The 57,671-nt window shown below is 53.6% G+C and carries 45 protein-coding genes and 3 pseudogenes (1 of these 48 running past the window's edge); 23 read left to right on the forward strand and 25 right to left on the reverse strand.

From position 1 onward, the window contains the following. Positions 1 to 131 precede the first annotated feature (131 nt). Entirely contained in the window at positions 132 to 440 is a 309-nt protein-coding gene (locus QMX86_RS01615; RefSeq protein ID WP_217879008.1) for a hypothetical protein, read from the reverse strand. A gap of 342 nt (positions 441 to 782) precedes the next feature. Between QMX86_RS01615 and QMX86_RS01620 the strand changes: the two genes are divergently transcribed. Together QMX86_RS01620 and QMX86_RS01625 are read left to right on the forward strand one after the other, a co-directional pair. Beyond that, positions 783 to 1,100, forward strand: a complete 318-nt coding sequence (locus QMX86_RS01620) for a hypothetical protein (RefSeq protein WP_217879009.1) — start codon at positions 783 to 785, stop codon at positions 1,098 to 1,100. Positions 1,101 to 1,120: 20 nt separating this feature from the next. Beyond that, positions 1,121 to 1,852, forward strand: coding sequence for a PfkB family carbohydrate kinase (locus tag QMX86_RS01625; protein WP_282382504.1), 732 nt, complete (start codon positions 1,121 to 1,123; stop codon positions 1,850 to 1,852). 278 nt (positions 1,853 to 2,130) lie between these two features. On the opposite strand, the gene QMX86_RS01630 is transcribed toward QMX86_RS01625, so the two are convergent. From QMX86_RS01630 to QMX86_RS01640, 3 genes and pseudogenes are all read right to left on the reverse strand, one after another. Beyond that, a complete protein-coding gene (locus tag QMX86_RS01630; protein WP_282382506.1) occupies positions 2,131 to 2,769 on the reverse strand; it encodes an antitoxin Xre/MbcA/ParS toxin-binding domain-containing protein in 639 nt (212 codons plus the stop codon). A gap of 488 nt (positions 2,770 to 3,257) precedes the next feature. Beyond that, the gene (locus tag QMX86_RS01635; RefSeq protein ID WP_282382509.1) at positions 3,258 to 3,608 is read right to left on the reverse strand and encodes a copper-binding protein; all 351 of its coding nucleotides are present in this window, start codon (positions 3,606 to 3,608) and stop codon (positions 3,258 to 3,260) included. After that, a pseudogene (locus QMX86_RS01640) lies at positions 3,605 to 4,002 on the reverse strand (efflux RND transporter permease subunit); the annotation flags it as partial. The gene QMX86_RS01635 and the pseudogene QMX86_RS01640, both read right to left, overlap by 4 nt. On the opposite strand from QMX86_RS01640, the pseudogene QMX86_RS01645 reads away from it, so the two are divergent. The 5 genes and pseudogenes from QMX86_RS01645 to QMX86_RS01665 form a co-directional block, all read left to right on the forward strand. Beyond that, a pseudogene (locus QMX86_RS01645) lies at positions 3,999 to 5,145 on the forward strand (IS66 family transposase); the annotation flags it as partial. The pseudogenes QMX86_RS01640 and QMX86_RS01645 overlap by 4 nt on opposite strands. Before the next feature lie 1,310 nt (positions 5,146 to 6,455). After that, positions 6,456 to 8,222 (forward strand): heavy metal translocating P-type ATPase, encoded by a 1,767-nt coding sequence (locus QMX86_RS01650; protein ID WP_282382676.1) that lies wholly within the window; start codon positions 6,456 to 6,458, stop codon positions 8,220 to 8,222. Positions 8,223 to 8,312: 90 nt separating this feature from the next. After that, a complete protein-coding gene (locus QMX86_RS28340) occupies positions 8,313 to 8,681 on the forward strand; it encodes a zf-TFIIB domain-containing protein (RefSeq protein ID WP_348776221.1) in 369 nt (122 codons plus the stop codon). A gap of 181 nt (positions 8,682 to 8,862) precedes the next feature. Next, positions 8,863 to 9,777, forward strand: a complete 915-nt coding sequence (locus tag QMX86_RS01660) for a cation diffusion facilitator family transporter (protein WP_017341666.1) — start codon at positions 8,863 to 8,865, stop codon at positions 9,775 to 9,777. A gap of 72 nt (positions 9,778 to 9,849) precedes the next feature. Next, entirely contained in the window at positions 9,850 to 10,365 is a 516-nt protein-coding gene (locus tag QMX86_RS01665; protein WP_090470184.1) for an ATP-dependent zinc protease, read from the forward strand. 248 nt (positions 10,366 to 10,613) lie between these two features. Here QMX86_RS01665 and QMX86_RS01670 read toward each other — a convergent pair whose 3' ends face one another. Both QMX86_RS01670 and QMX86_RS01675 read right to left on the reverse strand, forming a co-directional pair. Continuing rightward, a complete protein-coding gene (locus QMX86_RS01670) occupies positions 10,614 to 12,314 on the reverse strand; it encodes a phosphoethanolamine--lipid A transferase (protein WP_282382530.1) in 1,701 nt (566 codons plus the stop codon). Positions 12,315 to 12,508: 194 nt separating this feature from the next. After that, positions 12,509 to 12,817 (reverse strand): hypothetical protein, encoded by a 309-nt coding sequence (locus QMX86_RS01675; protein ID WP_282382532.1) that lies wholly within the window; start codon positions 12,815 to 12,817, stop codon positions 12,509 to 12,511. Positions 12,818 to 13,590: 773 nt separating this feature from the next. Here QMX86_RS01675 and QMX86_RS01680 point away from each other — a divergent pair. Both QMX86_RS01680 and QMX86_RS01685 read left to right on the forward strand, forming a co-directional pair. Beyond that, positions 13,591 to 14,268, forward strand: a complete 678-nt coding sequence (locus QMX86_RS01680; RefSeq protein WP_017341670.1) for a heavy metal response regulator transcription factor — start codon at positions 13,591 to 13,593, stop codon at positions 14,266 to 14,268. A gap of 284 nt (positions 14,269 to 14,552) precedes the next feature. Continuing rightward, positions 14,553 to 14,882, forward strand: a complete 330-nt coding sequence (locus QMX86_RS01685; protein WP_282382535.1) for a DUF2790 domain-containing protein — start codon at positions 14,553 to 14,555, stop codon at positions 14,880 to 14,882. Between the two features lie 41 nt (positions 14,883 to 14,923). On the opposite strand, the gene QMX86_RS01690 is transcribed toward QMX86_RS01685, so the two are convergent. The 4 genes from QMX86_RS01690 to QMX86_RS01705 form a co-directional block, all read right to left on the reverse strand. Continuing rightward, on the reverse strand, positions 14,924 to 16,336 hold the full coding sequence (locus tag QMX86_RS01690) for a heavy metal sensor histidine kinase (protein ID WP_282382537.1): 1,413 nt from the start codon (positions 16,334 to 16,336) through the stop codon (positions 14,924 to 14,926). After that, positions 16,333 to 17,007, reverse strand: coding sequence for a heavy metal response regulator transcription factor (locus QMX86_RS01695; protein WP_045061362.1), 675 nt, complete (start codon positions 17,005 to 17,007; stop codon positions 16,333 to 16,335). The genes QMX86_RS01690 and QMX86_RS01695 overlap by 4 nt, the downstream gene beginning before the upstream one ends. A gap of 483 nt (positions 17,008 to 17,490) precedes the next feature. Then, the gene (locus QMX86_RS01700) at positions 17,491 to 18,918 is read right to left on the reverse strand and encodes a heavy metal sensor histidine kinase (RefSeq protein WP_045061361.1); all 1,428 of its coding nucleotides are present in this window, start codon (positions 18,916 to 18,918) and stop codon (positions 17,491 to 17,493) included. Beyond that, positions 18,915 to 19,589 carry a heavy metal response regulator transcription factor gene (locus tag QMX86_RS01705; RefSeq protein WP_282382548.1) on the reverse strand — a complete coding sequence of 225 codons (675 nt, stop codon included), beginning with the start codon at positions 19,587 to 19,589 and terminating at the stop codon, positions 18,915 to 18,917. The genes QMX86_RS01700 and QMX86_RS01705 overlap by 4 nt, the downstream gene beginning before the upstream one ends. A 424-nt stretch (positions 19,590 to 20,013) precedes the next feature. Between QMX86_RS01705 and QMX86_RS01710 the strand changes: the two genes are divergently transcribed. The 5 genes from QMX86_RS01710 to QMX86_RS01730 all read left to right on the forward strand — a co-directional run bounded on the left by QMX86_RS01710 (position 20,014) and on the right by QMX86_RS01730 (position 26,570). Beyond that, positions 20,014 to 21,243, forward strand: coding sequence for a TolC family protein (locus QMX86_RS01710; protein ID WP_031319198.1), 1,230 nt, complete (start codon positions 20,014 to 20,016; stop codon positions 21,241 to 21,243). A gap of 88 nt (positions 21,244 to 21,331) precedes the next feature. Beyond that, positions 21,332 to 22,561 carry an efflux RND transporter periplasmic adaptor subunit gene (locus tag QMX86_RS01715; RefSeq protein ID WP_149415262.1) on the forward strand — a complete coding sequence of 410 codons (1,230 nt, stop codon included), beginning with the start codon at positions 21,332 to 21,334 and terminating at the stop codon, positions 22,559 to 22,561. A 26-nt stretch (positions 22,562 to 22,587) separates the two neighbouring features. Then, entirely contained in the window at positions 22,588 to 25,755 is a 3,168-nt protein-coding gene (locus QMX86_RS01720) for a CusA/CzcA family heavy metal efflux RND transporter (RefSeq protein ID WP_149418970.1), read from the forward strand. Between the two features lie 143 nt (positions 25,756 to 25,898). Beyond that, entirely contained in the window at positions 25,899 to 26,096 is a 198-nt protein-coding gene (locus QMX86_RS01725; RefSeq protein WP_017341679.1) for a co-regulatory protein PtrA N-terminal domain-containing protein, read from the forward strand. A 141-nt stretch (positions 26,097 to 26,237) separates the two neighbouring features. Next, positions 26,238 to 26,570 (forward strand): DUF2790 domain-containing protein, encoded by a 333-nt coding sequence (locus QMX86_RS01730; RefSeq protein ID WP_017341680.1) that lies wholly within the window; start codon positions 26,238 to 26,240, stop codon positions 26,568 to 26,570. 377 nt (positions 26,571 to 26,947) lie between these two features. Here QMX86_RS01730 and QMX86_RS01735 read toward each other — a convergent pair whose 3' ends face one another. From QMX86_RS01735 to QMX86_RS01750, 4 genes are all read right to left on the reverse strand, one after another. Then, complete coding sequence (locus QMX86_RS01735; RefSeq protein ID WP_282382579.1) at positions 26,948 to 28,273, reverse strand: OprD family porin; 1,326 nt, start codon at positions 28,271 to 28,273, stop codon at positions 26,948 to 26,950. A 712-nt stretch (positions 28,274 to 28,985) separates the two neighbouring features. Beyond that, entirely contained in the window at positions 28,986 to 29,288 is a 303-nt protein-coding gene (locus QMX86_RS01740; protein ID WP_282382581.1) for a hypothetical protein, read from the reverse strand. A 375-nt stretch (positions 29,289 to 29,663) separates the two neighbouring features. Further along, positions 29,664 to 30,593: a hypothetical protein gene (locus tag QMX86_RS01745; protein WP_282382584.1), complete on the reverse strand. Its 930-nt coding sequence runs from the start codon at positions 30,591 to 30,593 to the stop codon at positions 29,664 to 29,666. Further along, entirely contained in the window at positions 30,590 to 31,447 is an 858-nt protein-coding gene (locus QMX86_RS01750) for a TnsA endonuclease N-terminal domain-containing protein (protein WP_282382586.1), read from the reverse strand. Before QMX86_RS01750 ends, QMX86_RS01745 begins: the two co-directional genes overlap by 4 nt. Positions 31,448 to 31,849: 402 nt before the next feature. Between QMX86_RS01750 and QMX86_RS01755 the strand changes: the two genes are divergently transcribed. From QMX86_RS01755 to QMX86_RS01765, 3 genes are all read left to right on the forward strand, one after another. Beyond that, a complete protein-coding gene (locus QMX86_RS01755) occupies positions 31,850 to 32,227 on the forward strand; it encodes a nucleoside 2-deoxyribosyltransferase (protein ID WP_282382589.1) in 378 nt (125 codons plus the stop codon). 132 nt (positions 32,228 to 32,359) lie between these two features. Beyond that, positions 32,360 to 32,752, forward strand: coding sequence for a hypothetical protein (locus tag QMX86_RS01760; RefSeq protein ID WP_282382591.1), 393 nt, complete (start codon positions 32,360 to 32,362; stop codon positions 32,750 to 32,752). A 343-nt stretch (positions 32,753 to 33,095) separates the two neighbouring features. Beyond that, entirely contained in the window at positions 33,096 to 34,877 is a 1,782-nt protein-coding gene (locus tag QMX86_RS01765) for a hypothetical protein (RefSeq protein ID WP_282382593.1), read from the forward strand. A gap of 11 nt (positions 34,878 to 34,888) precedes the next feature. Here the strand turns inward: QMX86_RS01765 and QMX86_RS01770 are convergent, their stop codons facing one another. The 5 genes from QMX86_RS01770 to QMX86_RS01790 form a co-directional block, all read right to left on the reverse strand. Continuing rightward, positions 34,889 to 35,848 (reverse strand): hypothetical protein, encoded by a 960-nt coding sequence (locus tag QMX86_RS01770; protein ID WP_282382596.1) that lies wholly within the window; start codon positions 35,846 to 35,848, stop codon positions 34,889 to 34,891. Between the two features lie 515 nt (positions 35,849 to 36,363). Continuing rightward, the gene (locus QMX86_RS01775) at positions 36,364 to 36,885 is read right to left on the reverse strand and encodes a hypothetical protein (RefSeq protein ID WP_225914464.1); all 522 of its coding nucleotides are present in this window, start codon (positions 36,883 to 36,885) and stop codon (positions 36,364 to 36,366) included. 548 nt (positions 36,886 to 37,433) lie between these two features. Continuing rightward, a complete protein-coding gene (locus QMX86_RS01780; RefSeq protein ID WP_217879026.1) occupies positions 37,434 to 38,327 on the reverse strand; it encodes a TniB family NTP-binding protein in 894 nt (297 codons plus the stop codon). Beyond that, positions 38,324 to 40,243, reverse strand: a complete 1,920-nt coding sequence (locus QMX86_RS01785) for a Mu transposase C-terminal domain-containing protein (RefSeq protein WP_217879027.1) — start codon at positions 40,241 to 40,243, stop codon at positions 38,324 to 38,326. Before QMX86_RS01785 ends, QMX86_RS01780 begins: the two co-directional genes overlap by 4 nt. Next, positions 40,240 to 40,791, reverse strand: a complete 552-nt coding sequence (locus tag QMX86_RS01790; protein ID WP_225914402.1) for a TnsA endonuclease N-terminal domain-containing protein — start codon at positions 40,789 to 40,791, stop codon at positions 40,240 to 40,242. Before QMX86_RS01790 ends, QMX86_RS01785 begins: the two co-directional genes overlap by 4 nt. Before the next feature lie 235 nt (positions 40,792 to 41,026). Between QMX86_RS01790 and QMX86_RS01795 the strand changes: the two are divergent. Then, positions 41,027 to 41,674, forward strand: a pseudogene (locus tag QMX86_RS01795) (ATP-binding protein); the annotation flags it as partial. Here the strand turns inward: QMX86_RS01795 and QMX86_RS01800 are convergent. The 3 genes from QMX86_RS01800 to QMX86_RS01810 all read right to left on the reverse strand — a co-directional run bounded on the left by QMX86_RS01800 (position 41,671) and on the right by QMX86_RS01810 (position 46,165). Continuing rightward, positions 41,671 to 42,885 carry an aldose 1-epimerase family protein gene (locus QMX86_RS01800; RefSeq protein WP_122751207.1) on the reverse strand — a complete coding sequence of 405 codons (1,215 nt, stop codon included), beginning with the start codon at positions 42,883 to 42,885 and terminating at the stop codon, positions 41,671 to 41,673. The pseudogene QMX86_RS01795 and the gene QMX86_RS01800 sit on opposite strands and share 4 nt — an antisense overlap. Before the next feature lie 195 nt (positions 42,886 to 43,080). After that, complete coding sequence (locus tag QMX86_RS01805; protein WP_016772578.1) at positions 43,081 to 45,057, reverse strand: methyl-accepting chemotaxis protein; 1,977 nt, start codon at positions 45,055 to 45,057, stop codon at positions 43,081 to 43,083. Positions 45,058 to 45,244: 187 nt separating this feature from the next. Continuing rightward, on the reverse strand, positions 45,245 to 46,165 hold the full coding sequence (locus tag QMX86_RS01810; protein WP_071172126.1) for a LysR substrate-binding domain-containing protein: 921 nt from the start codon (positions 46,163 to 46,165) through the stop codon (positions 45,245 to 45,247). A 159-nt stretch (positions 46,166 to 46,324) separates the two neighbouring features. Here QMX86_RS01810 and QMX86_RS01815 point away from each other — a divergent pair, with 159 nt between their 5' ends. Continuing rightward, positions 46,325 to 47,719, forward strand: coding sequence for a NorM family multidrug efflux MATE transporter (locus QMX86_RS01815; RefSeq protein ID WP_282390379.1), 1,395 nt, complete (start codon positions 46,325 to 46,327; stop codon positions 47,717 to 47,719). 78 nt (positions 47,720 to 47,797) lie between these two features. Here the strand turns inward: QMX86_RS01815 and QMX86_RS01820 are convergent, their stop codons facing one another. Next, the gene (locus QMX86_RS01820) at positions 47,798 to 49,468 is read right to left on the reverse strand and encodes a bifunctional diguanylate cyclase/phosphodiesterase (RefSeq protein ID WP_073470929.1); all 1,671 of its coding nucleotides are present in this window, start codon (positions 49,466 to 49,468) and stop codon (positions 47,798 to 47,800) included. A gap of 272 nt (positions 49,469 to 49,740) precedes the next feature. Between QMX86_RS01820 and rep the strand changes: the two genes are divergently transcribed. Together rep and QMX86_RS01830 are read left to right on the forward strand one after the other, a co-directional pair. Continuing rightward, complete coding sequence (gene rep / locus QMX86_RS01825) at positions 49,741 to 51,750, forward strand: DNA helicase Rep (RefSeq protein ID WP_016772574.1); 2,010 nt, start codon at positions 49,741 to 49,743, stop codon at positions 51,748 to 51,750. 57 nt (positions 51,751 to 51,807) lie between these two features. Next, on the forward strand, positions 51,808 to 52,380 hold the full coding sequence (locus QMX86_RS01830; protein WP_016772573.1) for a xanthine phosphoribosyltransferase: 573 nt from the start codon (positions 51,808 to 51,810) through the stop codon (positions 52,378 to 52,380). Between the two features lie 119 nt (positions 52,381 to 52,499). Here QMX86_RS01830 and QMX86_RS01835 read toward each other — a convergent pair whose 3' ends face one another. Then, positions 52,500 to 53,648 carry a hypothetical protein gene (locus QMX86_RS01835; RefSeq protein ID WP_282382626.1) on the reverse strand — a complete coding sequence of 383 codons (1,149 nt, stop codon included), beginning with the start codon at positions 53,646 to 53,648 and terminating at the stop codon, positions 52,500 to 52,502. A 455-nt stretch (positions 53,649 to 54,103) separates the two neighbouring features. Here QMX86_RS01835 and QMX86_RS01840 point away from each other — a divergent pair, with 455 nt between their 5' ends. Next, positions 54,104 to 55,042 (forward strand): hypothetical protein, encoded by a 939-nt coding sequence (locus tag QMX86_RS01840; RefSeq protein ID WP_282382628.1) that lies wholly within the window; start codon positions 54,104 to 54,106, stop codon positions 55,040 to 55,042. Between the two features lie 105 nt (positions 55,043 to 55,147). Here QMX86_RS01840 and QMX86_RS01845 read toward each other — a convergent pair whose 3' ends face one another. Next, the gene (locus QMX86_RS01845; protein WP_282382630.1) at positions 55,148 to 57,070 is read right to left on the reverse strand and encodes an acetyl-CoA hydrolase/transferase C-terminal domain-containing protein; all 1,923 of its coding nucleotides are present in this window, start codon (positions 57,068 to 57,070) and stop codon (positions 55,148 to 55,150) included. 303 nt (positions 57,071 to 57,373) lie between these two features. Here QMX86_RS01845 and QMX86_RS01850 point away from each other — a divergent pair, with 303 nt between their 5' ends. Next, positions 57,374 to 57,671, forward strand: the start of a protein-coding gene (locus QMX86_RS01850) for an ABC transporter transmembrane domain-containing protein (protein ID WP_282382632.1). The gene runs 581 nt beyond the window's last position; 298 of the gene's 879 nt are visible here — the first part of the coding sequence; its start codon is at positions 57,374 to 57,376; the stop codon falls past the right edge of the window.

A 57,671-nucleotide genomic window follows, 5' to 3' on the forward strand; every position in this document is an offset into this window, starting at 1 on the left:
AACATTAATTTAATCTGTTATCGATGAAATTAAATTTGTTATCTGCGCGCGCCCCCCCCCCCCCTGCGCGAAAAACCTACGCTACCGACTCGCTCGATCTTCGAGACGGCAACGTAGATCCAGATTTGAGATCACCGACTATGGAAATCCAAACCTGTTCTGCTATTTACCCACGCAGCTTTGACAGGGTATTCGTTGCCAATTTGGGCTATATACTCGATGGAATCTGGCTCAAATTTTTGTGCAGCCACTTTCAAGATGCTTTTAATATCTGCTGCTACCTCAGAGTCTCGACTTTGAGCATAGTTGTAGGTTTTGTGCCAAACAGTATCGACTTCATTTAGCTTTTCCCAGCCGTTGGTGCCCATGTAAGCATTGAAGTAATAGCGCTGGTTGTCGATATTTGACAGGTCTAGCGAGAGCGTTACGTGAAGCGTCATCGATGAATCCTCTAGAAAGGCTGAGGCACGGAGGCCAATTGCGTGATTTATTACTGATACCATCTATCAGCCTTTTTAGTTGTGGCAGATAATTATTGCAGACGTCAATCGCCGGATAAGTATTTTTATTCAATCTCAATTGCAATAATTTATCATTAACGCATGAGGCCGGCTCGCTTCCTGAAATGGGTTCTTTGAAGCAATTTGTAATAAATCAACGAAATTTTGACGGCATTTTTTTGAGCGAAAACAAATAACACAATTAAAGAAAAGTAGTATGGCATTTTGCCTTTTCTATGTGGTATCACTTAGGATCCAATCGACACGCAAAGGAAAATGCATATGTCTGGTTCCGGCGTCAGCTACCTGGGCCCTTCCACTCCGACCACGTCGTGTACGGCTCTCCAGTTTGATACGCAGCTCGCTTCACCGAAGGCACCCGTTGTTGCACTGTTGAGTGTCGATGACATTCTCGAAGTTGTGTTCGCCGGCCCCGGCAACCAAGTCGTGACTGCATTGTGGAACGGCGAGGAGGCAGGGGGAATCGTTGATCCCCATTTGAATCAATTGCGCAGCTGTATGACCCAAGGCGCACAGTTTGTTGCGCGCGTCCTACGCCTTGGCGGCGGCCAGGTACGCCTTCGTGTCTATCACGTCTAACTCAGAGCAAGGAGAGCTCCATGATCACCATCGTAGGAGGGGTTTACCGAGAGCGCTGCATGCGCCCGGCCTGGGACGATATTTATGGGTCGGCGGGACGTGCGGCAACGGCCATTGCGCGCTTCGGCGGAAAGGCAGAACTGCAGGCATATGTCGACAGTACCAGTGAAGTCGTCCTCGATGCCCGCGCGACCGCTGAAGGCTTCCAGTTCAACGCCGTTGCCCTGAAGGAAGGAGTGACCTTCGAATACATTCATGGCCTCTCTACTCCAGATATCCGGCGCGGGACTCAACGCAACTCGATGTTGCAGATCAATGCAGAGAAGGTACTTCGCTTTGGCATGATTGATGGCACGGCTGTCATTGAGGCCAAGTACGCAGTATTTGATCCGCAGAATGCCGACGGTCCAGAGTCCTTCAAGGCAAACGGCTCCAAAGCCGAGCATCTGGCATTGGTTTTGAACCGTCACGAGGCCCATCAATTAGTATCCGACTCGCGTGACCTTTCCCCACAGGAACTGGCCACGGCGCTGGCTAGCCAAGAAGGCGCTGAAGTGGTCGTGATCAAGATGGGGCCGTTGGGCGCCCTGGTATACGACAAGGGCTCTATTTCCCACGTCCCTGCTTACCGCACTAAGCGTGTGTGGAAGATTGGTTCTGGAGACACCTTTGCCGCTCATTTTGCGCTGGGGTGGATGGATAGCGGCCTTTCTGGTGCCCAACAACATAGTTTGACACACGCACATCAATAAAATCAGTCACTTACATGACCTTCAGCGCTCCCAAGATGACAACATAACTTGACACAACCCATGGCAATATTCGAATGACGGGATGAGTTTATAACAACATAGTTTGACACTACCCGCAGGAGCGAAGTGGTGCCGAACAAATATTTTGACACCAGTGGCTCATTGAATTCAGGGCGTAACCGGCTTAACGGAGCACGCTAGCTGAATAAGTATTTTGACAAAAATGCCCGATGCGGTCGCGTCCCCGCTTGCGATGGTTCTACGTAGCTGCAATTGGATCAAAATGACATGCCCTCAGCTACCTGAATCAGCATTTCTTCGACCCGATGTGTGCCGTGGGTTGTAGTGAGCATCGCAGTTGGATTTTTGCCCGAAAAACGGGATTTGGGTTTGGAAAGCCATTGTTTGGCCTTCCCTGCGTCCCCGAAGATCACCTCGGCCAGGGCGGTAATGTGTGCAAAGCGGAACAGTCGATCGCTCTCATCCACCGTTAAGAGCTGATTGCTGACCAATTTTGTTTTGAGCGTTTTGAGTGGAATGATTCTGTCGCGTTCTTCCGGACTTATGGTTCCAACGTCGCAAAGCGACATGATCATGCTGGCCGAGAAGCCAGCTACGATCATCTCGTGAATGTCCTGATCAGAGGCGTTTGAGGGGATATTTAGAGACGCCTCCAGCCGGATGCGGTAGGCATGATAAGCATCATCACGAAGGACTCCAGCAAACATGGGCTGCACTGATGTTGTGCCATGCGTAGGCTTCAGCACTATTGTGCCATTCGCTACCGTAATCGTTAGATCGTCTCCAACACTTACCCCCATTTTGACAAGCAATTCTGGAGGTAAATCAACGATGACATCGCCGCTACCGTCCTCAGTACTCTGGCATTTGACTATCCAACGCTCGCGTTCATTCATGATCGTCCGGCTCTCATTTCTTCATTAGAGAAGACACGTCATTATGCTCGCGCGCAGAGGTGACTCGTCATTGGATAACCGTGCATAGAGGCAATTCTTGCTGGTTATTGCGACGAGCGGCTGCGCCCTCCGGCGTATCGGCAAAGATGCCAGCGAAAAGCTCGACTGCACGCTCGCCGTTTTCACTTTCGAGTGCTACATCGGACGGTAATGGGTCTGCGACAGCCATCGGTCTAGTCAGAAAGATACTCGCCGAAGGTAAGGAAATCAGTCGTAACGTGAGTTGGTGACTTTCCATCGGCTGGAATCACCATCCAACCTAGTCCGAACCTCGACTGCTAGCGACTCAAAACCGCTGTAGACGGAAGGCCGTAATCGGCTAAGCAGCCAGTCGAGTACATCACAGGTGTACCGTTTTTTCTGACCTGCGGATTTAGTGATAATGACCGGCACGACAAAGCGTGCCGGCCAACTTCACTACTGCTGTTTCACTTTTTAATAGACACAATAGTGGCTTTGCCGCCCTCTAGCCGAAAGGAAAACGACACTCGGTCTCCTGCCGTCAGCCCTGTCAGTTGATCTTCCGTAACGGAAAAAGCCATGGTCATCGGCGGCCATTGCACAGCTGGAACAGCGCCGTGAAAGATGGTCACCGTATGCTTCGTAGTATCGATAGCCTTGATCGTTCCGTCGGCGTTGGCGACTGGAGCCTGCGTTGTTTCCTGCTTCATCTGCATGCCCTCCATTCCGTCCATTTTCATGCCCGGCATGTCCTCTGCCAGGGCAGAAAAAGACAACGCTACTACGGTGCTGGCAACTGCAATCAGGGTCAGTTTCATACGACTTTTCCTTGAGGGTTGATGGGTTCAACTGAGAGGTGGCGGCGACGCATCAGGCGATAGGCCGCCGGAATGACAAACAGGGAAAGCAAGGGTGCCGTGACCATGCCGCCGACCATGGGTGCAGCAATTCGGCTCATCACCTCGCTGCCGGTCCCGCTACCCAGCAAGATGGGTAAGAGCCAGCAATAATGACGGCCACGGTCATGGCCTTGGGTCGAACACGCTGCACGGCGCCTTCACGAATCGCCGCAACCAGACCGCGCTCAGTGCTGTCGCCGAGGTCTTCACGTTCGGCCCAGGCGTTCTTCAGGTAGAGCAGCATGATCACGCCAAACTCGGCGGAAACACCGGCCAAGGCGATAAAACCGACCCCGGTGGCGACTGACAGGTTGCGCCCTCAAGCGTATTGGCGAAGATGTCAGCGAAAAACTCGATTACACACCGGGCGTATTTACCGTCGAACGTCATATCCGTGGCAATTGGATCTGCGAACAGTGCGAAACACTGATTCAGGCGCCAGTACCGGCGCATGTGATCGACATAGTTATCCCAACCGCTGGGCTGCTGGCCCAGGTGATGATCGCCAAGTTCGCCGATCATTTACCGCTGTATCGCCAGGAAAAAATCTTCAGCCGTGCCGGCTTGGCCATACCGCGCTCGACGCTGGCGCAATGGGTCGGTGCCTGCGGCGTACAGTTGCAACCGCTGGTCGACGCCTTGCGCGACGTCGTGCTCCAACACAACGTAATACATGCCGACGAAACGTCGGTGCAGATGCTTTCAACAGGCGCCAGGAAAACCCATCGAGCGTATGTCTGGGTCTATGCCACGACACCATTTGCTTAGCTGAGCGCTGTCGTTTACGACTTCGCCCAGCCGCGCGGGTGAACATGCCCGCACTTTCCTGCACGGTTGGAAGGGCCTGTTGGTGTGCGACGGCTTCTCTGGTTACAGCGCCAGCTTTGACCTAGGCGTGACCGAAATCGCCTGCATGCCTCACGCTCGGCGCAAGTTCTTCGATTTACATGCGACCAACAAAAGCCAGTTCGCCGAAAAGACTCTTTACTACATCGCAAACCTTTACGAAGTCGAGCGTGAAGTACGTGACTTGGAAGCGGATTTACGACGCCGAATACGGCAGGAAAAAGCCGCGCCGCTCATCAATGCACTGCATGCCTGGATGATCGCGCAGCGCCAGCTGGTGCCCGAAGGCTCAGCCATCGCCAAAGCCTTGGATTACAGCCTTAAAAGCTGGACGGCGTTGACGCGCTACCTCGACGATGGCGCGGTGCCCATTGACAATAATCGGGCGGAGAACCAGATCCGACCGTGGACCATTGGGCGTTCGAACTGGCTGTTCGCAGATTCTTTACGCAGCGGCAAACGCGCGGCTGCGATCATGAGTTTGATCCAGTCGGCACGGCTCAATGGGCATGATCCGTATGCCTATATGAAAGACGTGTTGGCGCGGCTGCCGACGCAGAAGATGAGTCAGATTGACGTGTTGCTGCCGCATAAGAGGCAGCCGGCGTAATAACGTAATGAGGGTTCGGCATTGGTCAGGCTCCTTTGCGCGGGTGGTTGGTTTGTTATGCAGCGTCCATGTCGAATCTCCCGTTAAAATTGGGGGGGCCGCAGAATTCGGAAAAAATCGTACGCGAAGGTTTTCCGAATTCGGCGGGTTTCCCTTCTAGAGGTGTTCAGGCGGATTGCCATATAGCTTGAGAAGTTCTTCCACCACATCGCTATCAGAAGATCGCCATATATCTTCGTTACCTTTGTCCACCATAGAGCTCGATGATCCCAGGTACAGCCTATATTTACTGGTTAGTACTCGGTCTGCTGGAGGCGTGCGGTCCACCCGACGGTAATCCTTCTGCTCAGTGCCACACTTCCAGCCCCTGGGTGTTAGGTGCCACTCCGTCCACTCGTCACTGGTTGGCATACCGCACACCTCTGGTTAACAATCTGCTCGATTTCATGTTGTTCTTCCTTGCGTGTCACCAGATCCTACTGCTTACCGTGGCCGGCTGTCGTCACACATTCTCCCAATAATAAGGCGTGTCCTTGCTGCGTCACGGATAGGTTGCCCGAGCAAGCGAGGTGTCAGTGCCCGCGCGCATGTCTATAGGCTCGGTGCTGTTCAAAGAGGACCAAGCTATCCGCACACAAAAGCAGCTACAAATAACTTCATTGGGCACTTGACCCTGTAGTAGGTACAGGCTGTTGAATGGGGGAATTATCCTTCGCGGTAGAAGCATCATGAACCAAGAAAACAAGCTCAAGCCGGTCCTCCGTCTTCACGTGCAGAAGAAAGAAGAGTGTTGCGGATCTGACCATCAGCATGGGTCTGTTAAGGCTGCTGAACCCAGGCATCACAAAGAACATGGCCACGATCACGATCACGATCACAAGCATGCGCATGCCGATGCGTGCTGTGCTCATGGCACACTAGCTACCGAAGGTGTGGCTATTACCAAGAGCAGCCCCGCCCCGGAAGGGACTAACAGGGTTCGCTACCGCATCGATAAAATGGATTGCCCTACTGAGGAGCGCTTGATCCGAAACCGACTGGAGCCAATGGCCGGAATTGTTCGGCTCGACTTCAATCTCCTGAATCGAGAGCTGACAGTCCATCATCGGCTGGATGATCCGCAACCAATCGTCGCCGCCTTAGTCGCTTTGGACATGGGTCCGAGCCTGCTTGAGGCCGGTGCCGCGCCATCAGCGGTTCCCCCGGCCTTGAGCGCCAAACTGAAAGGATTGCTGGCCATCAGCGGCTTGGCTGCTATCGCCGCTGAAGTCATCGCGTGGACAACTGGGCAGGAAGGCTCTTGGCCGGTGATGGTGCTTGCCGCTCTTTCCATTCTTAGCGCTGGCTTGCCTACCCTAAAAAAGGGTTGGATTGCGATTAAGAACTTTACTCTGAACATTTATTTTCTGATGTCGCTGGCTGTCGTTGGTGCTCTCGTCATTGGTAAGTGGCCTGAAGCTGCGATGGTGGTTTTCCTCTTCGCTATTGCTGAAGCTATCGAAGCACTTTCTTTGGAGCGAGCGCGTAACGCGATCAAGTCGCTAACTGCGTTGGCGCCGGAAACCGCCGAAGTAATGATTGACGGTGCCTGGAAAGATCAGCCCGTGGCGAGTGTGTTACTCGGTAGTCGTATTCGGGTTCGTACAGGTTCGCGAGTACCGTTGGATGCCAGCGTCGAGTCTGGTCGCGCTGCGCTTGATCAGGCCCCAATTACTGGCGAAAGCCTTCCAGTTGATAAGCAGGTCGGTGACCCGCTTTACGCAGGCAGTATCGTTACCGACGGAGTGGTTGAAGCGACTGTGACGGCCGTAGCAGGAGAAAGCACTCTTGCTCGTATCGCTGCGGCCATACAAGACGCGCAAGCTCAACGAGCCCCTACTCAACGGTTTGTAGATCAGTTTGCACGTTATTACACCCCGGCTGTAGTGGTTCTTGCCCTGTTGGTTGCCGCGTTGGGCCCCGTTCTGTTCGCTGGTACCTGGGGCGATTGGCTCTATCAGGCGCTGGTCCTCCTAGTCATCGCCTGCCCGTGTGCTTTGGTAGTTTCAACGCCAATTACCGTTGTCAGTGGACTTGCCGCGGCTGCCAAACATGGCATTTTAATTAAGGGCGGTGCATACCTCGAAAGCGGGCGACTTCTTAAAGTTGTGGCACTCGACAAAACCGGAACTTTGACCCAAGGCAAGCCGGTACTGACTGATACCGAGCCGTTTGGTGATCTACCCATCGAAATGGCTTTGAAGATCGCTGCGAGTCTCGACGACCACAGCACGCACCCAGTGGCAAAGGCGTTGGTCAACGGCTGGAAATTACAGCAACCAGACGTCGCTCCCTTTTCGGTTGAGGACTTCGGTGTACTCAACGGTCGTGGTGTCAAAGGCGTTATTGATGGTCAATTATGGCACCTGGGCAACCACCGCTTGGTTGAGGATTTAGGTCTGTGTTCGCCTGCGCTTGAAGCCCGATTGTCATTGCTCGAAAACGCAGGAAAAACAGTAATCGTGCTTTGCGCCGCCAGAGGTCCGGTGGCGATTTTTGCTGTGGCGGACACAGTAAGACCTGAAAGCATTGCAGCCGTAACTGCTCTGAAAGCATTGAATGTCGTACCGGTGATGCTCACGGGCGACAATCCTGCAACGGCCAAGTCCATCGCCGCGCAGCTCGGTATACAGGATGCACGCGGAAACTTGATGCCGGAGGATAAACAAGTCGCCGTCGCGGAACTCAAACGCCGCTTTGGTACTGTTGGCATGGTGGGCGATGGTGTGAACGATGCTCCAGCATTGGCGCAAGCCGACATTGGTTTTGCGATGGGGGCCGCAGGGACTGCCACAGCCCTTGAAACGGCTGATGTCGCCATCATGGATGACGACCCACGCAAGATTGCTGATTTTATTAGCCTGAGTCGTCGATGTGCCTCTGTTTTGAAGCAAAACATCGGACTGGCCTTGGGTATCAAAGTTGTATTTTTGGCGCTTGCATTGTCCGGCCACGCTACGTTGTGGATGGCTGTTTTCGCCGATATGGGAGCGAGCCTGCTGGTCGTATTCAACGGACTGCGGCTACTGCGTCGGTGATACGAAAGCTGCGACTTCGTCTTCAATTACATGCCCACACAAGGAAATCAAATCATGCAATGTCCGATCTGCAAAGATACTGCCCTCGTAATGACTGAGCGCCAAAGCATCGAAATTGATTATTGCCCTCAATGCCGTGGCGTTTGGCTCGACCGAGGTGAACTCGACAAGATCATCGAGCGCAGCCAACAACAGGAGGCCGTTAGGTTTCTTCCACAGAACCCAATTCCACCCGTACAGAATGCTCCTCCAGCAGTACAACCCGGTTACAGCCAGCATGGAGATAGCCAAGCTCATGGAGATCAGCGAGGAAGTCACGGTGGCGGTTGGAGAGAAGGTGGCCATCAGAGCAGTCATCAGAGCGGCCATCAAAGTCATGGTGGACATCAAAACCCGAGTGGGCATCAGGGGCAACAGTCGTACCGCAAAAAATCATTTTTGCAGGAGATGTTCGATTAAGGCTGCGATTTCGCGCTTTGATCGGGATATACCTCGAACCAGCACCAATTGTGAAATAGGGTGTTTCATGAGATGGAACGGTTTTGGGTATTAGCTGGTCTTTATATCCTGCAATCGACTCGTAGCAAGGGTGCTACCTGGGTGGTTGGAGTTTCAGCGAGCGGCGTTTGAGGAAAAGGTTATGAGTTCAGGACACAGTCACGGCCAGGTACGCGCCGGTCACGAAAAGTTGCTGTGGATCGCACTCACCCTGACGACAAGCTTTATGGTCGCGGAGGTCATTGGAGCTTTTGTCACCGGCAGCCTGGCCTTATTATCCGACGCGGCCCACATGCTGACGGACGTTGCGGCTTTGGCGATATCCTTGGTCGCTATTCATATAGCCAAGCGCTCTGCGGATAGGAAGCGGACCTTCGGGTACGCACGATTTGAAATACTTGCAGCCACCTTCAATGCGGTCTTGCTATTTTTAGTCGCTATATACATCGTTTATGAAGCGTATCTGCGACTTAAAGTCCCGGCGGAAATCCAGTCGACTGGCATGTTGGTCATTGCGGTGTTCGGGCTCATCGTCAACCTTGTTTCAATGCGCCTACTGAGTGCTGCCAGTGGGGAAAGCCTCAATGTGAAGGGCGCTTATTTAGAGGTCTGGAGCGATATGGTGGGGTCTATTGGTGTCATCATCGCAGCTCTTTTGATCCGTTTCACCGGCTGGACTTGGGTTGATTCACTTGTCGCGGCTGGCATCGGGTTCTGGGTGCTGCCCAGGACTTGGTCATTGCTCAAGGAAAGCATGAACATATTGCTGCAAGGGGTTCCAGAGGGCATCGATATTGAGAAGGTAGAGGCAACGCTTTATGGCATTGAGGGGGTCAAGAATATCCACGATTTGCATATCTGGGCTTTGACCAGTGGTAAAAGTGTTATGAGCGTCCATCTTGTCGCTGACTCGGCTTCCCGCAGCGAGCAAGCTATCTTGGCTGAAGTAACCAGCCTTATGAGTGATAAGTTCCACATCAGCCATACTACCGTCCAAATGGAAGGATCTGATTTTCACGATCAACTGGCTGACGATCATGAGGGTATGGTCCACTAACTGAGTCGTGGTGTTTATTTAAGCTGGATGAACGTTTATACGTCGCGATACAGATCAAAAGGGTCGATTAAAATGGTCAGAAATATTTTAAGTTATTCTGGGCTGGCTTTGTTTTTGGCTTTTGTTGCGCAGCCAGCTTTTTCAACACCTGCTAATCCAGAAAGGGTATACGGGTGGATTGAGGAAGGAATACTTTTACCAGAAAATATTGCTGTGAAAGTAAAGTTAGATACAGGGGCTCTTACATCCTCGATGGATGCGAAAGACTTAGAACGATTCCGTAAAAATGGAGAGGAATGGGTTCGTTTCAACGTTAAAGTAAAAGACACAAAAACTAAGAAGGTGAGTAACGCACTCTTCGAGCGACGCGTCGAAAGAAATGTAAAGGTTCGAGGCGCCGGTGGCGCTGAACATCGTCCAGTAGTCATGATGACGATGTGCATAGGTGATAAAATTTATAAGGAAGAGTTTTCACTGAAGGATCGAGGCGACATGAACTACCCCGTATTGATTGGTCGCAAAACTTTGGGGGTCTTGGGGGCGGTCGATGTTTCACGCACATTCACTAACGAACCAAACTGTAATTAAACACCTGAATTATACATTTTATCTATACGTGCAGGGTGAATGTATTGAGAAAATAGCTCGGCAGAATTTTGCAGCTTTTTTGATGCTTGATGTGGCCGACTAAATAGTCTTAAAAAAAAGCTCACCCGGATGCTGATTTTTAGGAAGAGTTAGAAGTGGCGCCATGCAACGATTAGTAGTTGCATGGCTTCTAATCAAAGTATGCTCATACTATAGGGTCATTTTAGATCTTTCTCGCGCAGCTCCACTTATTTTGGTGTTTTCACTGATTGACGCTCAAATGTCTGCGCGAGCTTTAACGGTGTTGACGCTTTGGACTGGCAGGTACTGAACAGATCAAGCTCTGGGCGATATGATGTAGTTTGAATACCCATCAACCCCAATATAGAATGGAATAAGTTGTCATGGGACAGTGATACGTCACGCTGTTCCTTCAAACATTGGGAATCGAGGGTTTGACGCGACTGCATGTCTTTGGAGATCCAGATTACCATGGGGATACTAGTCTGCTCGCTGGGAGCCATGGCATAAGGAAGTCCGTGCAAGTAAAGCCCATTCTCGCCGAGGGACTCACCGTGATCAGAGACATAAAGCATCGCCGTATCAAAACGTTCAGCGTTACGCTTTAGCAGGTCGATCGTTTGCCCAAGTACGTAGTCCGTATAACTGAGACTGTTATCATAGGCACTGACAATGCTTTCGCGCGTACAACGTTCAAGTTGGTTATTATTGCAAACGGGCCCGAATCGTTCGAACGCTGGTGGATAGCGCTTCGAGTAGGATGGGCCGTGACTGCCTTTCATGTGTAGCACCACGATTGAATCCCGCTGCTGTTTATCCAAGTAGGCTTGTAAATCTTGCAATAAGACTTCGTCGTAACACTCGTCGGCTCTACATAATCCCAGCGTTTTTTGATTGTTCAATTTTTCATTTGGTACTCGGTCGCAAATGCCTTTGCAACCCGAGTTATTGTCTCTCCAAAGGACCGATACTCCGGCCCGCTGCAAAACGTCTAATAGTCCTTCTCTACGCAGCGCCATACCGTCTTTGTAGCCTTCTTTACCCACATCCAGGAACATGCAGGGTAAGGAAACGGCCGTAGCTGTTCCACATGAGCTGACATTGGTAAAACTTAAGACACCACGCCTGGCCAATTCCGGATTGGTATCCCGGGCATAGCCATTGAGGGAGAAGTTAGCGGACCTAGCGGTTTCACCCACCATAAGTACCGTTAGCCGTGGTTTGCGTACACCAGCAGTGGCTTCTTCACGGCGGGCATCAGCACCAATGGTTTTTAATTCGGTGGGAACTGCTAGCTGGCGACGCGTATACCCATGGATTGCCGAAACCACATTCGACGGAACCAACATCAATCGGAGTTCGCGATGGTTACGCATCAGCGATGCATAGGATTGATAAAGCGTAAATACGATGACCGCCAAGCAGGTGAGCGCTACCGCCACACCCATCAATCGATGAGCAAGTGCGCGAGACCACGATCGTTGGATCAAACGGACTCGGGTGATAATCAACCCCGGTATAACACCAAAGCCCAGCATCCACAGCAGTAGTTCCCAGTTCAGCAGGTCCGTGGCCTCGGAGCTGTCCGTCTGCATCACATTCGTTAGCATGCTGTAATCAATTACTATGCCATAGCTATTCATAAAGTAACTCGTTGCTGCCGCAACCAGCAGCACGATAGCTAGCACAGGTTTTATCAAGCGTCCCCAGGCCATCACGCTGAGCAATACGTATAGCCAAATCAACACGAACCAAGGCAGGCTAAGCACGAATATGGTGTTTCCGTCCTGTAGGCCTCCCACGCCTTGCCAGACAGCTCGCCAAAATGGCCAGTTACTAAACAATAGAAGCCAGGTTGAAACTGCAAGAATTAACTGATTACTACCGAGTGTGATTTCCCAACTGCGAATTGGTACTTTGTTATTCATGGGTACTCCGGAATATCTCGACGTATCCAGGCGCGAACTGCCACCGGAGTGTCACTACGTTTTAGGTAAGAAAAAATCGCCAATGGCGCGGTGCAACTCGTGGATGCACCAGTGACCCTGAACGTTCTCGTCAGCTAGTTGGCGATCTGCGACTAGCCAAACCGCCAGACACCCCAAACTGATGAAAATCTTTTTCATGAGGTCCCCCCCCAAGCAAGCGACGTGGCTGTAGATCTGCTCGATTCGTCCTTGAACACCAGTAGTTGTGCTGAAGCGAAATACTGGGTGCGGGGCCGCGTAGACTTTGTTGCTCTGTTGGCCGTCGAGCGCTTGTCTACAGCGAGGCGGATTTCGTACCGCAGGCGTAGCTTGGTGACGTTGTGCAGATCACGAGACTGATAGGTGCGGCTGGCCGCCGACGAAATACTTTTTAGTTTGCGGCCGAAGGACAAAATCGGTGTTGAAGCGCCCACCAGGGTCAACCGCTTCCGGATGCTGGTCATCCTCGTTCCGCCAGACATTGCGAACTCTGAACTGAAATCAGACCTTGCTGTGCACGCATGACGCACACTTTCGGCGTCCGACGGAGCTTTACGTTGGTGGTGTTCGAATTTTCGCGGAAGGCTTTGGCATCCATTAGTACTGGATAAGGGATCAAATCAGTCTGTTGGTGCCCCGTTTGGACAGTTTGGATATCCCACTGGACATCTACGGGGCTTGGGTTATTGAGTAATGCGGTTTGGGGTTTTGTCCTAGCCTCGACGTGGGCTTCCTGTCGCGACGCCGTCATCAACGACGAAACACGAGACAGTGGACCAGCCGCCCACAACATTTTTCTAATGCGAGATCGCATAACGAGATTTACGCCCCCAAAGCGCACTGTTTCTTTGTTCACTAATAAATATTTGATGGTCTAAAAAACTGCGAGCATCGATTTCAGGTGTCTGGATTCGATCAGAAGTCGCCCCGTCCGCAGGATCCTATGATGCGTAGATTTTTTGCACACTCAATGTACTGCTGAGCAGTTATCAGAAGGGTGACTGAAGAATTACAAATTTGTTATAAGCCCATCTGCTGCGGACAATTAGTCTAAGATCTATTTAGTGTGGTGGTTTGTATGTTTTACGTCGATTGCGTAGCGGAGCCTCGATAATGCGTGATAAATTCTTACTGACTAAAATCGATCAATGCAAATATGTTGGAATTGGTTGGTGAGTGAAGTTATCTGTGCGCGTATATGGAAGTTTTATTATTTAGTATCGAGATTTTATGAAAAATGCGTATTTTGATAATAGAAGACGAGCTGAAAACCGCCCATTATTTACATCAGGGGCTGACTGAAAGCGGATTCGTCGTTGATTGCGTCGCCAGCGGAATCGATGGCTTACGCTTAGTATCCCAACAGGCTTATGATCTTGTAGTGCTCGACGCGAACCTACCGCAACGTGACGATTGGGGTCTACTTGTAAGCATTCGCAAGGTCATCATTGCGCCTATCATGATACTTACCGTTAAAGGTAGTCTGGAGGACAAAATCAAAGGGTTCGACCTAGGCGCCGACGATTACATGGTCAAACCAATTGAGTTTCCAGAACTGTTGGCCCGAGTACGTACTCTGATGCGTCGCACTGAATTGTCGGCATTGCCCGATGTGCTGTGTGTCGGCGACCTGGAACTCGATCTGGGCAGACACCGTACCTGTCGCGCCAAGCAGCGGATTGAACTGACCAACAAGGAGTTCGCCTTGCTACACCTCTTGATGCGCCAGACTGGTACGACGCTGTCACGCAAGCAAATCATGTCCTCTGTCTGGGGGCTGAATGCTGATTGCGACACCAATGTTGTTGAAGTAGCAATGAGAAGGCTTCGGGCTAAGATTGATGACCCTTTTGACAAGAAGCTAATCCATACCTTGCGTGGTGCTGGATATGTTCTCGAAACGCGTGATCAATGAGCCCTCTTAATCCTTCGAATTTTGAAATTGTGTGAAATAATCGACATTCAATTTAAATTCAGAATGCACAAATATTTGCTCTAATAGTCAGTTTTATAGGATTCCCCAATGGCTCCTGGGTGGGACGGTACTGCGCCTGGCTGATTTTGATACCTCACTAAGCTTTTGAGGCTAACGGGTGGAAATTACAAATAAGTAATTTTTCTAAAATGAGTCAGAAAGGTTTATCTCGTTAAACTTACGTAAGTTTAACAGCTTTGTAACCACTTCAAAGAGACTCTGCGATGAGCGCTTTAAAATTAAGTGCTGTTGCGCTGACGCTATCATTGTCTTCGATAACATTCGCTGAAAGCCGTGGTGATCGCAACGACAACGCCATGGAAGCAAATCAAAAAACAAAGGCAGCCTACGCAGCCCAAAAAGGCAAGACAGCTCCTGAAGTTCAGAAATATCGTGATGGAATGAAGCTTGATATCGCAAAAATGGTGAGTACGACCCCACCAATTCGCTCTTGCAACATTGTACCTTTTCGAATGACCTATGAGGACTCAGCTGGAAAGCTTCACACTATTGAATACCAAATTATGGGTGTGTGTCGTAACACGCACGAATGAACGAATGACGTGAATAAGGGCTGTTTTTTCAATGGTTGGTATCACCAGTTGGTGTGTCCATGGATGTTTGGAAAACCCAGCTTGAAGGTCGTGATCTTACCCGGGCGGCTATTAACTTCTGCGACTCCCTGATGCAAACTCATGATTGATTTCACAATGGCTAAACCAAGCCCGGTACTTCCTCCAGCGCGCGAATGATGAGTGTCAACTCGATAAAAGCGATCGAATAAGTGCGGTAGGTGTTGAGGTTCAATACCTGCGCCTGGGTTGGCTACATGTAGCGAGACTTCTGTGGCATGGACTTCGATGGTGATTGTGATGGCTTGGCCTACTGGGCAATGGCGGATTGCATTGGACATCAGGTTGGAAATTGCCCGCTGAATCATCAACCGATCACCAATGGTCGACCCCCTGCCAGTAACGCTCACGCTGATCTGTTTATCTTCCGCCGACAGTGAAAACAGGTTGATGACCTTCAAGGCTTCATCCTCCAGAGCAATGGTCTCAAACGGGACCAGCGCAGCGGGATGACTGACCTGTGCCAGGAAAAGCATGTCCGAGACAATCCGGGCTACGCGCCCAAGCTCTTCGGTGGAGGACTCCAAAACCGCTTTGTACTCCTCGGCCGGCCTCTCCCGGGACAACGTCACCTGGGCTTTGCCCATCAGGTTGGAAATGGGTGCTCGTAGTTCGTGGGCCAAGTCATCGGAGAACTGCGACAACTGCTGAACATCGCTGTCTAGTCGGTGCAGCATGAAGTTGATGCCATGGGCCAGTTCGCTGAGCTCCTGCGGCATCTTGACCACCGAGAGTCGATGGCTGAGGTCCTGAGCAGAGATCATGGCGGCCACCTTGCGAAACTCCCGCAGCGGCGCGAGCCCCCGTTTTACCACTGCCCAGGCACTGAGGCCGATAAGTAGCAGCAGCAACGGCAAGGCCATGATCGTCGAGCTTAGATATGTGCTGAGCAGCGCTTCATCGTTGGCGCAATCAAGCGACAGCAATACGGCGACATTCGTACCGTTCGGCAAGCGGATCAGTCTGGATGCAGTCAGGAAGTGCCGGCCCTGATCATCGGTGCTTCGGGAGTACGACACCTTGTCGGTGGCAGCCCCTGCCGCCTTCAACTCCACCCTGGGGTCCGTCAAGCCAAAGCCTGACTTCAAGAGCGGCGTCCTCATATTTATCAGGTCATAAATGGTAAGGTTGAGGTGGTCATGCCCCATCACCTGATCCAGCAAAACGTGCGGTTTAATGTTGATGTCGACAGGTTTTTCATACAGCGAAAGACTGTGCTCGATTTGCCGCATTTTCTCGCTCAAGTTGTCTTTTGACAGTTTATCTAACTCATGCGTTAGCGCGAGGAACGCAAGAACCGCCAGAAATAACACCAACAATGCGCCCATGATACTCACCGCCAAACCCAGCCGCATCGACAGGCTTGCCGACTTCATTCCCGGGCCTCCAGTACATAGCCAACGCCGCGCAGGGTATGGATTAGCTTCTTGTCAAAAGGATCATCAATCTTGGCCCTCAGGCGGCGGATTGAAACCTCGACCACATTGGTGTCGCAGTCGAAGTTCATGTCCCAGACCAATGAAATGATCTGAGTGCGGGAAAGCACCTCACCCGACTGGCGCATCAAAAGGTGCAGCAAAGCAAATTCCTTGGTCGTCAGGTCGATACGCTGCTCGCCCCGGAAGGCCCTATGGCGGCCCTGGTCGAGTTCCAGATCGGCGACTTTCAAGACCTCAGGGACGGAAACTTGTTCGCTGCGACGCATTAAAGTTCGTACCCGGGCCAACAGTTCCGGAAATTCGAATGGCTTGACCAGATAGTCATCGGCACCCAGGTCCAGGCCGCGGATCTTGTCCGCCAGGCGCCCGCGAGCGGTTAGCATCATGACCCGGGTGTTACTGCTTTGGCGCAGTCGCTCGAGCACACCCCAGCCATCAAGTTGTGGTAGATCGACGTCAAGTATTACCAAGTCGTAGGTTTGTTGACGCGCAAGGTGAAGTCCATCCGTACCATTCGCCGCGCGGTCTACTATATAGCCGCTTTCAGTCAAACCCTGATGCAGGTATTCGGCAGTTTTAAGCTCATCCTCAACTACAAGCATTCGCATGGTAGTGCCGCCCTATGTAATATGAATTGAATAATAAAATTTCGAAGTTTATTTAAGTGCCCGACTAAGAAATGATGTAGAACTATTCGATCATAAAAATCTCAAAACCGCGCATTGCTCAAGTGATCAGTATCAAGCCTGAAGCTGCTACAGGGTCAACAGGAGGAGGACATTTTACGATAAAAGTATTTGCGACTATATGTCGCAGGCATGTTAATGCGCGACTCCCGTACATTTATTTCAGCCAGAAGCCAAGCTCCGCTCGGCTGATATCTATGGGGAATCGTTTCGAAGTGTTACGGCGCAGATAGTCAATTTAATGCTGCACGCATTTTTTGGGGAGACTGGCAGGATGTACCAAGGGGAGTTGATCTCGCTTTGCGATTTTTAAGTACCCCGCGCTATCTATGCTCTATGCATTTTCGGATTCGCGTTTTTGGACTATTGTTTATCGTGATTTTAGTTACGGCTTTACTAAAATCACTACTTTTGTTTTTGGGCTTTTAAGTTGCTTTGTGCATTATATTTTGGAAATGTAAGTTGAAAAACTGTCAGATGGCCCGGCATACTTTGGACCTCTGCCATTCCCTGGTGCAGGCTCATGATGGATCGGACAATGGCCAACCCTAATCCAGTACCACCTTCAGCTCGTGAGCGACTGTTATCCACACGATAGAAGCGATCGAAAATGTGAAACAAGTGCTGGTGCTCAATTCCTACCCCAGGATTGCTTATTGATAGGGAGACTTTTTCAGATTGCGTTTCAATCGCTATAGCAATGGACTGCCCTGCTGGGCAGTGACGAATGGCATTTGATAAAAGATTGGAAATAGCCCGTTGAATCATGAGCCGATCACCTAAAACTTTACCCCATCCGCTGACAGTTATACCAACGCTCTTTTCCTCAGCCGATAGCGAAAAAAGGTCGATGACTTTTAGGGCTTCATCCTCTAGTAAAATGCTTTCAAACGGCACGAGTGCGGCCGGATGACTAACTTGGGCCAAGAAAAGCATGTCTGAAACAATTCTGGTGACTCGTCCTAGTTCCTCGGTGCATGACTCTAAAACAGCCTTGTACTCTTTTGCCGGGCGTTCTCGAGAAAGTGTTACCTGAGCTTTCCCCATAAGGTTCGTAATCGGTGACCGCAGCTCATGCGCCAAGTCATCAGAGAATTGCGATAGTTGTTGAACTCCGCCGTCAAGACGGTGCAGCATGAAGTTTATACCGTGAGCAAGCTCACTGAGTTCTTGGGGCATCTTGACAACTGAGAGTCGATGACTTAAATCCTGGGCCGACACCATTGCTGCAACTTTCCGGAATTCCCGAAGGGGGGATAAGCCACGTTGCACAATAGCCCAGGCGCTGATACCAATCAGAATCAGCAACAGTGGAACCGCTACAATGGTCGAACTCAGGTAGGCGCTCAATAGCGTTTCATCATTCGAGCGATCAATAGACAGTAGGACCGATACGAACTCACCATCCTTTAATTTCATGAGCTTAGAGGCGGTGAGGATGTGGATTCCGGACTCTTCGGCTGGGGAGTAGTACGACAGCTTATTACTGGCGGCTGTTCCGGCTTGATTCGTAGATACTTCAGGTATATCTGCTCCAAAACTCAGCAGAGGTTCACTCATGTTGTCATCATCAAAGATGGTCAGGTTAAGATTGTCGTGTCCCAGCACTTGATCTAATAGCACGTGTGGTTTTAAACTCATGTCACGGGTACTGATATCCATCAGTAGACTGTGCTCAATCTGACTCATCTTCTTCTCTAAGCTATTTTTTGCGCGCGAATCAAGTTCGTGAGTAAGCGCTAAAAAAGCTAGTATCGCTAACAGCACTACTAGTACCGCTCCCATAATGCTAACTGTCAACCCCAGCCGCATCGATAGGCTGACCGGTTTCATTTCCTCGCCTCCAATACATAGCCTACGCCACGAAGGGTATGTATTAATTTTGTTTCAAATGGATCATCTATTTTTGCTCTCAATCTTCGTATCGAAACTTCGACAACGTTTGTGTCGCAGTCAAAGTTCATATCCCACACTAAAGAGATAATTTGAGTGCGAGATAACACCTCTCCTGATTGACGCATCAACAGATGAAGCAGCGCGAACTCCTTTGTCGTCAGATCTATGCGTTGCTTTCCGCGGAATGCGCGATGTCTGCCTTGATCAAGTTCAAGGTCAGCGACTTTTAATACCTCTGGAACTGGAATATGTTCGCTGCGACGCATTAAAGTGCGTACTCTTGCAAGCAACTCAGGGAATTCAAATGGCTTGACCAGGTAATCATCGGCTCCCAAATCCAATCCTTTGATTTTGTCTGCCAGACGCCCTCTTGCAGTCAGCATCATTACCCGAGTGCTACTAGTCTGCCGAATATTTTCAAGAACGTCCCAACCGTCAATTTCAGGTAGATTTACGTCTAGTATTACCAGATCATAAGCTTGCTGACGTGCTAGATGGAGTCCATCAGCCCCGGTCGATGCGGAGTCTACAATATAGCCACTTTCAGTCAGGCCTTGATGTAAGTACTCAGCAGTCTTCAGCTCGTCCTCTATTACAAGGATTCGCATAGGATTTCACCCTCTGGTAAATGTATCGGAATGATTGGATGCTCGTTAAACATGGTTTAAGGGCTTTATTAATCTGTATAAACGTTTCGATTCTGGCTACATCTTTAATTTTCTTCGCAATATGGTCTTTTTAAAGCTTTGCAAGGTTCGTCATGTTTCCTTGACCTCCTAAAGTACTAGGTTCGGCTCCCATTTTTTTGTTTCGGGTTGTTTCTTGGCGCGAGCACTTGTTGACTTCATCCTAATGCATTAATTGAGGTTTTTCCGCTGGATAACGTATTTGTAATTTTTCAGTCACCTTGTTGATAGGTGCGGAGAATTACATTTGCCTCATGGGAAATTCTTTTTGTTTTAAAGGTTTTAAGGAATGATGGAATTACTTCGGTGTAGAAAGTTTATTGCTCACCCAATCACGCATAAGACCATGCTAAGAGCAGGTCTCATTTCGATCCTTGCGCTTTTGACTAGTCCTTTGTTTGCGGCGACCGCTCAAATGCTCACAATGGATCAGGCGCTTGAAACCGCTTTTGCCAATAACCCTGATCTGGCGGCCGCTCAATGGGAGACTGGTATTGCTCAGGGAGAGCGACAGCAGGCAGGGTTGATCCCTAACCCTGAGGTTTCCTGGGAGGCTGAAGATACTCGGCGAAACTCGCGCACTACGACGGTAATGATCAACCAGCCGATCGAGCTTGGCGGTAAGCGCGGGGCTAGGATCGAGGTGGCCAGTCGAGCTCAAGACGCGGCCGGTATTGAATTGGACCGCAAACGCAATGTTCTGCGTGCCGATGTCATTCAGGCGTTTTACAGCTCCTCGACGGCTCAGCAAAGGCTGCTGTTATCACGTCAATCACTTGAGCTCGCCGAGCGCGGTTTGCGTGTAGCTCAAGGTCGCATCAAGAGTGGTAAATCCTCACCCGTTGAAGGTACTCGCGCAGAGGTTCAGCTATCAGAAGTGCGTCTGGAGCTGAGGCGGGCTGAGCGGGATGAGGCCAGTGCCTACCAGCGACTCGCTCAGGTCATGGGCGCGCCTTTGCCTGCATTCGTGTCTGTGGGTGATCCAGGCCGGTCGATGCCAACCGTACCGGATTCGTCACTGCTGCTTAATCGCATAGGTGAAACCGCGGAACTACGATTGGCAAAACTGCAAATAGATCAGCGGGAAGCCTCCCTTGGCCTGGAGAAGGCTCAGCGAATTCCCGACCTCACCGTGAGTATCGGGAGCCAATACGACGAGCGCGAGCGCGAGCGGGTGAATGTCGTGGGGCTGTCTATGCCCATCCCATTGTTTAACCGTAACCAGGGCAACGTACTAGCCGCTGCCCGCCGTACCGATCAAGCCCGCGACCTTCGTAACGCCAGTGAGTTACGCCTGCGCACAGAAATCCAGACCACCCTGGATCAGTGGATGACGGCTAACACTGAAGTCGCGTCGTTCAATCAAACCATCCTGCCTGCCGCGAAAAGTGCCGTCGACACCGCTACCCGAGGTTTCGAAATGGGCAAGTTTAACTTCCTCGACGTACTCGATGCTCAGCGCACCTTGATTAGCGCCCGCACGCAATACATCCAGGCTATCGCCGAGGCGACAGACGCCTGGGTGCGCATCGAGCGAATTTTCGGAGATGTCGCCCTTCTCACTCGCACTCCGTGAATTTCATATAACGCTTTTTTTACCGTTGCTCAGCATCGCAATACCACGGTAATCCGTGACTGCCGACTGGGCTGCGCAGGGAGTTTCCATGGATAAAAAACTAATTCTCGTCACTGCACTGACCTTGACGGTGGGTATAGGCATCGGCTCGTTGTGGATGGGCAGCCCATCGGTGCCCTCAGCCGAGGCTCAGGCTCAGGCTCAGGAGGGCAAAGGCCATGACGATCACGGCGATGAAACTACTGGCAAAAAATCGGCCGAGGGCGAACACGCCGAAGGCGAAGCGGAAGAAGGTCACTTGACTCTGAGCGAAGAGCAGATCAGCTCAGCCGGCATCCAGTTGGTCGAAGCCAAGGCGCAGAGTATTAGCCTTTCATTGCCCTTTCCTGGAGAAATCCGTTTTGATGAAGACCGCACTGCGCATGTGGTGCCCCGTGTACCCGGTGTCGTCGAGTCGGTCCATGTCAATCTTGGTCAACCGGTGAAAAAAGGCCAGTTGCTGGCCGTGATCGCCAGCCAACAAATTTCTGATCAGCGTAGTGAACAAGCCGCGGCGCAACGTCGTCTTGAGTTGGCCCGTACTACCTACGAGCGAGAGCGACAGTTATGGCAGGACAAAATCTCTGCCGAACAGGATTTCCTGCAAGCCCGCCAGGCTTTGCAAGAAGCCGAAATCGCCCTCAGCAATGCTCGACAAAAAATCAGCGTACTCAGTGGCAGCTCGGTCACCAGCGGGGGTAACCGATATGAATTGCGTGCGCCGTTTGACGGGGTTGTCGTTGAGAAACACTTGGGCCTCGGTGAGGTTGTCAGCGAAACCACTAATGCCTTCACCCTCTCCGACTTGTCGCGTGTGTGGGTGACCTTTGGTGTCTCGCCAAAGGATTTAAACAAGGTACTGGTGGGCAAGTCGGTCACGGTCAGTGCGTCGGAACTGAATGCCGAAGTCACTGGAACCGTGGCCTATGTCGGCAGTTTGTTGGGCGAGCAAACTCGTACCGCCACGGTCCGCGTGACCTTGGCCAATCCACAAGGTGCATGGCGTCCCGGGCTATTCGTGACCGTGCAGGTTGACACTGATACTCGGCAAACAAAGGTCGCAGTACCAGAAGCGGCTATCCAGACGGTCGAGGACAAGCAAACTGTTTTCGTTCGAACGGACGACGGGTTTAAAGCTCAGCCAGTGGAGACAGGTGGCCGTTCGGCGGGTCTGGTCGAGATCACGGAGGGCCTGGAGCCCGGTGTTCAAGTCGCCGCTGCCGGCAGTTTCATTCTGAAATCAGAACTGGGTAAAGCCTCGGCTGAACACGCCCACTGATCCGCCACTTCCACGAGAAGGTTCTCATGTTCGAACGCCTGATCCAATTTGCCATCGAGCAGCGCATCATCGTGCTGCTCGCGGTTCTCCTCATGGCCGGCCTCGGTATAGCCAGCTACCAGAAGCTGCCGATCGACGCCGTTCCCGATATCACCAACGTCCAGGTGCAAATCAACACAGGGGCAGCAGGTTTTTCACCACTGGAAACCGAGCAGCGCATCACGTTTCCCATCGAAACTGCAATGGCTGGTTTGCCGGCTCTAGAACAAACTCGCTCGCTGTCACGCTCGGGTTTGTCGCAAGTCACAGTGATCTTCAAGGAAGGCACTGACCTGTTCTTCGCCCGACAATTGGTCAACGAACGGTTGCAGGTGGCCAAGGAGCAACTACCCGAGGGGGTGGAAGCCGTCATGGGGCCGATCTCAACCGGTCTGGGTGAAATTTTCCTGTGGACGGTCGAGGCTGAAGAAGGTGCCGTCAAGGAGGACGGCAGTCCCTATACGCCGACCGACCTGAGGGTGATCCAAGACTGGATCATCAAGCCTCAGCTGCGCAATGTTCCCGGGGTCGCCGAAATCAATACCATTGGCGGGTTCGCCAAGGAGTACCAGATTGCGCCCGATCCAAAACGCTTGGCGGCTTACAAGCTTACGCTGACTGACCTTGTTACAGCGCTGGAGCGCAACAACGCCAACGTCGGTGCCGGTTACATCGAGCACAGTGGCGAACAGTTACTGATTCGCGCACCTGGCCAAGTAGCGACCACCGAAGATATCGCCAATATCGTCATGGCCAACGTCGACGGTACGCCCATCCGTGTCAAGAACGTCGCAACCGTGGACATCGGCCGTGAATTGCGCACGGGGGCAGCGACCGAAAACGGTCGTGAAGTGGTGCTCGGCACAGTGTTCATGCTGATCGGTGAGAATAGCCGCACCGTGGCCCAAGCCGTTGCTAGCAAGCTTGAGCAAATCAACCGCTCACTGCCAAAAGGGGTGGTGGCAGTCACCGTCTATGACCGTACCAATTTGGTGGACAAGGCAATTGCCACCGTTAAGAAGAACTTGATTGAAGGTGCGATCCTGGTGATCGCGATTCTGTTCCTGTTCCTTGGCAACATTCGCGCGGCTCTGATTACTGCCATGGTGATCCCGCTCGCGATGCTATTCACATTCACTGGCATGTTTACCAACAAGGTCAGCGCCAACCTGATGAGCCTCGGAGCGTTGGACTTTGGCATCATCGTTGATGGCGCGGTGGTCATTGTCGAAAACGCCATCCGTCGTCTGGCCCATGCACAGCAACACCACGGACGCATCCTCACCCGCTCCGAACGCTTTCACGAAGTGTTCGCGGCGGCCAAGGAAGCACGCCGACCGCTGATTTTCGGCCAGTTGATCATCATGGTCGTGTACCTACCGATTTTTGCCCTCACCGGCGTCGAAGGAAAAATGTTTCACCCGATGGCGTTTACTGTGGTGATTGCCTTGCTCGGCGCGATGCTGTTGTCGGTGACCTTTGTCCCGGCGGCGATTGCGATGTTCGTCACCGGTAAGGTCAAGGAAGAAGAGAACATCATCATGCGTGGCGCCCGTCGGGTGTATGCGCCAGCGCTAGAATGGGTCATGGGCCATCGATCAATGGCATTCGCCATAGCACTAGCCGTTATCGCGGTGTGCGGTGTGGTCGCCAGTCGAATGGGCAGCGAGTTTGTGCCGAGCCTCAGTGAAGGGGATTTCGCGTTGCAAGCACTGCGTGTACCAGGTACCAGCCTGACGCAATCGGTAGAAATGCAGCAACGTCTGGAAAGACTTGTGTTAGCAAAGGTACCGGAGGTCAAGCGGATGTTTGCTCGTACTGGTACAGCAGAAATTGCCTCAGACCCAATGCCACCAAACATCTCTGACAGCTACGTGATGCTCAAGCCGAAGAATCAATGGCCTGATCCGAATAAATCCAGAGAGGCGTTGGTAGCTGATATCCAAAAAGCTACAGCCGGAATGCCCGGAAGCAACTATGAGCTTTCTCAGCCTATTCAATTGCGTTTTAACGAGCTGATTTCAGGCGTGCGCAGTGATGTGGCGGTCAAGGTCTTCGGTGATGACATGGCGGTGCTTAACAGCACCGCTGCAAAAATTGCCGCGTCCATGCAGAAGATCAATGGTGCCTCCGAGGTCAAAGTCGAGCAAACGTCGGGACTGCCGGTACTGACCATCAACATCGACCGTGACAAAGCCGCCCGTTACGGACTGAACGTTGGCGACGTACAAGACACCATTGCGGTGGCGGTCGGTGGTCGTCAAGCCGGTACGATGTATGAGGGAGACCGCCGATTCGACATGGTGGTGCGTTTATCCGACGCCATGCGTAAGGATCTCGAGGGATTGTCCACACTGCTAATCCCGGTACCGGCGCTGCTTAACACCAATGCCGATCAGATCGGGTTTATTGCTCTTTCAGAGGTGGCTAGCCTCGATCTAGTGTTGGGACCTAACCAGGTCAGTCGTGAAAACGGCAAACGTCTGGTGATCGTCAGCGCCAACGTGCGTGGGCGTGATATCGGCTCATTTGTACAGGAGGCCAGTAGCGCCATTGATAAAGAAGTGCAGATCCCGGCCGGTTACTGGACCAACTGGGGAGGACAGTTCGAGCAGCTCCAATCCGCTGCCAAGCGACTACAGATTGTAGTCCCGGTGGCCCTGCTCTTGGTGTTCGCACTCTTGTTCATGATGTTCAACAACCTCAAGGATGGCCTATTGGTGTTCACCGGTATTCCATTCGCGTTGACGGGGGGAGTCATGGCTTTATGGCTCCGAGACATCCCGCTGTCGATTTCGGCAGGTGTTGGTTTCATCGCGTTGTCGGGCGTGGCGGTGCTGAATGGTCTGGTGATGATTGCGTTCATCCGCAATCTTCGGGAGGAAGGACATTCGTTGAGTTCCGCAATCAATGAAGGGGCTCTTACCCGGTTGCGCCCAGTGTTGATGACAGCTCTGGTGGCCTCTCTTGGCTTTATTCCGATGGCACTGGCCACCGGAACGGGGGCAGAGGTCCAGAGACCCCTGGCTACCGTGGTGATCGGGGGCATCCTATCCTCAACTGCGTTGACCCTGCTGATATTGCCTGCGCTTTATCAATGGGCGCACCGCCGAGACGAGGAAGAAGCCGAAGACGATAAAATAGAAGCCGTATAATTCTTTAGTTTTAAAAGCCCACTATCGAGATTCGATAGTGGGCTTTTTTATGTGAGCTACATAACGAATCTGTAATCTTGGCGCCACCGTGTTGATAGGTTCGAATTGATAACCTACTAGCGTTAACTATATGAGGTGTCAGTATGAAAATTGCTCAAATCTGCGCTCTTGCGGGTGCTTTAATCCTTTCTTCAGTTGCTTTAGCCGAAGGTGGGGGGGACAGAACCTTCGAAAAAATGATGGCGGCGCGAGATGTGGCAATGGAGGCATATGTTGCTAGAGAAGGGAAGAGCGTTCCCGTGGTTTCAAGTGATGCTAAAGATGAGACAGGTAAAATGTAGTAGTACTGCGTATAAAAAACCGCTTCCGGTTTCCGGCGGCGGTTTTTTTACGGCTTTATTACACATTCGTAACCTAGCCGCCACGCCATCGCAATGTTCGAATTGATATCCTTGTAAAAGTTAATATATGAGGTACTAAATATGAAGTTCATGAGTATTATTACTTTCGCTGGAGCTCTGACGTTATCCTCTCTCGTACTGGCGGAAGGGGGAGGAGACAAAGCCTTTGAAAAGATGATGGTGGCGAATGCTAAAGCCATGGAGCAGTATGCAATTAGCCAGGGGAAAAGCGCCCCTGTGTCGAAAGAATACGAGTATGGGATGAAGGTGGATGTTGTGAAGGTTATCAGTGTGGTGCGGCCTGCAAAAGTCTGCGCAGTGGTGCCCGCCGCAATGACCTATGAAGATTCAAAAGGACAGCTAAATACAATTAGGTACACTGTGGCTGGAGAGTGTCGTAAACGAGGCGGCTAGCAGCTATGCTGCTGTCAGAGGGATTTATAACGCTCGATTAACCTCAATACTTAGAGGTATCGGGCGTTTTTTATATGCTCGTGTTTTAACGGGCATAAAAAAGACGCCCCGAGGGACGTCTTAAAAATTCACCTTTTTCCAAAGGAGCTTCTAAAGGTGAGCTTGGAGCTTTTAACTGAACAGCGATGAGTTTCAGATTTTCACATACTAGCTACTTGTCTATAGGACTCCAACCAGATGCGCTAGCTAGATTCCTATTAACTCCCACTCACTATAAGCAATTCAAGTTAACATGAAGATGATTGAAAAATTACATTTTTGAAATCTTTCTAGCGAAAACGGGATATTCGTGAAGAACGAATTATCCCGTTCAGGTATTACAGAATCGCTAGTGGGTACTCAACGATCACACGGACTTCATCCAAATCAGACTCAAACGCGGTTGCACGGGTGTTCATTTGTCGCAAGCGGAAGGACATATCTTTCAAGGAGCCTGTCTGAACGACGTATTTTACTTCGATGTCGCGCTCCCAACGTTTCTGATCGGTCAATGGGTTTCCATCCGCATCGCGCCGCATGTATGTGGCGTTGGCGTTGGAGTAGTCGGCGTCGGTGCCACGACCATAACGTGTCATAAACGACAAGCCAGGTACACCATACGAGCTCATGTCGAGGTCGTAACGCACCATCCATGAACGTTCTTTTGGCGAGTTGAAGTCGCTGTACTGGATTGAGTTGTCGAGAAAGATGGAATCCGACTGACGTAGATAGTCGAAGTCGTCGTTACCATTATTTCGCTGGTGAGAAAGTGCAAGTGAGTGTGCGCCATACTTCACGCCAACCTTAGCGCTCCAAATATTGTTGTCGAACTCGCCCAGCAGTTTTTTCCCTTCGTCAACGGCCTTGTAGTAATTCACACCGCCGAATACGGAAAGCTCATCAGACAAGGAGTAGTTCAACCCGGTGCCAGCATAGTATTGATTCCAGGCGTCTTTGAGACGACTGGAGTAAAGACTAACGATAATATTCTTATTCACATTGTAGTCGCCACCAAAATAGCCGACCCAAGGTGAGTTAACTGGGCCTGCATAGAAGGTTGCGAAGTTGTCGCGCATATTGCTGGAGACTGGTTGACTCATAGCATGCAGGCGACCACCCTGAACTGTCAGCCCTTCGATGCTGGTATTGGTAGCGGTCACACCACGGAAACTTTCCGGTAAAAGCCTTGAGTCGCCAGAAGCCACGACAGGGTTGGCGGGAAATACATCACCTACTTTCACCACAGTGTCAAAAGCGCGAACTTTTGCCGCGCCACCGACTTTCGTGTATTCATCTCGAGCTTCGCCGTCGCCATTGACAGGTAGCACATCGAATGAACTACGACCGCCGTTACGACCGTCACCCGTATCAAGCTTCAAACCGATCATCGCGAAAGCGTCGACGCCCACGCCTACAGTGCCTTGGGTAAACCCGGATTCGAACTTACTGATAATCGCATGCGACCAAGCTTCGGAGTAGCCATTGCCCGTGGGGCTTGATTGACCGTTACGATGATCACGATTGAAGTAGAAATTTCGATTGAGCACGGTAAGGCTGCTGTCTTCGATAAACCCCCCAGTCTTTTCCTCCGCAAACACTATAGAAGGCCCAGAACTGACAACCAACGCCAAAGCGGCCATCGAAAATTTCGTATTGTTATCCATTAATCACTCCTTAGGTTCGGCAGAACTAGAAAGCTCTTCGGCTGGAATTATTGTTTACGGGAGCAGTTTCTGCTCCCGTATCGTCGCCGACTTGTATCGTTGCAATTTGAAGATAACGGGGAGATGATTGAAAAATTACAATTCTGTAATGTTCGCCTGTTTTTTCAAAATTAACTTTTGCGGCATGCCCCCAACCGATGGGTGGCTCTACCTTTACTAGGGCTTTTCTCAGGAATTCTCTTAACCAGCAGCACGAATCCACACCTGAAAGTGCGCATGCTCAGGAGCTGAAATCAGTTCTCGATGCATCGTCACAGTGAAGTCGAACCGAGATCGTTTAGATTTTTGGCTCACCTGACCAATCTGACCATCACACAGCTTTATATGATTCAAGCAGTGACCGCGGTCAAGTTGGGGTGCGGTAATAGCTGTACCCGGAAGGCGGTCGCCGCTAACCAAAATTGGATAGCGATAGCGGAAATATTCCGGATGTAGTGTTGTGGAGTTCCCCATCCGCTTGTTCAAAAAACCGAGTATTTTTTAATACTGCTGGAGTTGTTGCTTTTGGACTTTATCAACCAGTCCCTATTACGGCGCATACTGGTCAAGTTACATGCAAACGAATGTCTGCAAGAAAACAACTGGCTGGTCAGTGGTATTGCATAGGGAGCAAGAGCAGTGCAATGAAGCACGCTCTTTAACGACACGATAGTTACTGGATGGGTTTGACCGAGACCACATCGAAATATTTGAATTTCTTTTTTTTAGCTTCTTTTTTAGCCTCTTGTTCCGCGATAAGAGTACTCAGCGTGTTCGCATCATAAATGAACACGCTCACGTCGCCTTCGAAGTCCTTGGTAACGTGCAGTGTCACCCTCAGCTTCGGTGATAGCGGTTTAGAGTTTAGTCGGGACGTTGGACTCGGCTGCGGCTTTGCGAGTACTACGGGGTCGGATTGTTTTGGGGAGCCGAATAGCGCCAAGCGCATATCCTCCTCATTCAGTTCAACGCTCATCTGGGATTTCTCGTCGCTAATGTAAGACGCGGGACCTTCATTACGTAGACTACGTGGCAAGCTCCTGCTGACCGCCAACTGTGATGGCCTCAGGAGTTTCAAATGGTGGGTTTTCATCTCTTAACGTTTATCACTGAGCGATTGAAAACGACGTGGCCGAGGGATAAGCCAGATTTCCTGCAAAGCGCAGCCTTTATGAAAACCGCCGCACGCTCCAGCTCCGTTGAGGATGCTGCGTGCTCAGCTGCCATCTGTTTGTTGCGAGCATAAATTTTTTCCTCGATCAATTGTAGGCAGCGTGGATCATTATTCAACAGTTTGAACTTACTAATCCTATTTCACCTTAAAATTTCCCATAGAAATGAGGCAAAGCCTTTACGGGCTGAGAAAGTTCGGGGCTACGTTGAGCGCGGAAAACACGATCGACAGGATGGTCATCAATAGCCATACGAAACCATCCCAGTATTTTATCGCGGCCAGCAGCAATGCCCCGACGATTGGCAGCAAGGACAGCCCCTTCAGCAAGCGAAAGGTCCTGGTTAGCGTTCGGCCCTGCTTGTCGACCTGGTCGATGGTGATCCTGAGCAAGCCCTGAAGTTTTGGGGGATAGGTTTTTATCTTGTCCTTAAAATCATCGAAGATGACATTGAAACTGTGTAGCAGGCGCTCTGTTTGCAGCATTTGATTGTGCAGGATCGCAAGCAGAACCACAGAGACCACTGCTAGCCCAAGGACAAGAATAAAACCTTCGAATTTTGAGGTTGTTTTCTCCAGCACGACCAGACCCGCTAACGATATCGGCAGGGCAAGCATCTTGCCCGCGATGTCGCCCAGTACCCCACTAAGCTTAGTGCCATAGTCGATTTCAGCCTGGGCCACCTCGCGCCGGGCCCGCTCAAACGAGAAGCTATAGACGTAGGTTTGCAGATTCGCACGGTACGTGGCGAGGATCTCCCGCCACTCCCGCACGATCACCAAGAACAGATTCGGCTCGGTCTCAAACTTCTCGATGACGCTCGCCACCGCCATCCGAATCATCAATTTTCGTTCGGAGAGGTGCGCCTTGTTTTCGTTTTTTCGATTGAGTATTTCTTCCAACAAGCTCAGGTGGTTGAGCTCATAGTCAAGAACCTTGACGTCAACCTGGGTAGGCAACAGAAAAGTTCTCGGAGGCTTAGCCCCATCAGGAGGCAAGGCAAAAAACAGGTTATAACCATCTGGACTGCTGTCTTTGACCCTAACGATGCCAGGCACGACGGAAAACTCAGTGACCGGTTCAAAAATATCATTGACTTGGACTTTCATGATAAGCCCTCCGCCGCCAGTGAAATTTTTATTGGGCTTTCGATAATTTCAAAGGTTGGTAGTGGTGCAGTCATTTGAATGGGAGTACCAACCAAATCTACCTTGATCGACTTGGCCCATATCAGGTGATGATATAAAGCCCGAGAATCTTGATAGGAGATAAATAAACGTGCGGCAATCTTTCGCAGACTTTCAGCCGTACTCCACGGGTACGGACGGCAGATAGTTAAGTGCTCCAGAAAATCTGAATGTAATGAGGGCTCAGCCAAGGCGCGCGGCAGCTGAGCAAACTTCCTGAGCAAGCCTAAATTCTTGATCAAATCGGGACTGAACATTTCTTCAGTGACAATGGCCCAATCGACGTGTTGACCAGCCCAGAAACGTTTTTCGATCTCAAGTTTTTCCAACGTTCTCCTGGCTTGTTTGCCTTCGAGGTCGCTGCGGTATTTGATTGTTCGAGCTACGGATTTAAAGCTGCCATCGGACTTTTTTATTGTTAATAAAAAATCCGTGGTCATAACGTAAGGAAGCACTGTCTTCGGATACTTGGGGTATCGCACTCCGATAGAGCTAGCGATTGCTTGAGCACTTTCTCGCGGCAGCAATGGATACTGCTCGCGTATATCCACAACATTTTCCGAAAATTCACATACCAAAAAATAGGCGCGTTCTAGGTCAGAAAAGAGGTGATGGAGGCGATCGATCTTCACGCCTTGGATCTTGTGGGAGCGTCCTCTGGAAGGCACATCTTGGACGCGCAGCCACGGCAGATAACTGGCACCAGCTCCGCTACCGAATCCATTCGTAATGTGCCGCTGAATATCTATCTCTGACGAAAACCTACGACCGCGCAATGCTACCTCCTCCGTCCGCCGGGACCGCCTCTCCTCGCCCTGAAAAATAGTTATAGGAAAAAACCGTCCGCTATCTGCCGATGGCACAGCGCTATTTAGCCTACTCCCAGAGCGAAACGAAGCGGAGAATCTAGACCGATGGCTCAGCCCAGAAATGGAAACCCCCGTAAATACGGGGGTTTCGGCCTTGTGTCAATCTATGTTGCGTCGTGTCAATCTTTATTGTTTTGTGTCAATCTTTATTGTTAGAAACCACTTTCGGCACACGAAGCTGCAGCGAATGCCTCCATTGCAACGGCCTTCTACTGCGAAAATCAGGGGTTTGCCGATCCCGCCTTACTCGCCAGCTTCAATCCAGAGCCGCTACAACCATCGGAACGGTACCGTAATGGGTACTCACCGATGGTCTATCTGGCAGGCCCGTTCTTTACGCTCGCAGAGTTGTGGATGGTAGGACAGGCCCGAAGAGACTTGCTCTCAATGGGGCTGAATGTGTTTTCCCCCTATCACGACGTCGGTGTCGGCTCCGCCGAGGACGTAGTGGAAAAGGATCTGGAAGGCGTGCGTGATTGCGACGTTTTGTTTGCGATCGGTGATGGCCTCGACTCGGGCACGATCTATGAGATCGGCTACGCGAGGGCACTGAACAAGCCCGTGGTTTTCTATGCTGAAAACGAATCCAAACAGGACGTCAAAATGATGGAAGGCTCCGATTGTCGCATCATTGATGATTACGTCAGCGCAATCTATCAGACGGTCTGGGAAGCGGTGGAGCTATGAAGACGGGATTATTGCTGTCTGGCGGTATGGACTCTCTTACGCTCGCCTGGTGGAAACGCCCGGATGTGGCGTTCACCCTGAATTATGGCCAGCTTCCCGTTCGAGTCGTATTTTGATCGACTGGAGGAACGAATGAATTTGGCAGGGTTTATTTCAGTGCTTTCTGCGGGTGAGGAAATAGGCGGGTGCCAACTCGCCACCCCAGATGCTGTGGCATTCGCCAGTCTGCGTTTTCCTTCCCGTGCTTACTGTCTTGTTGCTGAATGGGCAATATTGGATCTCGACGTTACACCGCCTCAGCAGAAGGCGATCACCGATAGAGGGTTTATCCCTGCTCTGGTTTACGCTTTGACCGTTATCCAAGACAGCAAAGGCCGCTTCCAACGTGGTGATTGGGTCAGAACAACGCTTGGGGTTTCCTTCACCCACACCTGCTTATTTGAAACGAAAAATACGGTTTATGTGCTTATGGGAACCGGCCGTAGGTTACGCACAAATTTAGACATCGCACTGAGCTTGTGCTGAAGACCGCAGTTGTGAGCTCCCCCTTCATCACTGCTTACTCTGGTTGCTCATGTCAAACTATGTTGTGACCAGACGGGTCCTGTATTTGTAGCGCAGCCAAGCTGTGTCAATCTAGATTGCTGTCGTCTTTACCCCTAATCATTCTACGGGCCCCGATTTACGCGAGGGGTTGTGTCAAATTATGTTGTTCGTACCTACGACCACTCTCGGAACACGACGATTGGAGGAGCTGCTAACTCAAGGGCCGGAGGTACGACCTTTTGATCATCCGAGATAGGGCAAGCCCGTACCAGTCTCATAGCCATCCCCCCAGTGACTGAAGTCTCGTAAAGCCACTATCCAGATGCGCGACGAGCTTGAAGCCCTGCATATTCGGAGTTGCGAATTGTTCCAACGAATTAAGCGAGTCCCACCCCGCAACAATCTATGCACTACGAATGACGGAGAGGCCATCAAGCACATCCACAACGGCACAGTGGTGGTTTGGTCTTACGAGCGCGTCAGAAAAAACTTCGACGCCGAAAGCATTCCGTACGTGGACGTCATTTTTCGGTTTCTAGATCGTAACGATGAGCCTGCAGGCGTGACAGAAGCACGAATTGGCGTAAGTCGTCTGGGAAGCTTTCGTTTGGGGACGATTTGGGAAGGAGGAAAATGCATTGCTGAAACCGACCTGGGCGATGACCTTATATTTTCCGTGGATTTCACCCACGGCAAATGGTCTTACCTCAGCATCCAAGGCAATCATCAACCCGTCTCATATTTTAGGACCGACTATCCGCTTAGAAGCCAGCCAACGGACAAGGTACTGACCGAGTTTCTCAGCTTCCCCTTATCGGACAAAAAAAACCTGCTGGTTCCCTGCATCGAATTTTTGTACCGCTGTTATGGCAGCACTTCCGATATGGCCAGGATACTGACAACGTACCCGTGGCCCGAGGTGCTTGAGCGTCTGTATGCCGACACCACGAAAGATCCCCACACTTGGCTCGTGCAACCAAAGCCCGATGTACCCAACGACGATGGGTTATTTCTGGCGTACGCTCTGTACGACGAATACACAGCAAATGCTGCAAAATGGATTTACGCAAAGCTGGACAATGCACACGGCAAGCGCATGAAAGAGACGAGCCTTCGAGTCAAACCCTGGTTCCAAGGCCCTGCAAAACTGAAAGTGCGTGGTCGCTGGATCAACAATGGCAATACATTTCTGTGCTACGAAATCACCGGAATGAGTCAGCCGCAGGATCATCCCTACGAGATAAGACGGGTCAAATATTCCAAGGAGGACACCGAGCAGGATGAAACCCTGATTGACACGATCAGGGTCAAGGTTGACGCATCAAAGCCGACGGATCCATTTGCAGTCACCGACCTTCTGGAGCCGGATCAAGGATCTGCTCGCTGGTCAAAGCCAGACCCGGTGTTTGAAATCCTAGATCAAGAATGCCCTCACACCGTGTCATTTGAAGAGCGTTCGCTAGTTAAGAAAAACGTCAGTCTGATCCCGTCGCAAGCAACCAAAATGCTCTCCACTGGAGACCCACAGGGTTACAACAAAGACGTCAGCAAAATCACCGCGGTCGCCAAGCGCGTGCTGGGGAATGGAGGTGCAGTCCAAGAAGTATGGGACGGGCTTCAAGACTTGAAAGAGCTAAAGTGGTTTTCAAGCTTGGCTTGGCTGTCAGAACGCCAAGGTTTCGTAGAGAGTGCAGATTTTAGAATGCTAGCGCTCGCGCCCTTTGCACAATCTGAAGCCCCTAAAGATATCAATCGAACATGGTTGTCTTACAAAGAAAATGCCATCCGTCGACGAGGAATATTGGTCGTACGCGCCGTGGTTGGTCGCCGCACGTTCTATCTATTTGAATTGCAGCGCAAGAAAGTTCGGCAGGGAACCGTGTACGGTGAAGAAAAGATTTCAGGGCTACTGATAGAAATCAATAATGAAGCCGAAGCCTTGGTCGAGATCTCCAGAATCTGCTCCGAAATACGATTTACCAACGGTAATTTTCGGAACTTGAAAACAGGCTTTAAGCATCGACGAAATATTTTCCGCCACCACCCGGACGTCGGAACAACGTTATTCTATGCCTTCTACCACTTGGACATTTATATCAGATAACCACGAAAACGTTACTCATTAGCGTCATCAGGCGGCCGCCGGGCGGACTCGCTCGCAAAGCTCGGAGCCGACGTCGGACCTGGCACCCAATAGGCTTTTGCGTTGAGCACCACATTAAAGCCAGCCACGTCCTGCATGGTCATCGCCTCGTAATTCAGCGTCTTTTTGTTAACGCTTTTCACTTTGTGCAAAAGCATTAGGGCGGTCTTGATCCAGGTACGTTCGAAGGCTTCCCCCTCGCCACCCGTGGAGTACAGGCCGTACAGTTTCGCTTCCAGCTTCTGGTTTTTTGCCCGTGCCACCGCGCGCGCGCTCAGCTCTGTTTTCAAACTAAGGCCATGGGTACGGTTCAGGAAACCGATAAAACCCTGTGCAGCCGCATGTTGTCCCGGCGTCTGCGTGAGGTAGGCCGTGACCGTCTTCTGCGAGGGCAACGTATCAAACAGCTGGGAAGCCGAGGCCATCACATTTTTTGCGGCGCGCAAGGAAAGCCGGACAGAGCTGATCGACGTGCCCCCATCAGCTTGCCTAGTCCGCAGGTATGCCCAATACCCCAGTAACGCATCCCGGCCGACACCAGCGGGCGTCGAGCCGATCATCTCTTGAATTCTGCGCTTTTCAGAATGTTCCTTGCGCAGTTGTTCATCGGCCGTGACGCCGTACCGAGTATTGAGCCAAAGCATCGGGGTCTGCATCCGGCGAAGTCCTTCGGCGCTGAAGTGCTCCAGCAAGAAAGCGTACGAAGGCAGACCAACAGGATGTGAGTCCAGAAAGCTGAAAAAGGGCACGTAGTGTTTGAGTCTCAGCGCAGCCTTGTGAGCGCCCATCTCGTGCTTGAGCCACTGACAGAACTCATCGAAACGCTGACGCGTGCCGGCATTGTCGAAGGTCTCGACATGAATGCGCGCGCGCCGATCAAAGCTCCTTTGCCAAGCGCAGTTTTCACATTCGCTATTACGTCCCGCCGGCATCAGCTGAGCGCAAGTGGCGCACCGAACCACGCCCTTTTCAGCGCACAACTTACACCGCATCCGACCATCGTCCCCTTGAACCAAGAAACGATGATGCCGGCAATCCGGGCATGTTGCCGCGCCTTCTCTTGCGCATTGAGGACAGCAGCGCACATCCGGATCGATCGCCAGAACGCGGGTTAATTTTGTTGACAGCTTGCCGCACCGCTCGCACGGTTCAGGCTCGGAAAAGTGATGAGCACAACTGCTACATGCCGGGCCATAAAGCGTCATCAACCCAACCGGCTTTCCGGTCTGATTGCATCGCACACAAGGTGCTTTCGATTGGCAGCGGATGCACTTGGCATCCTTTTCAAATATGGGTAGCCGGCCAAAATTCCCGCAGCCCGAACACAACCTGCGTTTGAACAGTCGGGCATAGCAGGTATTGCAGAATCGCCGCCCCCTGTGGATGCGGTGAATCTTCGTAGCGATGCAGTGGCACTCATCGCATTGCAGCGGCAATTCTGGGGGCGTCATCGTTGAAACTTCCTGAGCAATCGTTGCCATCTCATCAACACGCTCTTCACAGAGCGCGGATTGTCGATTGGAGACAGGCTGTTGTTGCGGTATCGCCTGCTTTTCAGCACTGCGGCAAGCCCGGCAATTGAAGACGGTAATCCTCCTGAGCGCGGTAGCAACAGCGATGGCCGAATATGTTCACGTTCGGCCACCGCGATCAACTGCTCGGGACCGATCTCCAACATGCTCCAGACGTTAGCAAGAAGGCTTGCGCGATCTAAGGGGGATAAGTACTCGAACGGCAGCCCTATAGGTGGAGACTTCAGCTCGCGCAGGTTGACACCAAGCTCACGGAAAAACGTCTCCGTACAGGGGCTCGGTGCACGCGCTGCGGTGCGCAATATACCAATCATCCAGCGTGCAAGAGCAAACCATTCAGCGAGCGGCAGATGGTGCCTGCCATAGCCGAGCGCCGGCCGGAAAAACAACTCATCGGTGGCATGCTGGAAACGCAGAGCCTTGTCCGGTGCCGCCACGGTTGCGGCGAGGTACAGCTCATATCCGCACCGATGACACCGACCTAACGTCCCTTCAGGAGGTGACAGCAGTTGGGGGCAAAGCGGCGCTTTGCAGCTTTCACAGCGATTGAGCAGGATCGCCAGGTGAACCGGACACGCGCTGTGCCAAGCCAAGCGATCCTGTATCAAGTAATGGGGGACGTGTTCCTTGAAGCATTTGGGGCAGTATTGGAGCCCCCCGCATCGGCGGCGGTTTCGACTTCCCAGACAAAGAAACCAGGGAGCTATCCCCCTTGGAAAACTCGAAGTACCCGTCATCATCTGATGCAGCGGCTGCAAAGTGGCCGCATGTAGCGCGGCCGCTGGAATACCCGAGAGTCGATTTAAACGCAGGGTTTGTTCAATCGATAACTTTCTGTCCGGATCACTGCACCAAAACCTCAGCCTTGGCCAGACTTCTCCTGTGAGCGTCGTTGCATCGCAACCCTGCGCCAAAGCACAACGCATCAACCAGGATGAGATGACTTCGTCAGGGAGAAGAGATGGCACTAACGGCCACACTGCATTTACAGGACTCGCTCCCGCACCCCATCTGCACTGGTAGGACGCATCCATTGGTTTTTCTCAAGCAATCGACGGTCAATCACTTCCGAACCGTTTCGGATCGCTTCTCGTGCGCACTCACGTAAAAGGTATTCGATATTGCCCGTGTTGCCATTGGAGATCGCGTGAATGAGCGGGGTGAGCTCCGGCGAGTAAAGTTTCGAAGCGAATTTGAGCGGGAGCACTGACTCAAAGCTTTTAAGGAAGCGCTGGAAATCCACATTGATTGACCAGTTGGGCAGCGAAACCACCTCGAACCGACTTGAGTACTGCGAATCCAGCACCAGTAGCTGAAGTGCCGTTCGTGTGCCGACCAGCACCAGAGGTATGTGGAGAATGTTCGAGAGCATCTTCAACTCGTTCATGACATCCATACGCTTGGCAGCCGATCCGTTATTGATCGTATGCACTTCATCAAGGATGAGCATGCGAGTGCGCGCATCACGCAAGAGATGGATGGCCTGATGTCGAAGCTTTTCTAGCGGCGCGACTGGATTGTGTGGTGCCCAGAACTCCCTGAGGATGGCGTTATATAACTCTCGCTCGTCGGGTTTGTGGACTTCGGCACAGATCACAGGCCGCACGCTCACCGCATCGTCGCTGATGTAGGGCTGACCTGATAGCTCCTTGAACCGCGTGACCACCGTTGTTTTGCCAGTGTTGGATTCTCCGACAAGCATGAGGTTTGGCATGCGAGGACGCTCGGGTTTTCGTAACAGGCCGTTGAGGATATCCATCAGATTCTTAGCCGCTTGGTAATCAACCCAGCGCGGCTCATCCAGAAATGCGAGCCGATCAAGATCGGGCTTTTGCATCACGTCTCTGAACTGGGGCGTGATATGAGCGTAATCGGTCACCAGACTTCTCCGAAGGTGTCCACTTCATCTACCGACAACAGCTGCGGCGATTCAGGTAAACCAGTAGGTGGAAACTTCGGCTCGACGCGTGGCGTGGGCCGTGCCGGTGTAGTTTGCTTGGCGTTGTTCGTACGCTTCTGAGCACTTTTGCGGGCCTGTTTGGTGCGTATGGCCGCCTCGTTCTCTTGCTGCTTATTCTCATCCAACATCCGGTCTATGACGTCGTGGTTGACCGCGCCTCGTCCCGATTTCCTCGCTTTTTTCTTGGCGTTGACGTACTCACCAACTGTAACGCCGGCGTACCGGCCGCGAATGATCGGCACCTCGAAATGCTCTTTCAACGCAGGTTCGTAGAACCAGATTCGATTGATGTCCCGAGGGTCTCGCCGGAAAAGGAATTTTCGGGCCTTGCCTGTTTTTGGATCGGTTGCACCTATCCAGGGACGCAGAACTTCAGCGAAGTACATTGCATCCATTTCCACACCGTAGGGGTGTATGGTTCGTAGAGTCGAAGGCAGGAAGTCGAGTTGAAAACCCCAAGGATCCACGACTCTGGGCGGGAGCGGCACAATCGGGTCGTGCTCTTTGTCCCCGAAAAACGCCAAATTCCACTTTCTGAGCGGCGACATGTCGATCTCTTCATGGAACTGGTTGTTGTACTTGATGATGTTCCTGACCAACCGCTGCTCGTATTCTGCAAACGTATAGATCGATTGCTTTTCCGAGTCGTATTCACGGCGTTCGGCAGGATTGCTGAAGGTGGCACCCCGGTCTTTTTTGTTGATACCGGCGAACGTGCCCATCCAGCGTTCGATATGTCCGCCCCATTGCGGGTTCTTCTTAGGCCTGAAGTCACGACGGATATTGTGGTTCACACAGGACTGTACAAGGCTGTTGGTCTTGAAGTCTGCGCCGTTATCGCTGTGCAGCGTGCCCATTTTTCCCCATACCGGCCATTCAGCTTCCACCCCATGAAGCGCAAGCCACTTCTCCTTTGGCAAGATGGAATGGACAACACACATCGCCACCGACACCGCAGACGGGGCATCCATCGACAGGTAATAACCGGTCACCATTCGCGAGTACACACAGATTGCAAGTGTCAGCCAAGGACGACCGATAGGACGTCGGTGGACGTCATCGACAACGATCATGTCAGCCGGCGTGTGATCGATCTGAACGATCTGGAGGGGGTATTCAGTGTTGAGTCCACCAGGACGTGGATCGTATTTATTACCCGCGAGCTCTCTGTCTCCACGCTTTCGTAAACGCGTCCGTTCAGGAATGTTCTTGATGCGTGTCCGCACCGTCGATACGGTTGGGGGAGACAGCTTCAATGCTTTGCAACGTCTTTTAACTTCGTAGACCGTCGAAGCAACATCAGGGCGTTGCTCGGTCAGGTAAAAATCGTTAATGGTCTCAGCAATAACTTTCTCTACGCCTTCAGAGATCCTGGAGCGACCTTTACCCCATCCACGCTTGAGCGGGATAAGTGCAGTGACTTCGCCTTGCTCTTTGTAACGGCGCAGCCATCGGTAAACGGTAACGGCATCAACACCGGCATCTTTCGCGCGCTGCTCGACCACGCTGCGTGCCTGACCGTCGATACCCAGAAGTGGTGCAATGACTGCATAGCGTTTCTGTGCAATGACCCATTCCTCGGCACCGATGTCTTCTAGGTCGTAATCGGCATACGGCCCTTTGACCTTACCTTCAAGAAAGGGCTTGAGCTCGCCAATCTGAATTACCTTCGGTTGCCCGGTTTCAACATTGATCGCGAGCACCGCTTGGAAATCCAATACCTGGGTGATCCGGAAGACCTCTTTCTGGTAACAGGCAACCTCGCCCGGCGCGATATTGACGAACGACCTGTCGATCTTCCCGCTGTGCAGCTGTCCACTCACGGCTTCATTCATTCGGCCACCATGACTTCTAGCGAATCGCTCAAAGGCCCGGAAATGTCGCAATCGAGCTGACGGGTCGCGATGAGATGAAAGATGTGGGACTTGCCTAAGGCTTCAGCACCTTGGAAGTGAAGTTCCAAGAGGTAGCTGATCGTTGCGAAGCCCTTGAAAGCGACCGTGCGAATGATGGCGTCCAGATCCTGATCCGCGTAATCCGCATTCTTGAATCGCTCCAGGTATTGGATGTTCTTCAACGATTGACCTCTGATCCGCGATTCGTCGTAGATATGAAAGCCCCAGCCGCGCGCTTTCGCATAACGCAACGCTGCCTTCCATTTTGGTAACAGATCGCGCCAGTTCTCACGCCAGTTTTCAGCAGGCTTGACCTCCACCAGCATCGGGCGCTGGTGAGTATGAGCATGGAAATGGACGAGATAATCGGGGGTGTAGGTATAAGACCGGCCGCTGCGAGCAACGAAATCCAACTGCACTGGTTGCGAGAGAACCGTCAGAACATCCTTCCTGAAATCCATGCGACTGAGGAAGTCACGCTCAAGCATGGATTCGAAAGCAACGCCCTGTCCGCGAAAAGCAAACACTCCAGATAGGCTACGCGTCGTAGATTTTATGCGCCTCGCAACTGAGAACTGAGGCTGGTTGCAGCTATTGCTATCCATAATTCGGCCAGTTGCACCTATTAGTAGGTTTGAGTTGCAAATTATTCGGGTAAATCATACGACAGAATGCGGGCCGCAGCGTAGACGCGTTGCATCTATTTCCGAATGTCACAGCAGTTCGAAACCGCAACCCGGCGAAATCACCCTCGCCCACCATGGCGTACTGTTTCTCGATGAGTTGCCGGAGTTTGATCGCAAGGTTCTGGAGGTGCTGCGCGAGCCGTTGGAGTCCGGGCATATCGTCATCGCCCGGGCCAAGGATCGCGTGCGTTTCCCCGCGCGATTTCAATTGGTTGCCGCGATGAATCCGTGTCCCTGTGGATATCTTGGCGAACCCAGCGGCAAATGCTCGTGCACACCGGACATGGTCCAGCGCTATCGCAACAAGCTGTCAGGGCCGCTGCTGGATCGGATTGATCTGCACCTGACCGTCGCGCGGGAGGCAACCGCATTGAATCCAGCAGCCAAGCCAGGCGAAAACAGCGCCAGCGCTGCGGCGTTGGTGGCCGAAGCGCGGGAGCGCCAGCAGAAACGTCAGGGCTGTGCCAATGCGTTTCTCGATCTGCCGGGGCTCAAGCGTCACTGCAAGTTATCCACAGCCGATGAAAAATGGCTGGAAGCGGCCTGCGAGCGATTGATCCTGTCACTGCGCTCGGCGCATCGCCTGCTCAAGGTCGCGCGCACGCTGGCGGATCTTGAACAGGCCGATGCGATTACCCGCGAGCATCTGGCCGAGGCACTGCAATACCGGCCGGCGACACCTTAATGCTCAGTCAGATCAACCAGCGGTGCCTGACGCACTTCAGTGTCGCGCCCGGCCTGAATTTCGGTCACGCGCTTGAGGGCCTTGTCCACCGCCCCTTTGTCGGCCAGCAGGCTGTAGCTGATCTGGAACTGTTTATGTTCTTTTGGGGCAATGGTCGGCACCAGATTCAACGGCCGCTGATAGCGACGGTTGTAGGAAAAACTGGTTCCCGGCTCCAGCCCGGTGACGTAGCCCTGCCCTTGGGTGTCGGTGTTTTTCCACAGCGAAAACACTGGCAGCTGCTGAGTATTGAAGCCAACGGATACGCCGAGGCTACCGGCCTTGTTGTGCAGCACGGTGAGGGTGTCACCCTTGGCGTCCGCATACGGCACGACGTTGTAGACAGTTTCGTCGTAGTCCTTGGTTGGCCCGCGATAGGTCTGCCAGTCGGGCAGATCTCCCTTGGCCTTGTCGTTGAACGGCGAAACCTGCTTCACCGGCGCTGCGAACTTTGCGCCCTGCTCAAGAAACGGCGTGCTGAAATTGCTGTGATACAGCGCCTGATATTCCTTCGCATAGTCGCCGTTGTTGGTCAGGGTGTCGTTGAGGGCGAAGCTGGCGCTGCCCGGTTCGGTGACCAGTTCGGTCGCTACCGAGAAATCGACTTTCTTGAATGCCTGCTCTTTCAGCTCGCCACGCAGCGTGATGGCATACGGCGGCTTCTCGTCGATGTGCAAAGTGACGGTGCTGGCCGGGATGTTGGCGGCGCGACCGTGCAAGGTCAGCAATTCGCCGTTGTCCATGCCGGGATGGCCAACCCACTCGTAACCGCAACGGGTGACCAGTTCATTGAAACCTTCGAGCCAGCCCAGGCCACCGCGACCGTTGAGTTCGATGAACGCCGGGTTGACCACGTCCTTGACCGGCGAATCCCAGCCCATCCGCACGTCGCCCACCGAAGCCTGCAACACATTCATGCCACGGGTCGGCACGACCGACAGCTTCATCGTGCCGTTATCGATATCGACAATGCTGACGCCCTCCTGACGACCGCCATGCAGGGTACGCAGGGTCACGGAAAACGGTTTGGCGGTTTTTACGCCGAGTTGCTCACTGGTGATCGTCCAGTTTTTTGCCGGAGTGCTGGCGTCGAGCAGGACATAGTCCCAAGCCATGGCATGAGAAGCGGCAGAGAATGCGCCGAGGGCGACGAGGAGTTTGAGCGGGGTCATGGCAGCAGCCTTTATTGGAGTTGTGCCATTTTTATAGCGCTGCGGAAACGTTTCAGCAAGTGCAAAAACCGGTTCGTGCCGGAGCATTCGCGAGCAAGCTCGCTCCCACAGGTTTTTCGGGTGTTCACACCATTTGTGAACTACCCCGGAAATTGTGGGAGCGAGCCTGCTCGCGATAGCTGTTTCAAAGATGCATCAACGGAAGCGGTCAACCTCGGAACGCAGATCCGCCGCGAGCTTCTCCAGCTCTTTCGCGGTGACAGCCAGGTTCGAGACAACCTCGCGCTGCTCGCTGTTGGCCAAGGCGATGCTCTGCAAATTGCTGCTCAGCAACGTCGCAGTGCTGCTTTGTTCCTGAGTGGCGGTGGTGATCGCGGCGAACTGCTGGCCTGCCGAACGGCTCTGCTCATCGATCCGCGCCAGCGCCGAGGCGACATTGGCGTTGCGCGACAGGCCTTCCTGCATCAGCACATTGCCCTGTTCCATGGTGCTGATCGCGTTGCCGGTTTCCTGCTGAATGCTGTGGATCATGCTGGAGATTTCATCGGTCGCCTGACGGGTACGCGAGGCGAGGCTGCGCACTTCGTCCGCGACCACGGCAAAACCGCGACCCTGCTCACCGGCACGCGCGGCTTCGATGGCAGCGTTAAGTGCCAACAGGTTGGTCTGCTCGGCGATCGAAGTGATCACGCCGACAATCCCACCGATTTCCTGCGAGCGCTGCCCCAGCGTGTTGATCACGCTGGCGGTGCTGTTCAGCGCGCCAGCGATCTGCTCCAGCGACGACGACGCTTCTTCCATCGAGCTGCGGCCGATCTGGGTCTGCTGAGCGTTTTCCTGCGCCAAGCGCTGGGTCGCGCCCATGTTGTCGGCAATGTTCAGCGACGTCGCGCTGAACTCTTCCACGGCGCCGGCCATGCTGGTGATTTCGCCCGACTGTTGCTCCATGCCTTCGTAAGCACCACCGGACAAACCGGACAGCGCCTGCGCACGGCTGTTGACCTCTTCCGAAGCGCGGCGGATGTGCTCGACCATGGTCGACAGCGCCTGGCTCATCTGGTTGAACGCGCGGGACAGCTGACCGATTTCATCGTGGCTCGATACGTTCAGCCGCACACTCAGATCACCCGCGCCCAAGGCTTCGGCCTGACGCACCAGATCGCCCAGCGGTGCAAGTTTGCTGCGCAGCAGCCAGACCACGGAACCGACCGCGAGCAACATCGCCAGCAGGCTGCCGATCGCCAGTTGCGTACCGACACTCCAGGTCACCGCGCGGATCTCGGCTTTCGGCATGCTCGCCACCACCGACCACGGGCCACCTTCGAACGGCACGGCGATGCTGTAGAAGTCCTCACCCTTGTCGCTCCAGAACTCACCCTTGCCCGGGGTTTTCACCAGGTTGTTGATGGTCGGGGCGGCTTGATCCAGGTTTTCGACGCCGGCAATCGGCACCAGCCATTTGTTCTGCTCGTCGAGCAGCGCCAGCGAGCCGGTCTTGCCAATGCGGAAGCGCTTGAGATTAGCGAACTGCGCGTTCTGCGCATCGGTGTAGTCGAAGCCGACGTACAGCACGGCGATTATCTTGCCGCCCGCATCGCGCACCGGGGTGTACTGCGACATGTAGTAGCGCTCGAACAGCAACGAGCGGCCGACATAACTCTGCCCCGCCATCAACTTCGCGTACGCCGGGTTGGCATGATCGAGCACGGTGCCAATGGCACGGGTGCCGTCCTGCTTGCTGACGTTGGTGCTGACGCGAATGAAGTCTTCGCCGCTGCGCACGAATACCGTGGCCACACCAGCGGTCATCTGCTTGAACTCGTCAACTTCCTTGAAGTTGTTGTTCAGCACCTCGTTGCCCAGATGCAGGCCCGGAGTCTGCACGCCGGCCACGGTCACTGGCTGATCGGGGTGCACACTCAAACCACTGCCGAAGCGCTTTTCGAACAGCCCGCTCAGGCGCAGGGTGCTTTCACGCAGCGTACCGTGGAAGGTACTCAGCTGATCGGCCAGCAGCCGGGCCTCACTGGCCAGATGCTCTTCACGGGTGGCGAGGTTGGCGGAATCCAGCGAACGCAAGGCGAACACCGTACTGCCGCTGATGACTATCGCCAGTATCACAGCAAGGGCAAGGCCCAGCTGCGAGGCGATCCGAGCACGAGGTTGAGACATGAACAGCTCCTGGCCGAGCCACCGAATCCTCCTTGATCGCGGTAATTGCCCGGAAAATATTCTAATAATGGGGGTAGCGCGGAACCGGCACGACGGTTCCACATGCTCGTAGTCGGCGGAAAATCCGAATACTTGAGCGGATTGCGTGGGTATGGCGCAGTAGTGGCATTGTGCCGGCTCGAACGTTTCAGCTCAAGCGCTCTACCGCCGGCAATTGCATGGCGCGGACTTCGCCTTGGAGAAAATCGCTGAGACGGCGCAAACGTTCACCTCCCGGACGCGGTTTCGGCCACACCAGGTAATAATTCAGGCCACTGGCGACGGCGGTTGGCCATGGCAGGCTCAAGCGACCTTGCGCGACGTCTTCGGCGACCATCAACAGATCACCCATCGAAACGCCATAGCCGCGCGCCGCGGCGATCATGCCCAGCTCCAGCGTATCGAACACTTGCCCGCCCTTAAGCGAAACTTGCTCGGACAGCCCCATGCGCTCCAGCCAACTGCGCCAATCGCGGCGATCCGGGGTCGGGTGCAGCAGTTCAGCAGCCGCCAGACGCGCTACGTCCCAAGGTTGGTCATTGAGCAGGTTCGGCGCGCCGACCGGAATCAATTCCTCGGGAAACAGCAGGCTCGCTTCCCAGTCCGGCGGGAAATGCCCGTCACTGAGCAACACCGCGCAATCGAACGGTTCATTGTTGAAGTCCACCGAATCGATATCCATCCATGCGCTGGTCAGTTGCACCTCATTGCCCGGCTGCAAATGGCGGAAGCGACTCAACCGCGCCAGCAGCCAACGCATGGTCAGGGTCGATGGCGCTTTCATGCGCAGGATGTCGTCCTCGGCGCGCAAGGTATTGCAGGCGCGCTCAAGGGCGGCGAAGCCTTCGCGGATACCGGGTAGCAGCAGCCGCGCCGATTCGGTCAGTTGCAGATTGCGCCCGCTGCGGTGAAACAGCCGGCAGGCGAAGTGTTCTTCAAGAGTGCGCATGTGCCGACTGACCGCGCTCTGGGTGATCGACAGTTCTTCCGCCGCGCGGGTGAACGAGCTGTGTCGCGCTGCCGCTTCGAATGCGCGCAGGGCATACAACGGCGGAAGGCGTCGGGACATACACAAAGCTCCAATAGCGGGGATACAGCCAATTCGGCAGGACGATTCAGGATGAGTATTAATCATGCCACCCATCCTTTTTATCCCTTTGTGCAAAGCCTGCCAAGCGCCGAGAATCGACGCTCTTCTGTTCCCTCTGAAATTTGGGTGGTGATGACCATGCAGCATCCTGTGCGTACCGAACTCTGGGCCATTCTGCGGCTGGCGGGGCCGCTGATTGCTTCGCAGTTGGCGCACATGCTGATGGTACTGACCGACACCCTGATGATGGCGCGCCTCAGCCCCGAAGCGCTGGCCGGTGGCGGCCTCGGTGCCGCGAGCTACTCGTTCGTGTCGATTTTCTGCATCGGCGTGATTGCAGCGGTCGGCACATTGGTGGCAATCCGTCAGGGTGCCGGCGACATCATCGGTGCCGCACGCCTGACCCAGGCCGGACTGTGGCTGGCCTGGCTGATGGCCCTCGGCGCCGGGCTGTTGTTGTGGAACCTCAAACCGGTGTTGCTGCTGTTCGGCCAAACCGAAACCAACGTCAACGCCGCCGGGCAATTTCTCATCGCCCTGCCCTTCGCCCTGCCCGGTTACCTGAGCTTCATGGCCCTGCGCGGTTTTACCAGTGCGATTGGCCGGGCGACGCCAGTGATGGTCATCAGCCTCGCCGGTACGGTGGCCAACTTCCTGCTCAACTACGCGCTGATCACCGACATGTTCGGCCTGCCGCAGTTGGGTCTGACCGGCATCGGTCTGGTCACGGCGATTGTCGCCAACTGCATGGCACTGGCGCTGGCCTGGCATATCCGCCGGCATCCGGCGTATGACGCTTATCCGTTGCGCGCCGGCCTGTCGCGGCCGAACCGGCAATACCTCAAGGAGCTCTGGCGCCTGGGCCTGCCGATCGGTGGCACCTATGCGGTAGAGGTCGGGTTGTTCGCTTTCGCTGCGCTGTGCATGGGCACCATGGGCAGTACGCAAATGGGTGCGCATCAGATCGCCCTGCAGATCGTTTCGGTGGCCTTCATGGTCCCGGCCGGGATGTCCTATGCCATCACCATGCGCGTCGGCCAACACTATGGCGCCGGGCAACTGGTCGATGCGCGCATGTCCGGGCGTGTCGGCATCACTTTCGGTGCGGTGGTGATGCTCGGCTTTGCCCTGGTGTTCTGGCTGTGGCCGAACCAGTTGGTCGGCCTGTTCCTTGACCACAACGATCCGGCGTTTACCGAAGTGATCCGTCTGGCGGTGAGCCTGTTGGCAGTAGCGGCGTGGTTCGAACTGTTCGACGGCACGCAGACGATTGCCATGGGCTGCATTCGTGGGCTCAAGGATGCCAAGACTACGTTTCTCGTGGGGCTCGCTTGCTATTGGCTGATTGGCGTGCCGGCGGCGTGGTGGATGGCGTTCCATCTCAATTGGGGGCCGACGGGTGTCTGGTGGGGTCTGGCGTTGGGCCTGGCCTGCGCGGCGGTGAGCCTGACGCTGGCGTTTGAATGGAAGATGCAGCGGATGATTCGGCGCGAGCCAGTTGCAGAGAGGTTCGAGGCCATCGGCGCGGATTAAGATCAAAAGATCGCAGCCTTCGGCGGCTCCTACGAGGGAACACATTCCAAGGTAGGAGCTGCCGAAGGCTGCGATCTTTTAAATGGCTTCCACCGAAGCCTGCTGACTGGCTCCAAAGGTCAGATATTCCACCAACTCATCCAGCGGCAACGGCCGGCTGATTAGATAACCCTGTACCTGATCGCAGCCGAACCCGCGCAGCAATTCCAGTTGCTCCGGCGTCTCGACCCCTTCCGCGACTACTTCCAGGTGCAGGTTGTGCGCGAGGTTGATCATCGCGTGCACCAGTTTGCGGTTCTCTTCGCGCTGTTCCATGCCGCCGACAAAACTCTTGTCGATCTTCAGCAAGGTGATCGGCAGGCTGTTGAGGTGCACGAACGACGAGAACCCGGTGCCGAAATCGTCCAGCGAGAAGCGCACACCGAGGCGGCCGAGGGCGTCCATGGTCTGCTTGACCAGATCGCTGCGCCGCATCACCGCGGTTTCGGTCAGTTCGAATTCCAGCCACTGCGCCTCGACGCCACGTTCGGCAATCAGGCGGCTGAGCGTCGGCAGCAACTGGCTGTCCTGAAACTGGCGGAACGACAGGTTGATCGCCATGTGCAGCGCCGGCAGCCCCTGCTCGCGCAAGGCCTGCATGTCGCGTAAGGCGCGGGAAATCACCCAGTAACCCAATGGCACGATCAGACCGCTCTGCTCGGCCAGCGGGACGAACTCGCTCGGTGGCAACAGACCGCGCTCGCCATGACGCCAGCGCACCAGCGCTTCGAGGCCGACAATCTGGCCGTCCTCAAGATTCAGGCGTGGCTGGTAATGCAGTTCCAGCTCATCGCGGCGCAAGGCCCGGCGCAGCTCGCTTTCGAGGTCGGCCATGCTCCGCGCGTTGCGGTTGATGCGTTCGTTGAAGATATGAAAAGTGCAGCCCTGTGTGCTCTTGGCCTGCTGCATGGCGATATGGGCGTGCCACATCAGTGGATCGGCACCGCCATTGGCGCGGGCATGGGCGATGCCGAGGCTGGAACCGATCAGCAGGCTCTCGCCGTCGACCCAATAAGGTTCGGCCAACGCCTCAGTAATGCGTTCGGCCATCCACTCGGCGCGTTGCGGTGCACGACGGGTATCGATCAGCAGAGCGAATTCATCGCTGCCCAGCCGTGCCAGTTGATCGCCGGCCTCCAGCTGACTTTTCAGCCGCGCGACGACCTGCAGAATCAGACGATCCCCGGCCTGATGCCCGAGGGCGTCGTTGGCATGGCGAAAATTGTCGAGATCAAGATGGCCGAGGGCGAGACCGCGCCCGTCGCCTTCGGCAAGACGCGCAGTAAGCAGGGTCTGAAAGCCCTGGCGATTGGCGATGCCAGTCAGCGGATCCTGTTCGGCGAGGCGCTGCAAGGTGTTTTCCAGCACGCCGCGCTCGCGCACATGGCGCAGGCAGCGCTGGAGCATGCCGGCGTCGAGAGCGTCGAACACCAGCCAATCGCTGACACCGACCGGCGCAGTGGCCGGTTCGTGCTCCAGCAGCAGAACGGTCGGCAGGCTGCAACGACCGGGCGCCGGTTGCAACGCTGGCAGGGTCAGCAGTACCGCATGGCGGTTGTCCTCGAACAGGCGGCTGACCGAATCCCAGTTCGGCGCGCTGATCAGCACCGCCGCGCTCCCCATCGGAGCCAGACACTCACGCAACAACGCTGTCCACGCTGGCTCTTCCGCCAGTAGCAGCAAACGCAAGGGTTCGACAGGCGTAGACAAGCTGACTCCCTAGACTCTGCAATGATGTAGGCGGGGCATTATGCCGGTGTGCTGAACAATGACCAATGCGTTGTCTGATGACAACGGCATCGAAACGTTATTTTGTGTCACGAATGAGAACATTAGCCGCAAAATCCCCGCGTATCCTGCGTGAAAGTAACAAAAGCGGCAAATCTGAATCGCGCGCTGCGTCACAAGTCGGACAGAGCAGCACAAATCGCTGAGCCTGTTAAAATGCCGGCCCATTTCGTCAACGACTCCCGAATTTTCGTATGTCCCGACTCAATCCCCGGCAGCAAGAAGCCGTGAACTACGTCGGCGGCCCTCTATTGGTGCTCGCCGGTGCTGGCTCCGGCAAGACCAGCGTGATCACGCGCAAGATCGCGCACCTGATCCAGAACTGCGGCATCCGCGCCCAGTACATCGTCGCCATGACCTTTACCAACAAGGCTGCGCGCGAGATGAAGGAGCGGGTCGGCACCCTGTTGCGTGCCGGCGAAGGGCGTGGCCTGACCGTCTGCACCTTCCACAACCTGGGCCTGAACATCATCCGCAAGGAGCATGCGCGGCTGGGCTACAAACCCGGTTTCTCGATCTTCGACGAGACCGACGTCAAAGCCCTGATGACCGACATCATGCAGAAGGAATACGCAGGCGACGACGGCGTCGATGAGATCAAGAACATGATCGGCGCCTGGAAAAACGACCTGATCCTGCCCGCCCAGGCCCTGGAAAACGCGCGCAATCCCAAGGAACAGACCGCCGCGATCGTCTACACCCACTATCAGCGCACGCTCAAGGCGTTCAACGCGGTGGACTTCGATGACCTGATCCTGCTGCCGGTAAAGCTCTTCGAAGAACACGCCGACATTCTCGAAAAGTGGCAGAACAAGGTGCGGTACCTGCTCGTCGACGAATACCAGGACACCAACGCCAGCCAGTATTTGCTGGTGAAAATGCTCATCGGCAAGCGCAACCAGTTCACTGTGGTGGGCGACGACGACCAGTCGATCTATGCCTGGCGTGGCGCGCGCCCGGAAAACCTGATGCTGCTCAAGGACGACTATCCGTCCCTGAAAGTGGTGATGCTCGAGCAGAACTACCGCTCCACCAGCCGCATCCTGCGCTGCGCCAACGTGCTGATCTCGAACAACCCGCACGAATTCGAAAAACAGCTGTGGAGCGAGATGGGCCACGGCGACGAGATCCGCGTGATCCGCTGCCGCAACGAGGACGCCGAAGCCGAGCGCGTGGCCATGGAAATCCTCAGCCTGCACTTGCGCACCGACCGCCCGTACAGCGATTTCGCCATTCTTTATCGCGGTAACTACCAGGCCAAGCTGATCGAATTGAAGCTGCAGCACCATCAGGTGCCGTATCGCCTGAGCGGCGGCAACAGCTTCTTCGGTCGTCAGGAAGTGAAGGACCTGATGGCCTACTTCCGCCTGATCGTCAACCCGGATGACGACAACGCGTTCCTGCGCGTGATCAACGTGCCGCGCCGCGAGATCGGCTCGACCACCCTGGAAAAGCTCGGCAACTACGCCACCGAGCGCAAGATCTCGATGTACGCCGCCACCGACGAAATCGGCCTGGGCGAGCACCTGGACAGCCGCTTCACCGATCGCCTGGCGCGCTTCAAGCGTTTCATGGACAAGGTCCGCGAGCAGTGCGCCGGCGAAGATCCGATCTCGGCGCTGCGCAGCATGGTCATGGACATCGACTACGAGAACTGGCTGCGTACCAACAGCTCCAGCGACAAGGCGGCGGACTACCGCATGGGCAACGTCTGGTTCCTGATCGAGGCGCTGAAAAACACCCTTGAAAAAGACGAAGACGGCGAAATGACCGTCGAGGACGCCATCGGCAAACTGGTGCTGCGTGACATGCTCGAGCGCCAGCAGGAAGAAGAGGACGGCGCCGAAGGCGTGCAAATGATGACGCTGCACGCCTCCAAAGGGCTGGAATTTCCCTACGTGTTCATCATGGGCATGGAAGAGGAAATCCTCCCGCACCGTTCCAGCATCGAAGCCGACACCATCGAAGAAGAACGCCGCCTGGCCTATGTGGGCATCACCCGCGCCCGCCAGACCCTGGCCTTCACCTTCGCAGCCAAGCGCAAGCAGTACGGTGAAATCATCGACTGCGCGCCGAGTCGCTTTCTGGATGAGCTGCCGCCGGACGATCTGGCCTGGGAAGGCAACGACGACACCCCGACTGAAGTCAAAGCCGTGCGTGGCAATAGCGCATTGGCCGACATACGCGCGATGTTAAAGCGCTAGAATCGACTACTTTTTAATCTACCTTCGGCGCCCATCGCGCCAACAGAGGAAGCTGTTGTGGAAGCACTGCACAAAAAAATCCGCGAAGAAGGCATCGTGCTTTCCGATCAAGTCCTGAAAGTCGACGCTTTCCTGAACCACCAGATCGACCCGGCCCTGATGAAGCTGATCGGTGACGAATTCGCCGCGCTCTTCAAGGATTCGGGGATCACCAAGATCGTTACCATCGAAGCTTCGGGCATCGCCCCGGCGATCATGACCGGTCTGAACCTCGGCGTGCCGGTGATCTTCGCCCGCAAGCAACAGTCACTGACCCTGACTGAAAACCTGCTCTCGGCGACCGTCTACTCGTTCACCAAGAAGACCGAAAGCACCGTGGCCATCTCCCCGCGCCACCTGACCAGCAGCGACCGCGTGCTGATCATCGACGATTTCCTGGCCAACGGTAAGGCCTCGCAAGCGCTGATCTCGATCATCAAACAGGCCGGCGCCACCGTTGCCGGTCTGGGCATCGTCATCGAGAAGTCGTTCCAGGGCGGCCGCGCCGAACTGGACTCGCAGGGCTACCGCGTCGAGTCGCTGGCTCGCGTGCAATCGCTGAAGGATGGCGTCGTCACCTTCATCGAGTAACCAGCGGCACCGAGTTACCCCTGTGGGAGCGAGCCTGCTCGCGAATGCATTGTGTCAGTCAAAATAATCTTTGACTGATCCGGCGCTTTCGCGAGCAAGCCCGCTCCCAGAGGTGAGTCTCAAGCCTTCGAGAAATCCATTCTGTACCCTGCCCCCGGCACCCCTTCATGCATCGCAGCTTGAATCTCCGCATACAAGGCATTCGCCTCGCCGGTAGTAATTGAGCGTGAACAATCACGCAGCACCACATGTAAAAGCACGTTCTCCTGACCCGGCAGCATTCCGAGTCGCTCAATGGCTTGCGGTGGTAAATCCGAACGCTGCCAACGCCCTTTGATTCGCATCTCCTCGATCCAGTTTGAGCAATCCCCTGCCGCCTGCAACATCCTCTCGGTCAATACCTCTTCACTCAATCCCGGCGTCACTGCCAGCGAGATGTCGCGTGCAATCGATGGCAAACGAGACACCGCAGTCCAAGTGTCCAGATCATGCATCTGAGCCTGCACGCGCACATTCTGATCGCGTAACAAACGGATATCAGGTATGCCTTTGCGCAACATCGTCAAGCGATCCAGCCCCATCCCAAGAGCAAGCCCACCATGGCGCAGCGGATCAATCTGCAAACGCTGTAATAGCGACTTCGCGATACGCCCGCACTCCAGAACCTCGACCGGCACGCCATCATTCAACACATTCACTTCAATCCCACCTTCGGTGTAGTGATGCGGACTGTCGCCGTAGACCCAGGATTTGCCAGGGACAGCTGACTGCAAGATATCGCTGACAAGACGCAGTAAATGCTCGTGCGAGGCCAAATCGGGATCGCCGAGTACCCAAATATCCATTTGATGCGGTTCAGCACAATGCCAGCAGTCGCGACTGTCACGCCTGAACGTTATTCCCGGCGCTGCCAGCAAGATGGTCTGCCCCGGCTGGCGAATCTTCGCGGCCTGCTGAAGCGCTGCAGGAATTTGGCTGGTGGTCTGTGTGCGCAATAGCGAGTGCTCATCAACCCAACGTGTGTGCTCACTGCCGAGAGTAATTTCGGCCGGGTCGTAACCGAGCAACCCGTAGTTTTCTTCTGCCGACACAATCCTTGGTCCAATTTGCAGTTGTGCTTCGGGCCACCCCCGTTCTGCGAGCCCTGTAAGTACTTCATTCAGCAACAACCGGACAGCGTGATCGGGTTGGCTCTTTTCGGTCAAATCAGTCAGGAGCAATGCTTGGTGGACAGACGCGTCTGTCAGATATTTCTTTGATGTATGCACTTTGTTCTCCTGTAATTAGAGTTGGCATGAGCACGCAAAACATAGAGCCCATAAATAAAACCTACTCAACTAGAGCTCGCAACCACAACCGATGAAGTATGATTTTTACAATTTTCGGAACAGTACTACAGATAGAAACCACTCAAATAACCGAACCACATAGCAGGCAAAACCCACAGAAGAATTAATTATTAAAATATTAAAATAACGATTCAACCAGTTATCTACATATGCATTAATCCACTCACCTCCATCCAAATGGGGGTTCACAAAAAAATCAAAAAAAGGAAACCAAAAATGAAATCTGAAAAAGTCATCAAAGAAAATCTCAGCCGCATCGCTTCTGATCCAAACAACTTTGGATGGGCACCTCTGGCTTGGGCATATACAGACGATTAATCCCTATCAGTCCACGGCAACGCTCGTTGCCGCGGACTTCAGAACAAGGAGGGTCTATGTCACCGCCAAACAACATCTCCGCACTCTTCGACGATCACCGCTATTCTATTATTGCCGATTCAGATGACTTTCTTGAAGAATGTAAACTCTTGGGTCTCGACACGGCAAATATTTCTCTGCTAAAGGAATTCCCTGCGAACTGTATAGTTTTTTCTTTCACTAACGAAGCTGCGAAAAAAACGTTCGAAATCGCCAAGAAACCGCTGCGCAATAAAATCATTTTCTGCGCGACCCAAGTATTTGAGCCCTCTGTAAGAGCGGCAATCTACAGTCTCGACCTTTTACTTAGAAGCGATTTTACGCAGTCCCTGTCTGCTCAGAGAGCAGTATTGAACATGCTTAATTCAAACCAGACATTTTGTTTATCAGGCAATGAATCAGATGCAACCGTATCCATTCCTTCATGGGCACAGCCTTACGCACTGCTTAGTGAAGACGTGACTGAGAACTTCGTGCAGTCTGTCGCAGAGTTTTTTGAAGTTCATTACGCACATATGAATCCACTAGAGCCTTGTCCGTTTGAGTTCTCTGGCACTTTGAAAATCTCCGGAATACTGACCGTACTCCGAAAACCCAACCCCCAACTTCCCGAGGGCCTAAGAACCTCGCTGAAATGGCTTAGTGACCGGATAGCAGAAGAGGGAGCAAGGCTCACAGTCAGAGAAAACAACTTAACTTCACTAATAGTAAATAATACGGAGCAGATAAAGCTTCTGGATTTCGCGGCGGGTACTCGTGGGTTGAAACTTACGGAATTTGCTATCGGCGTGAACGAATCGATTTCAAGCGTTATCGATTACGGAGTCAATTCTCAACTGAATGAAGGTATCAGCGGGGTTCACTTGGCTATCGGGGATGGTTCATCTGGCTACCACATAGACTTTTTGAGCCCAGGAGTAAATGTCATCCCTGTCTGCTCACGCGCATGTATTTGACGGTAGGAATGAGCCTGCTCGCGATGGCGTAGTAACAGCCAACATATTCGGCTCTGATACACCATCATCGCGAGCAAGCTCCCGCATTCGGTTTTGTGGGGGCAGTTACTGTGCGGTAGCTTTCAGGCCTGTGAGCAGCAGGCGTTGGAAAAGGTCCTCCTTCAGGCCCTCCGGATTCGTCAGTTGCATCCGTTCAAGATGTTCCGGGAACACTGAGGCCTCCGGCGCATCCAGCGCTGCCTTGCCCAAGTCGAGAATCTCGGTCAGCTTGAACTTGCTCTTCAGCCAGTTCAGCGCCCGCAGCAGATCCCGTTCGATGGCGGTGAAATCACAGCCCAGCGGATACTCCGGAAACAGATTCGGATGCCGTGCGGCAATCGCCTGCAAGCGTTGCGGTGTGTTGTCGGCAAATCGTGGATCGAGACGGAAGTCCTTCGGCAGCTTGCCGACTGTCTGCGCCTTTTCGATCAGTCCCGGCTGGAACCGCGAGTCGCTGATATTGAGCAACGCTTCGATCACCGCCGCGTCGGATTTGCCGCGCAGATCAGCGATGCCGTACTCGGTGACGACGATGTCGCGCAGGTGCCGCGGGATCGTGCAGTGGCCGTAGTCCCAGACGATATTGGAACTGACCTCGCCGCCCGATTCGCGCCAGCTGCGCAGGATCAACATCGATCGCGCGCCTTCCAGCGCATGGCCCTGAGCAACAAAGTTGTACTGGCCGCCGACACCGCTGAGCACGCGTCCATCTGCCAATTGATCAGCCACGCCGGCGCCGAGCAGAGTCATGGTGAACACGGTGTTGATGAAGCGCGCATCGATGCGCTGCAAGCGCTTGAGCTCTTCCTGGCCGTACAGCTCGTTGATGTAGCTGATGCGGGTCATGTTGAATTCCAGCAGCTTGCTTTGCGGCAACTCGCGCAGCCGCTCATAAAAACTGCGCGGGCCAAGGAAGAAGCCGCCGTGCACCGAGATACCGTCGGGCTGCGCGGCTTCGTCGAGGGTACCGGCGTTGGCCTGCTCCTGAGTCGGCACATCCGGATAGACCTTGCGCCGAATGATCCCGGCATCCGCCAATACCAACAGCCCGTTGACGAACATCTCGCTGCAACCGTAAAGGCCTTTGGCAAATGGCGCGGTGCCGCCCTCGCGCTGGATCAATTGCGCCCATTGGCTGAGGTTGATGTCATCCAGCAACGCCTGATAACCGGCGTTATCGGCCTGACGGGCAAGTAGCGCAGCAGTCAACGCGTCCCCCATCGAGCCGATACCAATTTGCAATGTGCCGCCATCGCGCACCAGCGTACTGGCGTGCAAGCCAATGAAATGATCCTGAAAGCCCACCGGCATGTTCGGCGTGGAAAACAGCGTGCTGCTGTCCTTCTCGTCGATCAGCAGATCAAACGTGTCGATGTCGACTTCCGCATCGCCGGGCATGTACGGCAGATCCGTATGCACCTGGCCGACCAGCACAATGGTCTCCCCTGCCTCGCGGCGCTTGGCGATCATCGGCAGCAGGTCGAGGGTGATGTCCGGGTTGCAGCTCAGGCTTAAGCGATCAGGGTGTTCGCTGCTGCTGGCGAGCAATTGCGCCACCAGATTGAGACCCGCTGCGTTGATGTCGCGAGCGGCATGGCTGTAATTGCTGCTGACGTAATCCTGCTGCGCCGGCGCGCTGTTGAGCAGACTGCCCGGCTGCATGAAAAACTGCTGGATACGGATGTTGGCGGGCAGGCTGTCGCGCTGCAGATCGGCGAGGAAATCGAACTCCGGATAATCACCAAACACGCGCTCGACGAAGGGCTCGATAAAGCGCTTCTGCAAGCCATCGCCCAGATTCGGCCGACCGAGGCACAGCGCGGTATAGATCGTCAGCTGCCGCTCGGGCAGGTCCTGGATGCGCCGGTACAGCGCGTTGACGAAGTTATTCGGCTTGCCCAGCCCCAGCGGCAGGCCCATGTGGATGTGCGCAGGCAAACGCGCCAGCACGTCGTCCACCGCCTGTTCGATCGAACACAACTGCACCATCTGAAGCCTCCCGCCCGTTCCGTTGATAGGGGTAGACCGAGATTGCCGGGGAATTACTTCCGAGGGAAGGTGATTGGTGCGAAAAAAAGGCCAAAGTTCCGACAGAGGGCGAATCACCGACTGTTAAGTCGGCAAGACGAACCGCCTCACAAACGCACAACTCTTTTCCTACATCACCTGTAATTCAATCACGCGCAACTACCAGACACGTCTCAATTGTACTTATTGCCTACACAGGTAGCCTTGGAAGCAGGATTCAAACGCTCTGCAAAAAAAACCTCTCTTCGGAAGCGCTGACCTCTAATGAAAAGCAACCTGATACTTTGCTCCTTTGGTGTAGGCATTGCGATTCTTACAAGCGCATCACCCTATTTGATAGGCAATTCAATCAATCTATACTTGGCAAGTGACAGTTTATATTTATACGCGCTCGCGGGCGCTTCGTTCTCCCTCATCGCCACGCCCCCATTAAAGCTGGCAGCCAACATCTACCTACAAAAAACCGCGTCAAAAACAAGATTTATTCTGAAGAAGGCAATCCTGAATCACCTACTAGACAGAAGCTTCGAGCATACGCAAAAACCAGGCGAGCGAATCGAAC

The organism is Pseudomonas sp. PS01270, assembly GCF_029959775.1.
GTDB lineage: Bacteria > Pseudomonadota > Gammaproteobacteria > Pseudomonadales > Pseudomonadaceae > Aquipseudomonas > Aquipseudomonas atacamensis.

Coding starts and splice junctions, on each gene's coding strand:
- QMX86_RS01615 (WP_217879008.1), bottom strand. CDS start 440: ATGACGCTTCACGTAACGCTCTCGCTAGACCTGTCAAATATCGACAAC.
- QMX86_RS01620 (WP_217879009.1), top strand. CDS start 783: ATGTCTGGTTCCGGCGTCAGCTACCTGGGCCCTTCCACTCCGACCACG.
- QMX86_RS01625 (WP_282382504.1), top strand. CDS start 1,121: ATGATCACCATCGTAGGAGGGGTTTACCGAGAGCGCTGCATGCGCCCG.
- QMX86_RS01630 (WP_282382506.1), bottom strand. CDS start 2,769: ATGAATGAACGCGAGCGTTGGATAGTCAAATGCCAGAGTACTGAGGAC.
- QMX86_RS01635 (WP_282382509.1), bottom strand. CDS start 3,608: ATGAAACTGACCCTGATTGCAGTTGCCAGCACCGTAGTAGCGTTGTCT.
- QMX86_RS01650 (WP_282382676.1), top strand. CDS start 6,456: ATGGTGCTTGCCGCTCTTTCCATTCTTAGCGCTGGCTTGCCTACCCTA.
- QMX86_RS28340 (WP_348776221.1), top strand. CDS start 8,313: ATGACTGAGCGCCAAAGCATCGAAATTGATTATTGCCCTCAATGCCGT.
- QMX86_RS01660 (WP_017341666.1), top strand. CDS start 8,863: ATGAGTTCAGGACACAGTCACGGCCAGGTACGCGCCGGTCACGAAAAG.
- QMX86_RS01665 (WP_090470184.1), top strand. CDS start 9,850: ATGGTCAGAAATATTTTAAGTTATTCTGGGCTGGCTTTGTTTTTGGCT.
- QMX86_RS01670 (WP_282382530.1), bottom strand. CDS start 12,314: ATGAATAACAAAGTACCAATTCGCAGTTGGGAAATCACACTCGGTAGT.
- QMX86_RS01675 (WP_282382532.1), bottom strand. CDS start 12,817: ATGACCAGCATCCGGAAGCGGTTGACCCTGGTGGGCGCTTCAACACCG.
- QMX86_RS01680 (WP_017341670.1), top strand. CDS start 13,591: ATGCGTATTTTGATAATAGAAGACGAGCTGAAAACCGCCCATTATTTA.
- QMX86_RS01685 (WP_282382535.1), top strand. CDS start 14,553: ATGAGCGCTTTAAAATTAAGTGCTGTTGCGCTGACGCTATCATTGTCT.
- QMX86_RS01690 (WP_282382537.1), bottom strand. CDS start 16,336: ATGAAGTCGGCAAGCCTGTCGATGCGGCTGGGTTTGGCGGTGAGTATC.
- QMX86_RS01695 (WP_045061362.1), bottom strand. CDS start 17,007: ATGCGAATGCTTGTAGTTGAGGATGAGCTTAAAACTGCCGAATACCTG.
- QMX86_RS01700 (WP_045061361.1), bottom strand. CDS start 18,918: ATGAAACCGGTCAGCCTATCGATGCGGCTGGGGTTGACAGTTAGCATT.
- QMX86_RS01705 (WP_282382548.1), bottom strand. CDS start 19,589: ATGCGAATCCTTGTAATAGAGGACGAGCTGAAGACTGCTGAGTACTTA.
- QMX86_RS01710 (WP_031319198.1), top strand. CDS start 20,014: ATGCTAAGAGCAGGTCTCATTTCGATCCTTGCGCTTTTGACTAGTCCT.
- QMX86_RS01715 (WP_149415262.1), top strand. CDS start 21,332: ATGGATAAAAAACTAATTCTCGTCACTGCACTGACCTTGACGGTGGGT.
- QMX86_RS01720 (WP_149418970.1), top strand. CDS start 22,588: ATGTTCGAACGCCTGATCCAATTTGCCATCGAGCAGCGCATCATCGTG.
- QMX86_RS01725 (WP_017341679.1), top strand. CDS start 25,899: ATGAAAATTGCTCAAATCTGCGCTCTTGCGGGTGCTTTAATCCTTTCT.
- QMX86_RS01730 (WP_017341680.1), top strand. CDS start 26,238: ATGAAGTTCATGAGTATTATTACTTTCGCTGGAGCTCTGACGTTATCC.
- QMX86_RS01735 (WP_282382579.1), bottom strand. CDS start 28,273: ATGGATAACAATACGAAATTTTCGATGGCCGCTTTGGCGTTGGTTGTC.
- QMX86_RS01740 (WP_282382581.1), bottom strand. CDS start 29,288: ATGAGCGTTGAACTGAATGAGGAGGATATGCGCTTGGCGCTATTCGGC.
- QMX86_RS01745 (WP_282382584.1), bottom strand. CDS start 30,593: ATGAAAGTCCAAGTCAATGATATTTTTGAACCGGTCACTGAGTTTTCC.
- QMX86_RS01755 (WP_282382589.1), top strand. CDS start 31,850: ATGGTCTATCTGGCAGGCCCGTTCTTTACGCTCGCAGAGTTGTGGATG.
- QMX86_RS01760 (WP_282382591.1), top strand. CDS start 32,360: ATGAATTTGGCAGGGTTTATTTCAGTGCTTTCTGCGGGTGAGGAAATA.
- QMX86_RS01765 (WP_282382593.1), top strand. CDS start 33,096: ATGCGCGACGAGCTTGAAGCCCTGCATATTCGGAGTTGCGAATTGTTC.
- QMX86_RS01770 (WP_282382596.1), bottom strand. CDS start 35,848: ATGCCGGCGGGACGTAATAGCGAATGTGAAAACTGCGCTTGGCAAAGG.
- QMX86_RS01785 (WP_217879027.1), bottom strand. CDS start 40,243: ATGAATGAAGCCGTGAGTGGACAGCTGCACAGCGGGAAGATCGACAGG.
- QMX86_RS01790 (WP_225914402.1), bottom strand. CDS start 40,791: ATGCTTGAGCGTGACTTCCTCAGTCGCATGGATTTCAGGAAGGATGTT.
- QMX86_RS01800 (WP_122751207.1), bottom strand. CDS start 42,885: ATGACCCCGCTCAAACTCCTCGTCGCCCTCGGCGCATTCTCTGCCGCT.
- QMX86_RS01805 (WP_016772578.1), bottom strand. CDS start 45,057: ATGTCTCAACCTCGTGCTCGGATCGCCTCGCAGCTGGGCCTTGCCCTT.
- QMX86_RS01810 (WP_071172126.1), bottom strand. CDS start 46,165: ATGTCCCGACGCCTTCCGCCGTTGTATGCCCTGCGCGCATTCGAAGCG.
- QMX86_RS01815 (WP_282390379.1), top strand. CDS start 46,325: ATGCAGCATCCTGTGCGTACCGAACTCTGGGCCATTCTGCGGCTGGCG.
- rep (WP_016772574.1), top strand. CDS start 49,741: ATGTCCCGACTCAATCCCCGGCAGCAAGAAGCCGTGAACTACGTCGGC.
- QMX86_RS01840 (WP_282382628.1), top strand. CDS start 54,104: ATGTCACCGCCAAACAACATCTCCGCACTCTTCGACGATCACCGCTAT.
- QMX86_RS01845 (WP_282382630.1), bottom strand. CDS start 57,070: ATGGTGCAGTTGTGTTCGATCGAACAGGCGGTGGACGACGTGCTGGCG.